Annotated in this window: 47 protein-coding genes and 1 other RNA gene (2 of these 48 only partly in view); 34 read left to right on the top strand and 14 right to left on the bottom strand. The window is 55.6% G+C overall.

Annotated elements, in window-relative coordinates:
* From mupP to HBN79_RS09910, 3 genes are all read right to left on the bottom strand, one after another.
* A protein-coding gene (gene mupP, locus HBN79_RS09920; RefSeq protein WP_095002810.1) for an N-acetylmuramic acid 6-phosphate phosphatase MupP crosses the window boundary here: on the bottom strand, window positions 1-375 show its 5' portion. Its footprint begins 297 nt before the window's first position; the window shows 375 of its 672 coding nt (coding positions 1-375); its start codon is at window positions 373-375; its stop codon lies beyond the left edge, outside the window.
* Between the two features lie 3 nt (window positions 376-378).
* Entirely contained in the window at window positions 379-1,077 is a 699-nt protein-coding gene (gene ubiG / locus HBN79_RS09915; protein WP_095002809.1) for a bifunctional 2-polyprenyl-6-hydroxyphenol methylase/3-demethylubiquinol 3-O-methyltransferase UbiG, read from the bottom strand.
* A gap of 63 nt (window positions 1,078-1,140) precedes the next feature.
* Window positions 1,141-2,472, bottom strand: a complete 1,332-nt coding sequence (locus tag HBN79_RS09910; RefSeq protein WP_095019028.1) for a TRZ/ATZ family hydrolase — start codon at window positions 2,470-2,472, stop codon at window positions 1,141-1,143.
* Between the two features lie 107 nt (window positions 2,473-2,579).
* Here HBN79_RS09910 and mtnA point away from each other — a divergent pair, with 107 nt between their 5' ends.
* The 22 genes from mtnA (at window position 2,580) to HBN79_RS09800 (ending at window position 30,546) form a co-directional block, all read left to right on the top strand.
* Window positions 2,580-3,656: an S-methyl-5-thioribose-1-phosphate isomerase gene (gene mtnA / locus HBN79_RS09905; RefSeq protein ID WP_095002807.1), complete on the top strand. Its 1,077-nt coding sequence runs from the start codon at window positions 2,580-2,582 to the stop codon at window positions 3,654-3,656.
* 330 nt (window positions 3,657-3,986) lie between these two features.
* The gene (gene gyrA, locus HBN79_RS09900) at window positions 3,987-6,641 is read left to right on the top strand and encodes a DNA gyrase subunit A (RefSeq protein ID WP_169916668.1); all 2,655 of its coding nucleotides are present in this window, start codon (window positions 3,987-3,989) and stop codon (window positions 6,639-6,641) included.
* A 215-nt stretch (window positions 6,642-6,856) separates the two neighbouring features.
* The gene (gene serC / locus HBN79_RS09895) at window positions 6,857-7,942 is read left to right on the top strand and encodes a 3-phosphoserine/phosphohydroxythreonine transaminase (RefSeq protein WP_095002826.1); all 1,086 of its coding nucleotides are present in this window, start codon (window positions 6,857-6,859) and stop codon (window positions 7,940-7,942) included.
* Window positions 7,942-9,036 (top strand): prephenate dehydratase, encoded by a 1,095-nt coding sequence (gene pheA / locus HBN79_RS09890; RefSeq protein WP_016780245.1) that lies wholly within the window; start codon window positions 7,942-7,944, stop codon window positions 9,034-9,036. Before serC ends, pheA begins: the two co-directional genes overlap by 1 nt.
* 11 nt (window positions 9,037-9,047) lie before the next feature.
* Entirely contained in the window at window positions 9,048-10,160 is a 1,113-nt protein-coding gene (gene hisC / locus HBN79_RS09885) for a histidinol-phosphate transaminase (RefSeq protein ID WP_095002805.1), read from the top strand.
* Window positions 10,161-10,164: 4 nt separating this feature from the next.
* Window positions 10,165-12,396: a bifunctional prephenate dehydrogenase/3-phosphoshikimate 1-carboxyvinyltransferase gene (locus tag HBN79_RS09880; protein WP_095038554.1), complete on the top strand. Its 2,232-nt coding sequence runs from the start codon at window positions 10,165-10,167 to the stop codon at window positions 12,394-12,396.
* On the top strand, window positions 12,393-13,082 hold the full coding sequence (gene cmk / locus HBN79_RS09875; protein ID WP_162939268.1) for a (d)CMP kinase: 690 nt from the start codon (window positions 12,393-12,395) through the stop codon (window positions 13,080-13,082). Before HBN79_RS09880 ends, cmk begins: the two co-directional genes overlap by 4 nt.
* A gap of 123 nt (window positions 13,083-13,205) precedes the next feature.
* A complete protein-coding gene (gene rpsA / locus HBN79_RS09870; protein ID WP_016780248.1) occupies window positions 13,206-14,900 on the top strand; it encodes a 30S ribosomal protein S1 in 1,695 nt (564 codons plus the stop codon).
* Between the two features lie 329 nt (window positions 14,901-15,229).
* On the top strand, window positions 15,230-15,526 hold the full coding sequence (gene ihfB / locus HBN79_RS09865) for an integration host factor subunit beta (RefSeq protein WP_003447108.1): 297 nt from the start codon (window positions 15,230-15,232) through the stop codon (window positions 15,524-15,526).
* Between the two features lie 23 nt (window positions 15,527-15,549).
* Window positions 15,550-15,813, top strand: a complete 264-nt coding sequence (locus HBN79_RS09860; protein ID WP_095019026.1) for a lipopolysaccharide assembly protein LapA domain-containing protein — start codon at window positions 15,550-15,552, stop codon at window positions 15,811-15,813.
* Between the two features lie 319 nt (window positions 15,814-16,132).
* On the top strand, window positions 16,133-17,494 hold the full coding sequence (locus tag HBN79_RS09855; RefSeq protein ID WP_178084398.1) for a Wzz/FepE/Etk N-terminal domain-containing protein: 1,362 nt from the start codon (window positions 16,133-16,135) through the stop codon (window positions 17,492-17,494).
* A gap of 874 nt (window positions 17,495-18,368) precedes the next feature.
* Window positions 18,369-18,896: a transcription/translation regulatory transformer protein RfaH gene (gene rfaH, locus HBN79_RS09850; RefSeq protein ID WP_169916667.1), complete on the top strand. Its 528-nt coding sequence runs from the start codon at window positions 18,369-18,371 to the stop codon at window positions 18,894-18,896.
* Window positions 18,897-19,061: 165 nt separating this feature from the next.
* Window positions 19,062-19,955 (top strand): glucose-1-phosphate thymidylyltransferase RfbA, encoded by an 894-nt coding sequence (gene rfbA / locus HBN79_RS09845; RefSeq protein WP_095019024.1) that lies wholly within the window; start codon window positions 19,062-19,064, stop codon window positions 19,953-19,955.
* The gene (rfbC, locus tag HBN79_RS09840) at window positions 19,952-20,500 is read left to right on the top strand and encodes a dTDP-4-dehydrorhamnose 3,5-epimerase (protein WP_169916666.1); all 549 of its coding nucleotides are present in this window, start codon (window positions 19,952-19,954) and stop codon (window positions 20,498-20,500) included. The genes rfbA and rfbC overlap by 4 nt, the downstream gene beginning before the upstream one ends.
* A gap of 125 nt (window positions 20,501-20,625) precedes the next feature.
* Window positions 20,626-21,858, top strand: coding sequence for a hypothetical protein (locus tag HBN79_RS09835; protein WP_138738852.1), 1,233 nt, complete (start codon window positions 20,626-20,628; stop codon window positions 21,856-21,858).
* Between the two features lie 13 nt (window positions 21,859-21,871).
* Window positions 21,872-23,089, top strand: a complete 1,218-nt coding sequence (locus tag HBN79_RS09830) for an oligosaccharide flippase family protein (protein WP_169916665.1) — start codon at window positions 21,872-21,874, stop codon at window positions 23,087-23,089.
* 12 nt (window positions 23,090-23,101) lie between these two features.
* A complete protein-coding gene (locus HBN79_RS09825; protein WP_169916664.1) occupies window positions 23,102-23,896 on the top strand; it encodes a glycosyltransferase family 2 protein in 795 nt (264 codons plus the stop codon).
* Between the two features lies 1 nt (window position 23,897).
* Entirely contained in the window at window positions 23,898-24,983 is a 1,086-nt protein-coding gene (locus HBN79_RS09820; protein ID WP_095025921.1) for a glycosyltransferase, read from the top strand.
* Window positions 24,984-25,220: 237 nt separating this feature from the next.
* The gene (locus HBN79_RS09815; RefSeq protein ID WP_169916663.1) at window positions 25,221-26,348 is read left to right on the top strand and encodes a glycosyltransferase family 4 protein; all 1,128 of its coding nucleotides are present in this window, start codon (window positions 25,221-25,223) and stop codon (window positions 26,346-26,348) included.
* Between the two features lie 43 nt (window positions 26,349-26,391).
* Window positions 26,392-27,372, top strand: a complete 981-nt coding sequence (locus tag HBN79_RS09810) for an SDR family oxidoreductase (protein ID WP_238705570.1) — start codon at window positions 26,392-26,394, stop codon at window positions 27,370-27,372.
* A gap of 43 nt (window positions 27,373-27,415) precedes the next feature.
* Window positions 27,416-28,435: a glycosyltransferase family 4 protein gene (locus tag HBN79_RS09805; protein WP_095025923.1), complete on the top strand. Its 1,020-nt coding sequence runs from the start codon at window positions 27,416-27,418 to the stop codon at window positions 28,433-28,435.
* Window positions 28,436-28,548: 113 nt separating this feature from the next.
* Window positions 28,549-30,546, top strand: a complete 1,998-nt coding sequence (locus HBN79_RS09800; protein WP_095025924.1) for a nucleoside-diphosphate sugar epimerase/dehydratase — start codon at window positions 28,549-28,551, stop codon at window positions 30,544-30,546.
* Window positions 30,547-30,951: 405 nt separating this feature from the next.
* On the opposite strand, the gene HBN79_RS09795 is transcribed toward HBN79_RS09800, so the two are convergent.
* Window positions 30,952-32,118, bottom strand: a complete 1,167-nt coding sequence (locus HBN79_RS09795; RefSeq protein WP_169916662.1) for an acyltransferase — start codon at window positions 32,116-32,118, stop codon at window positions 30,952-30,954.
* Between the two features lie 447 nt (window positions 32,119-32,565).
* On the opposite strand from HBN79_RS09795, the gene HBN79_RS09790 reads away from it, so the two are divergent.
* Window positions 32,566-32,895, top strand: coding sequence for a helix-hairpin-helix domain-containing protein (locus tag HBN79_RS09790; RefSeq protein ID WP_095002782.1), 330 nt, complete (start codon window positions 32,566-32,568; stop codon window positions 32,893-32,895).
* Window positions 32,896-32,958: 63 nt separating this feature from the next.
* Here the strand turns inward: HBN79_RS09790 and HBN79_RS09785 are convergent, their stop codons facing one another.
* Entirely contained in the window at window positions 32,959-33,522 is a 564-nt protein-coding gene (locus HBN79_RS09785; RefSeq protein ID WP_169916661.1) for a TetR/AcrR family transcriptional regulator, read from the bottom strand.
* A gap of 137 nt (window positions 33,523-33,659) precedes the next feature.
* Window positions 33,660-33,827 carry a DUF2897 family protein gene (locus HBN79_RS09780; RefSeq protein WP_095002780.1) on the bottom strand — a complete coding sequence of 56 codons (168 nt, stop codon included), beginning with the start codon at window positions 33,825-33,827 and terminating at the stop codon, window positions 33,660-33,662.
* A gap of 230 nt (window positions 33,828-34,057) precedes the next feature.
* Between HBN79_RS09780 and pyrF the strand changes: the two genes are divergently transcribed.
* On the top strand, window positions 34,058-34,756 hold the full coding sequence (gene pyrF, locus HBN79_RS09775; RefSeq protein WP_165446498.1) for an orotidine-5'-phosphate decarboxylase: 699 nt from the start codon (window positions 34,058-34,060) through the stop codon (window positions 34,754-34,756).
* 125 nt (window positions 34,757-34,881) lie between these two features.
* On the opposite strand, the gene HBN79_RS09770 is transcribed toward pyrF, so the two are convergent.
* The gene (locus tag HBN79_RS09770) at window positions 34,882-35,886 is read right to left on the bottom strand and encodes an NADP-dependent oxidoreductase (protein ID WP_095002778.1); all 1,005 of its coding nucleotides are present in this window, start codon (window positions 35,884-35,886) and stop codon (window positions 34,882-34,884) included.
* Between the two features lie 196 nt (window positions 35,887-36,082).
* Here HBN79_RS09770 and HBN79_RS09765 point away from each other — a divergent pair, with 196 nt between their 5' ends.
* Window positions 36,083-36,844: an SDR family oxidoreductase gene (locus tag HBN79_RS09765; RefSeq protein WP_169916660.1), complete on the top strand. Its 762-nt coding sequence runs from the start codon at window positions 36,083-36,085 to the stop codon at window positions 36,842-36,844.
* Between the two features lie 4 nt (window positions 36,845-36,848).
* Here the strand turns inward: HBN79_RS09765 and HBN79_RS09760 are convergent, their stop codons facing one another.
* The gene (locus tag HBN79_RS09760) at window positions 36,849-38,039 is read right to left on the bottom strand and encodes a benzoate/H(+) symporter BenE family transporter (RefSeq protein WP_095025014.1); all 1,191 of its coding nucleotides are present in this window, start codon (window positions 38,037-38,039) and stop codon (window positions 36,849-36,851) included.
* A 227-nt stretch (window positions 38,040-38,266) separates the two neighbouring features.
* Between HBN79_RS09760 and HBN79_RS09755 the strand changes: the two genes are divergently transcribed.
* Complete coding sequence (locus HBN79_RS09755; protein WP_095002775.1) at window positions 38,267-39,034, top strand: GntR family transcriptional regulator; 768 nt, start codon at window positions 38,267-38,269, stop codon at window positions 39,032-39,034.
* Window positions 39,035-39,145: 111 nt separating this feature from the next.
* Here the strand turns inward: HBN79_RS09755 and guaD are convergent, their stop codons facing one another.
* Genes guaD through xdhA form a run of 4 tightly spaced genes read right to left on the bottom strand, consistent with a single transcriptional unit; the run spans window position 39,146 to window position 45,128 of the window.
* Entirely contained in the window at window positions 39,146-40,444 is a 1,299-nt protein-coding gene (guaD, locus tag HBN79_RS09750; protein ID WP_165484586.1) for a guanine deaminase, read from the bottom strand.
* Between the two features lie 8 nt (window positions 40,445-40,452).
* Entirely contained in the window at window positions 40,453-41,310 is an 858-nt protein-coding gene (xdhC, locus tag HBN79_RS09745; RefSeq protein WP_095025015.1) for a xanthine dehydrogenase accessory protein XdhC, read from the bottom strand.
* On the bottom strand, window positions 41,303-43,678 hold the full coding sequence (xdhB, locus tag HBN79_RS09740) for a xanthine dehydrogenase molybdopterin binding subunit (RefSeq protein WP_169916659.1): 2,376 nt from the start codon (window positions 43,676-43,678) through the stop codon (window positions 41,303-41,305). The genes xdhC and xdhB overlap by 8 nt, the downstream gene beginning before the upstream one ends.
* Complete coding sequence (xdhA, locus tag HBN79_RS09735; RefSeq protein ID WP_095024097.1) at window positions 43,671-45,128, bottom strand: xanthine dehydrogenase small subunit; 1,458 nt, start codon at window positions 45,126-45,128, stop codon at window positions 43,671-43,673. The genes xdhB and xdhA overlap by 8 nt, the downstream gene beginning before the upstream one ends.
* 224 nt (window positions 45,129-45,352) lie before the next feature.
* Between xdhA and HBN79_RS09730 the strand changes: the two genes are divergently transcribed.
* The 8 genes from HBN79_RS09730 (at window position 45,353) to recR (ending at window position 56,855) form a co-directional block, all read left to right on the top strand.
* Window positions 45,353-46,012 (top strand): GntR family transcriptional regulator, encoded by a 660-nt coding sequence (locus tag HBN79_RS09730; RefSeq protein WP_169916658.1) that lies wholly within the window; start codon window positions 45,353-45,355, stop codon window positions 46,010-46,012.
* Between the two features lie 2 nt (window positions 46,013-46,014).
* A complete protein-coding gene (gene smc / locus HBN79_RS09725) occupies window positions 46,015-49,503 on the top strand; it encodes a chromosome segregation protein SMC (protein ID WP_095020220.1) in 3,489 nt (1,162 codons plus the stop codon).
* A 258-nt stretch (window positions 49,504-49,761) separates the two neighbouring features.
* Window positions 49,762-50,646 (top strand): cell division protein ZipA, encoded by an 885-nt coding sequence (zipA, locus tag HBN79_RS09720; protein ID WP_169916657.1) that lies wholly within the window; start codon window positions 49,762-49,764, stop codon window positions 50,644-50,646.
* A gap of 95 nt (window positions 50,647-50,741) precedes the next feature.
* Entirely contained in the window at window positions 50,742-53,102 is a 2,361-nt protein-coding gene (gene ligA, locus HBN79_RS09715; protein WP_095002767.1) for an NAD-dependent DNA ligase LigA, read from the top strand.
* Between the two features lie 245 nt (window positions 53,103-53,347).
* Window positions 53,348-53,444: signal recognition particle sRNA small type (gene ffs, locus HBN79_RS09710), an RNA gene on the top strand.
* A gap of 222 nt (window positions 53,445-53,666) precedes the next feature.
* Window positions 53,667-55,718, top strand: a complete 2,052-nt coding sequence (gene dnaX / locus HBN79_RS09705; protein ID WP_169916656.1) for a DNA polymerase III subunit gamma/tau — start codon at window positions 53,667-53,669, stop codon at window positions 55,716-55,718.
* Between the two features lie 77 nt (window positions 55,719-55,795).
* On the top strand, window positions 55,796-56,134 hold the full coding sequence (locus HBN79_RS09700) for a YbaB/EbfC family nucleoid-associated protein (protein ID WP_169916655.1): 339 nt from the start codon (window positions 55,796-55,798) through the stop codon (window positions 56,132-56,134).
* Window positions 56,135-56,252: 118 nt separating this feature from the next.
* A complete protein-coding gene (gene recR, locus HBN79_RS09695) occupies window positions 56,253-56,855 on the top strand; it encodes a recombination mediator RecR (RefSeq protein WP_016780292.1) in 603 nt (200 codons plus the stop codon).
* Between the two features lie 121 nt (window positions 56,856-56,976).
* Here the strand turns inward: recR and HBN79_RS09690 are convergent, their stop codons facing one another.
* Together HBN79_RS09690 and fnr are read right to left on the bottom strand one after the other, a co-directional pair.
* Window positions 56,977-57,522, bottom strand: coding sequence for an adenine phosphoribosyltransferase (locus HBN79_RS09690; protein ID WP_095002764.1), 546 nt, complete (start codon window positions 57,520-57,522; stop codon window positions 56,977-56,979).
* 53 nt (window positions 57,523-57,575) lie between these two features.
* Window positions 57,576-57,671 carry the end of a fumarate/nitrate reduction transcriptional regulator Fnr gene (fnr, locus tag HBN79_RS09685; protein ID WP_029611340.1) on the bottom strand. The gene runs 639 nt beyond the window's last position, so 96 of the gene's 735 nt are visible here — the last part of the coding sequence; its start codon lies beyond the right edge, outside the window; it ends in the stop codon at window positions 57,576-57,578.

Here is a 57,671-nt window from a genome sequence, read left to right as displayed (position 1 = left end):
GCCCAGGCGTTCCATGATTGGCTGGGCGAACCGCACCGGTTTGTTGGTGACGACGCCCCACACCAGATGGGCCTTTTCGATATCGGCGAGCAACTCTTCCATGCCATCAAACAGCTTGGTATGGACTGCGCAATCGCGCTGATAGCGCTCCAGGAACTCCTGACGCAGCTCTTCAAAGCCAGGTGCGTCAGGGTCCATGTTGAAAGTCGCTGCCACCATGGCGCGTGCACCGCCGGAAATCTCGTCGCGGATAAGTTTGTCTGCGACGGGAGGCAGGTCGCGATCGGCGCGCATGGCCTGGCAGATGGCGATAAAGTCCGGCGCGGTGTCGAGCAGGGTGCCGTCCATGTCAAAAAGAACTGCTCTTAAACGCATGTGTTACTCCTCGCGAAGGGTCTGGATCATGTAGTTGACGTCAACATCGGCGGCCAGCTTGTAGTGCTTGGTCAGCGGGTTGTAGGTCAGGCCGATGATGTCCTTGACGCTCAATCCGGCCTGGCGGCTCCAGGCGCCCAGCTCGGAAGGGCGAATGAATTTTTTGAAGTCATGGGTGCCACGGGGGATCAGCTTGAGTATGTATTCCGCACCGAGGATAGCGAACAGATAGGACTTGGGGTTGCGGTTGATGGTCGAGAAGAACACCTGGCCACCGGGCTTGACCATTTTGTAGCAGGCGCGGATCACCGACGACGGGTCGGGTACATGCTCAAGCATTTCGAGGCAGGTGACTACATCGAACTGCCCGGGCATTTCTTCAGCAAGATCTTCAGCAGTGACCTGGCGGTACTCAACGTTTACGCCGGACTCGAGCTGATGCAGCTGTGCCACGGCCAGCGGGGCTTCGCCCATGTCGATGCCCATTACGGTGGCGCCGCGCTGAGCCATCGACTCGCTGAGAATGCCGCCGCCGCAGCCGACGTCGAGGACTTTTTTGCCAGCCAGTTGTACGCGCTCGTCAATCCAGTTGACGCGCAGCGGGTTGATGTCGTGCAGCGGCTTGAACTCGCTCTCACGGTCCCACCAGCGATGGGCTAGCGCTTCGAATTTGGCGATCTCGGCGTGGTCAACGTTGCTCATGGGTAAATCCTCTAAAGCTGAATAATCTGGTAAAGCTCCGGGCGCAGGCCCGAAGGTAGTGAATCAATGAGTATGGCCGCTTATGCGCTCGCCCCAGGCTCTTGCGGTTGCGCAGAGTTGCTGCTCGTCCAGGCGGGTCAGGTGTCGATCCTCGAGCAACTGCTTGCCTGCGACCCACACATGTTTAACGCAATCGCGGCCTGTGGCGTAGATCAACTGCGAAACGGGGTCGTAAACCGGTTGCTGGGCCAGGCCGCTGAGGTCAAAGGCTACCAGGTCGGCGGCCTTGCCGATTTCGATCGAGCCGGTGTCGCTTTCAATGCCCAGGGCGCGCGCGCCATTGAGGGTGGCCATGCGCAGTGCGCGGTGGGCGTCCAGCGCAGTAGCCGAGCCTGCAACGGCTTTGGCCAGCAAGGCGGCGGTGCGGGTTTCGCCGAGCAGATCGAGGTCATTGTTGCTGGCCGCACCGTCGGTACCCACCGCCACATTGACTCCGGCTTGCCACAGGCGCTCCACCGGGCAGAAGCCACTGGCCAGTTTGAGGTTGGACTCGGGGCAATGAACCACGCTGGAGTTGCTTTCTACCAGCATGGCCAGGTCGTCATCGCTGATCTGGGTCATGTGTACGGCCTGGAAGCGCGGGCCCAGCAAGCCCAGGCGGGCGAGGCGGGCCATCGGGCGTTCGGCGTGTTGCTCGACGGCCTGATGCACTTCGAAGGCGGTTTCGTGAACGTGCATATGAATGGCGGCATCCAGCTCGTCGGCGATGACCCGGATTTTCTCCAGGTTGTCGTCGCTTACGGTGTAAGGCGCATGGGGGCCGAAGGCAATTTTGATCCGCGGGTGAAACTTCAGGTCGGCAAACAGTTCGACGGCCTGGCGCAGGGATTCGTCTGCGCTGCTGGCGCCGGGAATCGGAAAGTCGAGAATCGGAATGGCGATTTGTGCACGGATACCGCTCTTGTGCACGCACTCGCTGGCAACTTTCGGGAAAAAATACATGTCGCTGAAACAGGTGATGCCGCCCTTGAGCTGTTCGGCGATGGCCAGGTTGGTGCCGTCGCGCACGAACTGCTCATCGACCCATTTGCCCTCGGCCGGCCAGATATGCTGTTCGAGCCAGGTCATCAGGGGCAGGTCGTCGGCCATGCCGCGGAACAGCGTCATGGCCGCGTGCCCGTGCGCGTTGATCAGCCCCGGGCTGAGCAGCATGTCCGGCAGCTCGCGGGTTTGCGTGGCGGTGAGCTTCAGCGCCTGTTCGCGCGGGCCGATGAACACAATGCAGCCGTCGCGAATGCCCACGCCGTGATCCTTGAGTACGACACCGGCCGGTTCTACAGGCACCAGCCAGGTGGGTAACAGCAGTAAGTCCAGGGGCGTGGTTGGGGTCGGCATCGAAAACTGATTCCAGTGCGTTATAAAAGGAGGCGAAGTATACCCGAGCGTCTTGGGGGTGGGCTCGCTATAATCGGCCGCTTTGTTACCAGGTAATGGGGGAAGGCATGCGCGATCGACTGTTGGCTGCGGAAAAGGTTAAGGCCATCGATTGGCGGGATGACGCCCTGTATCTGCTGGATCAACGCATTCTGCCCTTTGAAGAGAGCTGGTTGGCGTACACCGGCGTTGACGGTGTGGCGCAAGCGATTCGCGACATGGTCGTGCGCGGCGCCCCGGCAATCGGTATCGCGGCGGCCTATGGCGTGGTGCTGGCTGCACGTGTGCGCAAGGCTGCAGGTGGTGACTGGCTGGCAGCGCTGGAAGAGGACTTCACCCTGCTGGCGGACTCGCGTCCTACGGCAGTGAACCTGTTCTGGGCCTTGAATCGCATGCGCGAACGTCTGGCTCGAAGCCAAAACCGCGCGGATGTATTGCAGGTGCTTGAGGCAGAGGCTGTTGCCATCCACGAAAGTGATCGCGAGGCCAATCTGACCATGGCGCAGTTGGGTGTCGATGTCATTCGCCGCCATCAGGGCAATGCCCAGGCGGTGCTGACCCACTGCAACACCGGAGCCCTGGCCACAGGCGGCTTTGGTACGGCGCTGGGGGTCATCCGGGCGGCCTGGCTCGAAGGCATGATCGAGCAGGTCTATGCCGACGAAACCCGGCCCTGGCTGCAGGGTTCGCGCCTGACTGCGTGGGAGCTGGCCAATGAAGGCATCCCGGTGGTGCTCAATGTCGATTCGGCAGCAGCGCATATCATGAAAACCAAAGGCGTCACCTGGGTGATCGTGGGCGCTGACCGCATCACTGCCAATGGCGATGTGGCGAACAAGATCGGCACCTACCAACTGGCGGTCAACGCCATGCACCACGGCGTGCGCTTTATGGTGGTGGCCCCGAGCTCGACCATCGACATGGATCTGGCCTCGGGTGATGACATCCCGATTGAGGAGCGTGACGGCCGCGAACTGCTGGAAGTGGGTGGCAAGCGGGTCGGCGCGGATGTGCAGGCCTTCAACCCGGTGTTTGATGTGACGCCGGCGGACCTGATCGATGTGATTGTCACCGAGAAGGGTGTGATTGAACGCCCGGATGCGGCAAAGATGGCGCAATTGATGTGCCGCAAGCGCTTGCATTGAAACGCAAGCCTGTCGTCGCTGCCGAAGGCCGCGAAGAGGAACGCGGGTGCTTCAAATCGCCTTCAGAGTCCCTCTGGGGCCCTTCAGGCCGATAAACGTCGTAATTACTACGCTCCATGCGCATCTGAGGGATAGGTGCGTGGCGGCGATTGTGATAACATTCGGCGGTTTCCAGGGTGACCCGCAAGGGTTGCCCTTACTGCGCAAATCCGTGACATAACTTGTTGATTTGTCGTAAGTCGTTGCGTGGCACGTGGCCAGCGGCGGCGAGCTTCGTTCGTCCCGAATGGATGTGGCGAAGTTTCACCCGAAAAAGGAATCAGGCTTCTCATGGGCGAACTGGCCAAAGAAATCCTCCCGGTCAATATCGAAGACGAGCTGAAACAGTCCTACCTCGACTACGCAATGAGCGTAATTGTCGGGCGGGCACTGCCTGATGCGCGCGATGGCTTGAAGCCCGTGCACAGGCGTGTGCTGTTTGCGATGAGCGAACTGAACAACGACTGGAACAAGCCGTACAAGAAATCTGCCCGTGTGGTCGGTGACGTAATCGGTAAGTATCACCCGCATGGTGATACTGCTGTTTACGACACCATCGTTCGAATGGCTCAGCCATTCTCCCTGCGCTACCTGCTGGTAGACGGTCAGGGCAACTTCGGTTCGGTCGACGGCGACAACGCTGCGGCCATGCGATACACCGAAGTGCGCATGACCAAGCTGGCCCACGAATTGCTGGCCGACTTGCACAAAGAGACCGTGGACTGGGTGCCGAACTACGACGGCACGGAAATGATCCCGGCCGTCATGCCGACACGAATTCCCAACTTGCTGGTCAACGGCTCAAGCGGTATCGCCGTGGGTATGGCCACCAATATTCCGCCGCATAACCTGGGTGAAGTCATCGACGGCTGCCTGGCGCTGATCGACAACCCGGAACTGAGCATCGATGAACTGATGCAGTTCATCCCGGGCCCGGACTTCCCGACTGCCGCCATCATCAACGGCCGTGCCGGTATCATCGAAGCCTATCGCACGGGCCGTGGCCGCATTTACATGCGCGCCCGCTCGATGATCGAAGACATCGACAAGGTCGGTGGTCGTCAACAGATCGTCATCACCGAGCTGCCGTACCAGCTGAACAAGGCTCGCCTGATCGAAAAGATCGCCGAGCTGGTAAAAGAGAAGAAGCTTGAAGGCATCACCGAGCTGCGTGACGAGTCCGACAAAGACGGCATGCGCGTTGTGATCGAATTGCGTCGTGGCGAAGTGCCGGAGGTGATTCTCAACAACCTGTACGCCCAGACTCAGCTGCAAGCGGTGTTCGGTATCAACATCGTTGCCCTGATTGACGGTCGCCCGCGCATCCTGAACCTCAAGGACCTGCTCGAAGCATTCGTTCGTCACCGCCGTGAAGTAGTGACGCGCCGTACCGTATTCGAACTGCGCAAAGCCCGCGAGCGCGGCCATATCCTTGAGGGTCAGGCCGTTGCCCTGTCCAACATCGATCCGGTCATCGCGTTGATCAAAGCCTCGCCGACCCCGTCTGAAGCCAAGGAAGCGCTGATCAGCACACCTTGGGAGTCGACCGCGGTCGTGGCCATGGTTGAGCGTGCCGGCGCAGATTCCTGCCGTCCGGAAAACCTCGATCCGCAATACGGTCTGCGTGATGGCAAATACTTCCTGTCGCCGGAGCAGGCCCAGGCCATTCTTGAGTTGCGCCTGCACCGCTTGACCGGTCTGGAGCACGAAAAGCTGCTGGCCGAGTACCAGGAAATTCTCAACCAGATCGGTGAGCTGATCAGCATCCTCAATAGCGCCGTGCGCCTGATGGAAGTGATCCGCGAAGAGCTGGAAGTCATTCGCGCCGAATACGGCGATGTGCGTCGTACCGAAATCCTGGATCACCGTCTTGATCTGACCCTGGGTGACATGATCCCGGAAGAAGAGCGCGTCGTGACCATTTCCCACGGTGGCTATGCCAAGACCCAGCCATTGGCTGCGTACCAGGCCCAGCGTCGTGGCGGTAAAGGCAAGTCGGCTACTGGCGTCAAGGATGAGGACTACATCGCTCACCTGCTGGTTGCCAACAGTCACACCACGCTGCTGCTGTTCTCCAGCAAGGGCAAGGTGTACTGGCTGAAGACCTATGAAATTCCTGAGGCGTCCCGCGCTGCCCGTGGTCGTCCGCTGGTGAACCTGCTGCCGCTGGATGAGGGTGAATACATCACCACCATGCTGCCGGTCGAAGAGTACACCGAGGGTCACTTCATCTTTATGGCGACCGCCAACGGCACCGTGAAGAAGACCCCTCTGGAAGCCTTCAGCCGTCAGCGCAGCGTAGGCTTGATCGCGCTGGAACTGGACGAAGGCGACGTGCTGATCAGTGCCGCGATCACCGATGGCGAGCGTGAAGTCATGCTGTTCTCCGACGGTGGCAAGGTGACTCGCTTCAAAGAGTCCGATGTCCGTGCCATGGGCCGTACTGCCCGCGGTGTACGCGGCATGCGTCTGCCAGAAGGGCAGAAGCTGATTTCCATGCTGATCCCTGAGGAGGGTAGCCAGATCCTTACCGCTTCGGCGCGTGGCTATGGCAAGCGTACGGCGATCAGCGAGTTCCCAGAGTACAAGCGTGGCGGCCAGGGTGTTATCGCCATGGTCAGCAACGAGCGTAATGGCCGTCTGGTCGGTGCGGTTCAGGTGCAGGACGGTGAAGAAATCATGTTGATTTCGGATCAGGGCACTCTGGTACGTACGCGTGTCGACGAAGTGTCGAGCCTGGGTCGTAATACCCAGGGCGTCACCTTGATCAAGCTGGCCAGTGACGAAACGCTGGTAGGGCTTGAGCGGGTTCAGGAGCCTTCTGAAGTTGAAGGCGAAGAGCTCGAAGATGAAGGCGGTGCAGAGTTCGACGGTGAGGCCATCCAGGATGGCGCAGACGACGAGCAGCCGCTAGAGGCTGGCGCTGACGAAGAGCCGCAGGAATAAGCGGACACACAGGGGGCGGATGAGAATTCGCCCCCTTGTTGTATGTCCAGTATGAAAGTTTGCGACACTGTGGGAGCGAGCCTGCTCGCGATGGCATCAGCGCGGTATGTCAGATAGACATTACTGCCCGTATCGCTAGCAAGCCCGCTTCTACAAGCAACAATGTGTCGAGAGTTGATTTATTGCGTGACCACCAAATCAGAGTGAGAGTGGAAGTGAGCAAACGAGCCTATAACTTCTGCGCAGGTCCTGCTGCGCTACCTGAAGCTGTTCTGTTGCGTGCCCAGTCCGAGTTGCTCGACTGGCATGGCAAGGGCCTCTCGGTCATGGAAATGAGCCATCGCAGCGATGAGTTCGTGTCCATTGCGACCAAGGCTGAGCAGGATCTGCGTGACCTGCTGTCTATTCCCTCGAACTACAAAGTCCTGTTTCTGCAAGGCGGTGCCAGCCAACAGTTTGCCCAGATCCCGCTGAATCTGTTGCCTGAAAATGGCAAGGCGGATTACATCGATACCGGTATCTGGTCGCAGAAGGCCATTGAAGAGGCGTCGCGTTTCGGTCACGTCAACGTGGCAGCAACCGCCAAACCTTACGATTACTTCGCGATTCCTGGTCAGAATGAGTGGAATCTGTCGAAAGACGCGGCCTACGTTCATTACGCGCCAAACGAAACCATCGGCGGTCTGGAATTCAACTGGATCCCTGAGACTGGCGATGTGCCATTGGTCGCTGACATGTCTTCGGATATTCTGTCGCGCCCGGTTGATGTGTCCCGTTTTGGCATGATCTACGCGGGTGCCCAGAAAAACATCGGCCCAAGTGGCATCGTGGTCAATATCATTCGCGAAGATCTGCTGGGTCGTGCGCGTTCGATCTGCCCGACCATGCTCGATTACAAGGTCGCGGCTGACAACGGCTCGATGTACAACACGCCGCCGACCCTGGCCTGGTACCTGTCAGGTCTGGTATTCGAATGGCTCAAGGAGCAGGGCGGTGTCGAGGCAATCGGCAAGCTCAATGAAGTGAAAAAACGTACCTTGTACGACTTTATCGACGCCAGTGGCCTGTACAGCAACCCGATCAACCTTTCTGATCGCTCGTGGATGAACGTCCCGTTCCGTCTGGCGGACGATCGCCTCGACAAGCCATTCCTGGCAGGCGCTGAAGCACGCGGGCTGCTGAACCTCAAGGGGCACCGCTCCGTTGGTGGCATGCGCGCATCGATCTATAACGCTGTGGATATCAACGCGGTTAACGCGCTGGTGGCTTACATGGCAGAGTTCGAAAAGGAACACGGCTAATGTCCGAGCAAGAACTCAAGGCGCTGCGCCTGCGTATCGACAGTCTGGACGAAAAAGTCCTGGAGCTTATCAGCGAGCGGGCGCGTTGTGCCCAGGAAGTGGCGCGGGTCAAGATGGCTTCCCTGGCTGAGGGTGAAGTGCCGGTATTTTACCGGCCTGAGCGTGAGGCTCAGGTGCTCAAGCGCGTTATGGAGCGCAATAAAGGCCCGTTGGGCAACGAAGAGATGGCGCGGTTGTTCCGCGAAATCATGTCCTCGTGCCTGGCGCTGGAGCAGCCGCTGAAAGTGGCTTATCTCGGCCCCGAGGGTACCTTTACCCAGGCTGCGGCCATGAAGCACTTTGGCCATGCCGTGATCAGCAAGCCGATGGCTGCCATTGACGAAGTATTCCGCGAAGTGGCTGCCGGTGCAGTGAATTTTGGCGTGGTGCCAGTGGAAAACTCCACAGAAGGCGCAGTCAACCACACTCTCGACAGCTTCCTTGAGCATGACATGGTGATCTGCGGTGAAGTAGAGCTGCGCATCCACCATCACCTGCTGGTCGGCGAAAACACCAAAACGGACAGTATCAGCCGCATTTACTCCCACGCCCAGTCGCTGGCTCAGTGCCGCAAATGGCTGGATGCACACTACCCGAATGTCGAGCGTATTGCGGTGTCGAGCAATGCCGAAGCGGCCAAACGGGTCAAGGGTGAGTGGAACTCCGCTGCCATTGCCGGTGATATGGCTGCTGGCCTGTACGGCTTGACCCGACTGGCCGAAAAAATTGAAGACCGCCCGGACAACTCCACGCGGTTCTTGATGATTGGCAGTCAGGAAGTGCCACCCACTGGCGATGACAAGACGTCGATCATTGTGTCCATGAGCAACCGTCCTGGCGCCCTGCATGAGCTGCTGGTGCCGTTCCATGAGAACGGGATCGATCTGACGCGTATTGAGACGCGTCCTTCGCGTAGCGGTAAATGGACCTATGTGTTTTTCATCGACTTTGCTGGTCATCACCGCGACCCCTTGGTCAAAAGTGTCCTGGAGCAGATCAGTCAAGAAGCCGTAGCGCTTAAAGTATTGGGTTCCTACCCGAAAGCGGTTCTCTGAGGCGATAAAACATGAGCGGTGATTTCCTCGCCCTGGCACAGCCGGGCGTACAACAACTTTCGCCTTATGTCCCGGGTAAACCTGTGGATGAGCTGGCGCGTGAACTGGATCTGGATCCGGCCACGATCGTCAAGCTGGCCAGCAACGAAAACCCTTTGGGTGCGAGCCCCAAGGCGCTGGAAGCCATTCGTGCCGAGCTGGCCGAATTGACGCGCTACCCGGATGGCAATGGCTTTGCCCTGAAAAGCCTGTTGGCTGAGCAGTGTGGCGTACAGCTTGACCAGGTAACACTGGGCAACGGTTCTAACGATATTCTGGAGCTGGTGGCGCGTGCCTACCTGGCGCCGGGGCTAAATGCCGTGTTCAGTGAGCATGCATTTGCCGTGTATCCGATTGTGACCCAGGCGGTAGGTGCCCAGGCCCGCGTTGTGCCGGCCAAGGACTGGGGGCATGACCTGCCTGCCATGCTGGCTGCCATCGACAGTGATACCCGGGTGGTCTTTATTGCCAACCCGAACAACCCGACCGGTACCTGGTTTGGCGTCGATGCGCTGAACGAGTTTTTGCAGGACGTGCCCGAACACGTGCTTGTGGTGCTGGACGAAGCTTATATCGAGTACGCAGAGGGCGGTGATCTGCCCGATGGTCTGGAGTTTTTGTCGGGGTATCCCAACCTGCTGGTTTCCCGCACGTTCTCCAAGGCCTATGGCCTGGCCGCGTTGCGGGTGGGTTATGGGTTGTCAACGGCGGTGGTGGCCGATGTGCTGAACCGCGTTCGCCAGCCATTCAACGTCAACAGTCTGGCGCTGGCTGCGGCTTGCGCGGCGCTTAAAGACAGCGATTACCTGGAGCAAAGCCGCCGCCTGAACGAGGCCGGCATGCAGCAGTTACAGGACGGTTTTCGTGAGTTGGGCCTGGGCTGGATCCCGTCGCGCGGCAATTTTATCGCGCTGGATCTCGGTCAGGTAGCGGCTCCCGTCTATCAGGGGCTGTTGCGTGAAGGTGTCATAGTGCGTCCGGTGGCCAACTACGGAATGCCTGACCATCTGCGTATCACTATTGGTTTGCCGGCGGAAAACACTCGCCTGCTTGAAGCGCTGTCCAAGGTTCTTGCTCGTGGTTGATGTAATGTCTGTGCAATCTGTAAGGCCTGTAATAGGGCGGCTGGTCGTTGTCGGGTTGGGTCTGATTGGCGGGTCTTTCGCCAAGGGCATGCGTGAGAGCGGTCTGTGCGACGAAGTGGTCGGTGTTGATCTCGATCCCGAATCCTGTGTTCTGGCCGTTGAGCTGGGAGTGGTCGATCGCTGTGAAGCAAATCTGGCCGCTGCTTGCGTGGGCGCAGATGTGATTCAGTTGGCCGTGCCGATTCTGGCCATGGAAAAAATGCTCGGCCTTCTGGCGGGCATGGATCTGGGTAACGCGGTGCTTACCGATGTGGGCAGTGCCAAAGGCAATGTTGTGCGGGCAGCGGCACAAGCCTTTGGTGGCATGCCTGCGCGCTTTGTACCTGGCCATCCGATTGCCGGGTCTGAACAGAGTGGTGTAGAAGCTTCGAATGCCAGTCTGTTTGAGAGGCACAAGGTGATTTTGACGCCTGTGGCTCAGACCGATGCCGATGCGCTGGCTCTGGTTGATGCGATGTGGCGCGCCCTGGGGGCAGACGTCGAGCATATGCAGGTCGAGCGACATGACGAGGTACTGGCTGCAACCAGCCATTTACCTCATTTGCTGGCTTTCGGGCTGGTGGACTCTCTTGCCAAGCGCAACGAGAATCTGGACATCTTCCGTTACGCAGCGGGTGGCTTCCGTGATTTCACAAGAATCGCCGGCAGCGACCCGGTAATGTGGCATGACATTTTTCTCGCTAATCGCGAGGCAGTGCTGCGCACATTGGATACATTTCGCAGTGATCTCGACGCTTTGCGCGACGCGGTCGATGCAGGGGATGGGCATCAATTGCTGGGCGTTTTCACTCGCGCCCGGGTTGCCCGCGAGCATTTCAGTAAAATCCTGGCCCGCCGGGCATATGTGGACGCTATGAATTCCAACGATCTGATTTTTTTGGCAAATCCTGGTGGTCAAGTAACTGGCCGAATTCGCGTACCAGGCGACAAATCCATTTCCCACCGCTCGATCATGCTCGGCTCGCTGGCTGAAGGTACGACCGAAGTGGAAGGTTTCCTTGAGGGTGAAGATGCCCTGGCGACGCTGCAGGCGTTCCGTGACATGGGCGTGGTGATTGAGGGCCCGCATCATGGTCGCGTGACCATTCATGGCGTTGGCCTGCACGGTCTGAAAGCGCCACCTGGCCCGATCTACCTGGGCAACTCGGGTACTTCGATGCGCCTGTTGTCCGGCCTGCTGGCAGCACAGAGCTTCGACACCACCCTGACCGGCGATGCGTCCCTGACCAAGCGCCCGATGAACCGTGTGGCCAATCCATTGCGTGAAATGGGTGCCGTGATTGAGACCGCTGCCGAAGGTCGCCCGCCGATGACCATTCGTGGTGGTCATGCGCTCAAGGGTATGGATTACACCTTGCCGATGGCCAGTGCCCAGGTTAAATCCTGCCTGTTGCTGGCGGGCCTGTATGCAGAAGGCAAGACCTCGGTAACCGAGCCTGCACCGACTCGTGACCATACCGAGCGCATGCTGCAAGGCTTCGGATACCCGGTAACTGTTAATGGTCCTACTGCTTCGGTTGAGTCGGGCCACAAGCTGACGGCGACCCATATCGAAGTGCCGGGGGATATTTCCTCGTCGGCGTTCTTCCTGGTCGCCGCTTCGATCGCAGCAGGCTCGGATCTGCTGCTTGAGCATGTGGGCATCAATCCGACCCGTACCGGCGTTATCGACATCTTGCGTCTGATGGGGGCGGATATCACCCTGGAAAATCAACGCGAAGTGGGCGGTGAGCCAGTGGCGGACCTGCGCGTGCGGGCTGCTAAACTCAAGGGTATCGAGATTCCGGAAGAGCTGGTGCCGCTGGCGATTGACGAGTTCCCGGTACTCTTTGTGGCCGCGGCCGTGGCTGAGGGTCGTACGATCCTTCGGGGTGCTGAAGAGCTGCGGGTCAAGGAGTCCGACCGGATCCAGGTAATGGCAGATGGCTTGCTGACCCTGGGCGTGAAGTGCGAGCCGACACCGGATGGCATCATCATTGATGGTGGCACTATTGGCGGTGGTGAGGTTCATGGTCATGGCGATCACCGTATCGCAATGGCCTTCAGTGTGGCTTCGTTGCGCGCAACCGCACCCATCCGTATCCATGATTGCGCCAACGTGGCGACTTCTTTCCCCAACTTCCTTGCTCTGTGCAAGCAAGTGGGCATGCGTGTTGCTCAAGAGGCAAACTCGTGATGGTTTCGGCACCGGTTATCACCATCGACGGCCCAAGCGGTTCAGGTAAAGGCACGGTTGCTGGCATCCTGGCCAAGCGCCTGGGGTGGAATTTGCTCGACTCCGGTGCTCTGTACCGCCTGCTGGCGTTTGCCGCAGGTAACCATGGTGTGGCCCTGGATAACGAGGCGTTGCTGGAAAAACTGGCTGCGCATCTTGATGTGCAGTTCATCGGCGCGACGGACGGTAAGCCGGCGCGGATCATTCTGGAAGGTGATGACGTGACTCACGCCATCCGCAGTGAGACCGTAGCGGCCGGAGCCTCGAAAGTCGCGGCTTTGCCGGCTGTTCGCGATGCGTTGCTGCAGCGTCAGCGTGCTTTCCTTGAGTTCCCGGGGCTGGTTGCAGATGGTCGGGACATGGGTACCGTGGTCTTTCCTGACGCGCCATTGAAGGTTTTTCTGACCGCTAGCGCTGAGGAACGGGCCCGCCGCCGTTACTTGCAGTTGAAGGCCAAGGGCGATGATGTTAGTCTCTCGGGTCTGCTAGATGAGATTCGTGCCCGCGACGAGCGTGACACGCAGCGTGCAATAGCCCCGCTCAAGCCGGCGGCTGATGCCATACAGCTGGACTCCACGGAGTTGTCCATCGAGCAGGTGCTGGAACGCATCATGAGCGAAATCGCACTTCGCGATATCGCTGGATGACCAAGAAAGCGTGCAGGAGACCAGAAATAGTCCTGCATGCCTTCTTTTATATGAACGTAACCCACATTGTCTGGAATGTGGCTGATGGGCGTATTCCTTCGCCCTTGAACAACAGGAATTAAAATGAGCGAAAGCTTTGCAGAACTCTTTGAAGAAAGCCTAAAAACCCTGAATCTTCAGGCTGGCTCGATCATCACCGCTATCATCGTTGATATCGATTACCAAGCTGGTTGGGTAACCGTTCACGCTGGTTTGAAGTCGGAAGGCCTCATCCCGCTGGAGCAGTTCCACAACGACGCTGGCGAACTGAACATCAACATCGGTGATGAAGTTCACGTTGCGCTGGACGCGGTCGAAGACGGCTTTGGCGAAACCAAACTGTCCCGTGAAAAAGCCAAGCGCGCTGAATGCTGGATCGTTCTGGAAGCAGCCTTCGCAGCAGAAGAAGTGGTCAAGGGCGTTATCAACGGTAAGGTTAAAGGCGGCTTCACTGTCGACGTTAACGGCATCCGTGCGTTCCTGCCAGGTTCTCTGGTTGACGTTCGTCCAGTGCGCGATACTACGCACCTGGAAGGCAAAGAGCTGGAATTCAAGGTCATCAAGCTGGACCAGAAGCGCAACAACGTAGTTGTTTCGCGTCGCAGCGTGCTGGAAGCAGAGAACTCCGCCGAGCGTGAAGCTCTGCTGGAATCGCTGCAAGAAGGTCAGCAAGTTAAAGGTATCGTCAAAAACCTCACCGATTACGGCGCATTCGTCGATCTGGGTGGCGTTGATGGCCTGCTGCACATCACTGACATGGCTTGGAAGCGTATCAAGCATCCTTCCGAAATCGTCAACGTTGGCGACGAGATCGATGTCAAGGTTCTGAAATATGATCGCGAACGCAATCGTGTTTCCCTGGGCCTGAAGCAACTGGGCGAAGATCCATGGGTTGCTATCAAAGCCCGTTACCCAGAAAGCACTCGCGTTACCGCTCGTGTAACCAACCTGACTGACTACGGCTGCTTCGCAGAGCTGGAAGAAGGCGTTGAAGGTCTGGTACACGTTTCGGAAATGGACTGGACCAACAAAAACATCCACCCTTCGAAAGTCGTACAAGTCGGCGACGAAGTGGAAGTTATGGTTCTGGACATCGACGAAGAGCGTCGTCGTATCTCCCTGGGCATCAAGCAGTGCAAATCTAACCCATGGGAAGATTTCTCTGGCCAGTTCAACAAGGGCGATAAAATCTCCGGCACCATCAAGTCGATCACCGATTTCGGTATCTTCATTGGTCTGGACGGCGGCATCGACGGCCTGGTTCACCTGTCCGACATCTCCTGGAACGAAGTTGGCGAAGAAGCCGTACGTCGTTTCAAGAAGGGCGACGAGCTGGACACCGTTATCCTGTCTGTTGATCCAGAGCGCGAGCGCATCTCCCTGGGTATCAAGCAGCTGGAAAGCGATCCGTTCTCCGAGTACGTACAAGAGAACGACAAAGGCGCAATCGTTAAGGGCATCGTGAAAGAAGTTGACGCTAAAGGCGCCATCATCACTCTGGCCAACGATATCGAAGCGACTCTGAAAGCCTCCGAAATCAGCCGTGACCGCGTTGAAGACGCGCGCAACGTTCTGAAAGAAGGCGAAGAAGTAGAAGCCAAGATCATCAGCGTTGATCGCAAGAGCCGCGTAATCCAACTCTCCATCAAGTCGAAAGATGATGCTGAAGAGAAAGAAGCAATCCAGAGCCTGCGCGACAAGCCAGCTACCTCTGACATTGCTGCTGGTCCGACCACTTTGGGCGACCTGCTGCGTGCACAAATGGAAAAACAGAACTAAGTTCTGATTGACCATAGAAAAAGGGCGACTTAGGTCGCCCTTTTTTGTGCCTGCGATTTGTGATGGTGCTTAGCAGGATCTTTTGTAGGTCGGTTTGCTGCACGTCAGGGAGCTAGCTGTGGGGCAGGGTGAGTGCTGTCGCTGTGCGGCCTGTGAGCGACCATGGGCTGTTTGGGCCTGATGGCTATGATGGTGGGTGGTGGAGTCGATTTTTTACAGTGCTTATGCGGGTTGTAAAGATAAGTCAATCCCTGGGCTGTTCAAATTCATTCGATCATGCTAAAACCTTGGGAGCGCTGATCTAGCTGCTTGAAAAAGAAGGGAAAAATATGACGAAGTCGGAGTTGATCGAACGAATTGTCACCCATCAAGGGCTACTCTCATCCAAGGATGTGGAGTTGGCCATCAAGACCATGCTTGAACAAATGTCTCAATGCCTCGCGACCGGGGATCGTATTGAAATCCGTGGTTTTGGCAGCTTCTCCCTGCATTACCGCGCCCCTCGTGTAGGCCGCAACCCCAAGACAGGCCAGTCGGTCAGCCTGGATGGAAAATTTGTGCCTCATTTCAAACCGGGCAAAGAGCTGCGAGACCGGGTGAACGAGGATGAGGAAGACGACATTTAACCTTCAGGGAACAGGAGTTGCCGATGCGTACCTTTAAGCGTGCTGCGTCAGTGGTATTTGGGCTGATTGTCATTTTTGGGGTGCTTATTTTTATCCTGGAAAATCAACAGCCTGTAGCATTGGTGTTTTTGGGCTGGCGCACACCCGAATTACCTGGGTCGTTGTTGATCATCTGCGCACTGCTGCTAGGTATGGCTATCGGCCCTGTTCTGGGTTGGCTAGCCTACAGTCGCAAAGCCCGCAAGCTGAAGCTCGAGCTGATGGTGCAAGCCAAGCCAGCAATTTAGGCGCGTCTGGATCCCATTTGCACCATGGATGGCGCATTAGGCAGGGAAAGGAATGTTTGGATAGTTGGTATTTAAAGAATGGTTTAAGCCTCAAACATTCCGTTGAGCCGGAAATAACATCATTGTGCCACTCTTATATTGAAATGTTCTGGAATGCTGGCAAAATGCGGGCTGCTCTCGATTGCCAGTGATTTTTATGCTTTATCAGGTGCGCATTGATGCTCAAGCCTGATGATTAAAACAATAAAAGCCAGTTAAGCGTATGTAAGAATTCCTGCATAACGAGCCCGCAGTTTCTTTTAGAAGGCAGGCCCCGGTTGTGAATAGCAAATCCCGTATCCCCGCTGGAAATCCGTCGTTTGAAGTGGACCTGTTCACTTTATTTCAGGCGGTCTGGAACAAAAAATCCATCATCATTGCAACGAGCGCGCTTTGTGGCATTGCAGCATTGGGTTATGCCTATTTCGTGACGCCTGAGTACCAGGTGAGCAGCATCTTGCGGCCTGCCGCGATCAACGAACTGGATGCCCTCAATCGTTCGGGTGTTTACACCTTGCCGCCTAAAGAAGCTTTGTTAAAAGTCGGTTCATCACTTGAGTCCTATGAGACGCGCCTGAGCTTTTTCAAAGCTAATCAGGCTCTGTTCAGCCAATTCAAGCGTCCGGGCCGGACCTTGGAGCAGAGTTTTGAAGATTTCAATCGTGACTCGCTTAAGCTGATTCTGCCTGATCCAACAAAAGCTGATTCGCTTAATGTTTCCATAGGCTTGGAGCTGAACTACCCCAAGGGTGTGGACGGTGTGCAAATTCTTAACGGATTTGTGGATCACGCCATTACAGCTGAGCGTGATCAAATTTCCGCCGATCTGAAGGTTATCGTCAATAATCGTTTAACCGAGCTCAAGGGTAAGATCGACGCTGCTCGCTCCAACTATGAGACCGAAAAGCAGGCGCGGATTGCTACCTTGCTCGAGACGGATAATCTCAAGCGCGCGCAATTGCAGGACGAACTCAAGGCTTTGCGTCAACAGCTCAAGACTGGACGCATGGATCGTATGGCCCAGTTGAGTGAGGCCATTGGCATTGCCAAGGCGCTGGGTATACAAAAGCCTACAACCCCCTCCGCTTTGGGCGATTCTGCGCGACCGGCTGATTCCAGTCTTATGCGCACCGAAATAAACAATCAACAGATCCCCTTGTACTTTCTTGGTGTAGAGGCGCTAGAGGCAGAGCGTGCTGCTTTGAAGAATCGTAGTAACGACGATTTTACCGAAAACCGTATCGCCCAGATCGCTCGTGAACTGTTGTTGTTGCAAAGCAACCGTGAAGTCGAAGTTCTTAAGCTGCGTCAAAATGAAGACCTCTTTTTAAGTGGTGTCGAGCCACTGCGTGCAGAAATTGTCCGTTTGGGTGGGGTTAGCAATCTCGATTTTACTAATTTGAAGCTGGTATCCATTGACCGCAAGGCTCTGGAACCCGTGGCTCCAATCAAGCCAAAAAAAGCCTTGATTACCTTGTTGGGGTTGGTGCTGGGCGCTCTGTTTGGCATCTTGATCGTTATCGCCAAGTACTTTGTAGCTCAGCGTCGTGACGGGCTTCACCAGCCTCTCTCGGTGCAAAGCCGAAGAGATCCGACTGAAACGACGGGTGCTGGTAACCTTTTACAAAAGGATCTGCGCTGATAGGGGGCTGGGCTGACACATTGCAAGCCACTAGTTGATGGATTAATTGCTTCTTCATGGAGCTGTACTGAGAGCAACCTGTACCTTATCAGCTCATGTTTCAACATGGCGCCGTCAACGGCGTCATGGGTTCGCACCATCAGTTGCAGATGGGCACCCTGAGTAATCTGTTAATCGACGGCGGTCTGTTTCAGGGCAATGAGCGCACTGTCAGCGGTGTCATCGGTGCATTGCATCCGCGAAAACTTTGTACTTGCCGGTATCAAAGTGCTGATGCTTACCCATGTCCAAGCTGATCATGTCGGATGCATTCCATAATTTTTTGGCGGCAGGTCTCAAGGATCCGATTGTGTGCAGTGATGCTCCCTCGCCGAAATTATTGGCGTTGGTGCTTTAAGGCTAATTGCGCCTGGAATTGAGCAGAGAGTCGGCACACATTGATCCTTGTCTGAGACGGCTGAAGCAGCACATGACCGAGATGCCTGCTCATCAGTGGTTCTGCATAAGTCAAGAATGACACTCTGCAGACGCAGACCAGATACAAAAGTACGGCCACCCAAGCGGTTATGTTGAATTGGAGGGCAAGCGCTGTATCATTCGCGCAGGCATCAGCACCTTGGGTGGCAATTTTCCCATGCCGATCAGCATGGTTTGCTCGGCTTTGTTTCAGGTATGAAGCATTGGGCCGAGATATATGCTTGGGGTATGGCGAAATAGTGGCGGAACGGGTGGTGGCAGTGAAATTGTCAAACCTGTATCAAACTCAAAACAGATTCGTTGAGGCAGTCATCCCGGCGAGCTGAAGGCCACCCTGTTATTGGCACATGCACTGTACGATGGTAAAACACGGAAGAACTTACTAAATGAATTATCCATGCCCATGATCAGCACCGCAGCAGCTCAGGAATCGACAGTGGCCACAACCGGCGAGTGGTATCTGGTGCAATGCAAGCCCAGACAGGACGAGCGTGCAGAAGAAAACCTTATACGCCAGGGTTATGGGTGTTCACGGCCCACATGCAGGCGTGAGCGAACCCTGCGTGGCCAGATGCACTACGCTGAGGAATCGCTGTTTCCTGGCTACTTGTTTATACATATGCCTGAAGGTGCCAACTGGGCTCCTCTACGTTCCACCCGTGGCGTAGCTCGCGTGGTGGCCTTTGGTGGTCGGCCGCTGGCAGTCGATCACGAGCTGATTATGCAGCTGCAGAGTCGCGCGAGTACTCATATTATCGCCAAATTTAACCCTGGCGATAAAGTCACCATCCTTGATCAAGGTTTCGCAGGTATTGAGTCCATTTTCATGACAATGGACGGCGAAGAGCGGGTCATCCTGCTTATTAACTTGATGAATCGTCAGCAACAGATCAGCTTGCCTTTGGCGAGTATCGCCAATCGTTGAATAAACGCAGACTGAAGCCGGGGCTATCAATAGTCTTACAACCGTTCTCAGGAAATCGACGAAGAATCCTGGGGCGGTAGCGTACTTTTTTAAAACTCAAATTTATCTCATCACCGGCCAGCGCTGCGAGTGGTGCATTCGAATAATTAAGGAAGTGCTTGAAACATGATCTCGATCAAGCGTAAAGGCATCATTCTTGCTGGTGGCTCAGGTACGCGCCTGCATCCGCTCACGCTGGGAGTCTCTAAACAGATGCTGCCGATCTACGACAAGCCGATGATCTTTTACCCGCTGTCTGTTTTGATGCTGGCGGGGATACAGGAAATTCTGATTATTTCTACTCCGGAAGATCTGCCAAGTTTTGAAAAATTGCTAGGTAATGGCAGTCATTATGGTATTGAGCTCAGTTATGCCGAACAACCTAGTCCCGACGGACTGGCACAAGCCTTTATTATTGGTGAGGCCTTTATTGGTCAAGATCCGGTCTGCCTGATTCTGGGTGACAATATTTTCTATGGACAGCACTTCTCGGACAACTTGCGCTCAGCAATGTCAAAGACGGTAGGTGCTACAGTTTTTGGTTATCACGTCAGTGACCCTGAGCGTTTTGGCGTCGTGGAGTTTGACAGCTCTGGCCAGGCGCTTAGCATCGAGGAGAAACCGCCTAAACCCAAATCGAACTATGCTGTGACCGGGCTGTATTTCTACGACAACCAGATTGTTGAGATAGCGAAGAAGATCAAACCTTCGGCAAGGGGCGAGCTTGAGATTACCGATGTCAACCAGGCATATCTAGAACAGAAAGAACTGAGCGTTGAAATATTGGGGCGCGGGTTTGCCTGGCTTGACACTGGGACCCATGAATCACTGCTGGAGGCGAGTCATTTTGTCCATACCATTGAGAAGCGCCAGGGATTGAAGGTTGCTTGCCTGGAAGAAATTGCATTCAACAATGGCTGGATAACCTCTCAGGTGTTGGCTGAGCAGGCCGAAAGATTTAAAAAAACCGGTTACGGACAATACCTGGGCAAGCTGTTATCTGAGGGGAGCGGTGCATGAAATTTATGCCATCAACATTGCCTGGCGTGGTGATCATCGAGCCGGACGTTTACGAAGATGAACGCGGCTGGTTCATGGAAAGTTTCAATGCTCGCAAGTTTGAAGACGGCTTGCAGCAATTGGGGCTACCGATTCCTGATCCCTTTGTACAAGACAATCAGTCTTGCTCCAGAAAGGGCGTGCTACGTGGATTGCATTATCAAATCGAGCCTTTTGCACAAGGGAAATTGGTCTGCGTAACCCAGGGTGCTGTTTTTGATGTGGCGGTCGACATTCGTGTGCAGTCGCCGACTTTTGGTCAATGGTTTGGACTGGAACTCAGTGCGGACAATAAAAAAATGTTGTGGATACCTGCGGGTTTTGCACATGGCTTTCTTGCGTTGGAAGACCATACAAAGTTCAGCTATAAAACCACCAATTTTTACGATCAGACATCGGAACGGAGTGTGCTCTGGTGTGATAAAGATCTTGCAATAGAGTGGCCGGATGTGAGGGATTATATAATTAATGAGAAAGACCGGCACGCCCCTGGGCTACGGCCGTAAAAAGTGATGATGGTTTTGGTATGCAGGGTATAAGGTTTTCAAGAAGTTAATGCAAATGGCGGATCGCTTACTGTGTGACTTGGAGGATAAACACTATTAAATCACGAGTGAGCAGGTGGGTGTGAGTGGAAAGTGTCAAAAGCAATGCAGTTTCTTATGGTGTGATACTGAGTGCATGCCTGTTGGTCGTCTTGGGTGATTTGCGCAGTCTAATATCGCCAACAGGATATTGGGCGCTCTGGGGTGTTGTTGTGCTGGTTGGGTTTTTAGCTGCTCCGGAGAGGCTGAACCTCAAGGTGTCTCGAGAGCTAGGTATTTATATGCTCGGATTCTTGTTGCTGTTTTTCGCCTTTGGGTTGTCAGCCTTAGTTAATCTCGACGTTCAGACTTTCTATCAGGCCCTCAAGGTGATGTGCATCGGACTAGTGTTTGTATGCATTTACACACACTCACAACGTCTTGAGCAAAGCAGTTACTTTTCGATCAGCGCGATCTCTATCTGCGTAGGTTTCTGCTGTTTTTTCTTTGCTAAGTACTTTTTGGTGGGCTTGTATATTGAGCTGGGTGATGGAAGGCAGGGCAGTCAGTTTGCATACCCCGGGGTTTTATGGAAAACCTGTGCTTTTTTTGCCGGGTTCGTGATCATTGGCATGCTGTTCGATGCGAAAAATAAAGTAGTTAGCCTTCTGGTCCTGATGGCGGCGCTGTATGTGCTGGTGATGGACTCCAGTCGCACAGGCTTCATAGTTTTCCTGTTCGAGTTGATTTTGATATTCCTGTTGAGTGTGCACGTTAGGCCACAAGTGACTCTGCTACTGTGCTTTCTCGGTTTGATAGCAGTTACAACGGGGTTGATACTGTACAGCAGCGGCTATGATTTTATGAATATGAATGACAGTCCCTTGGTGGTGGACAGACTCGCCGCAGGTGATCCTATTCGTTCTAGAATGCTGGCAGACGGCCTAAATCAATTTGAATCCTGCATGCCGTTTGGCTGTGGCTTCGGATCCACGACTACGCAAGTGGATGGCGAGCCGATGGTTGTACATAACGCATTTCTTACGTCTGGCGGAGACATGGGTGCATTGGGATTGATAGGTTTGCTGATCCTTGTGTTTACACCGTTATTGATCTTTATATCAAGGCTGTGGCGTTATGCGAAGTACCAGTACAAAGAAAAACAGGTCTTCATCTACTCTGTCGCTGCGTTCGGCGGTTCTTTGGGATTTGCGCTGTTGTTGATGCTGCATCCTTTCAGTACCGAACTGTCCGAGTGGGGGATCTGGATGATCATGACGTCCGCGCTATCCGTGTTGTCGCATCAGTTTTTGGTCGGCGAGCAGGGCCCACAGTCATAGTTCGGTGTCTACAATGAGAGTGCAATTCAAAAATGTGAGTTTGCTGTTTATAGCTCAATTGGTCAGCTATTTAATACCCATCCTGGAGATCCCTATTCTGGCGAAGTCGCTTGGGGTGGATCAATATGGTCAGGTCCTGCTCATTCAGACAACGGCATTGTTATGTTCTTTAATCGTCGAGTATGGGTTCTCGCTTAGCGGCGCAAGGCAGGTTGCCGTTTGCGGCATTGACAATAAATCGCAGCTTTCAAAGATTTACAATGGCGTGACGTCGGCCAAGGTTCTGTTGTCAGGCTCGATGATTGGCTTGTCAGTACTGGTACTTTCATTGGCGGATCTGAGTATCGGTTTTGAAGCAGTTGTGTGGGGGTATTTATATTTCCTCGCGTTCAGCTTCAGTAATATCTGGTTGTTCCAGGGATTGGAGAAAATCACCTTTGTAGTGGTATTCGAGTTGGTACTCAGATTTATAGGTTTGGGGGTGCTGTATCTGGTGTTGGCGCAATCTGCAAAAGCCGGTTTTGCGCTTATGATTATGTCCTCGTTTGCACTGTTGAATACAGTCATTGGCCTTTACCTGGCCCATAGGGTGGTCGGTTCCTTTTCAATCGACTTCAAGGCCGGCATGGAACAAATTAAAAAAGGTTTTCATGGATTTATATATAAAAGTTCCAATAACATCATGCTGAGTGCTGGCCCGGCTTTGGTAGGCGCTATGTGTGGCCAGGCATCCGTGGCCAAATTCGTTCCCGCCGAAAAAATAATAAAAGCCTCTGTGGGATTGGTGGGGCCGGTCCTCATAGGTTTGTACCCCTATTTGAGTCGGCGGCTGTTACAGACATCAGAAATAAACTTGAAGCTGTCGAGTGTGATTATCGCTTTTCTGTTCGCAGCGGGGATCGTAGGCGCGGCAATTATTGCCTGGGCGGGTGAGTTTTTAATCCATCTGATGCTCGGGCCTGGCTTCGAAGAGGCGGCCTCGATCCTGCAGGTGTTTGTGTTTATCATCCCGTTTCGTATGATGAACCAGTCTATTGGTCTCACCATCTTCATGCCCCTGGGTAAAGATAAAGTATTGAGCATGTGCTTGATGCTTTTCTCGATGCTGTCTTTGTGTTTAGCGGCGGTCTTGTCGTATGAGTATGATTTGGCAGGTATAGTTTATGGTCTGGTGCTGGCAGAGATTCTGTTTTCAATCACGTTGATCGTGCTGGCATTCAAAATAAAATAGAAGGCGGGTTTTATGATTACTGTACTGACAGCAACTTATAACCGTGCCTATACCCTGAGTCGGTTGTATGAAAGCCTAGCGCGGCAGACCAACGAGTCTTTCGAGTGGGTGGTTGTTGACGATGGTAGCACTGATAACACCCTTGACTTGTTAGCTGGTTTTCAAAAAGAGTCGAGTTTCCCGATTAAGGTCTTGCGGCAGGAAAATGCCGGAAAGCATATTGCTATCAATACTGGAGTATTGGCAGAAGGGCATGATTGGATATTGCTGGTGGACAGTGACGATGCCCTCTCACCGGATGCGATCGAGGTTTTTTTAAATGACTTAAGTGCCCATAGTGCCCAGGATATCGTGGGTTACTGTTACCGAAAAGCCGATCTTGACGGGCGCTTGATTGGTAATGTCATTACTGACGTTGCCGATGATTCTGCAATCATGCTACCTGTCGTGGCTGGCCCCTTATACGGTGGCGACTTGGCTTATGTGTTCAAGAGAAGCGTCTTGCTCAAACATCCATTCCCGAGGTTTGAAGGTGAGAAGTTCGTGCCTGAACTGTTGATCTGGAACAGAATTTCTGACGATGGAAAGATTCTGTATTTTCATCATAAATTCATCTATCTGTGTGAATATTTGGCAGATGGCTACTCGGCCAATTTTTATCGAAACCTGCAGCGAAACCCAAAGGGCTTTGGGTCTTTCTACAAAGAGCAAATAGGTCGTGAAACCAACCTGGTCAGGAAATTGAAGTGTACGATCCGCTATGTACAATGTGTTCTGTTTAACTTCAAAAACAGGCGTGTAATGTGACATGAAAATTTTATATATCATCACTGGGCTGGGAGTTGGTGGGGCAGAACGACAGGTTCTTGATCTGGCTGAACGATTTCATCGGCAGGGCCATGAAGTGAAGATTTGCTATCTCACCGGCTCGGCTTTATTGCGCCCCCAGAGCAGTGACATTGAACTTATTGCCTTGGATTTTGAAAAAAGTATTTCTGGAGTCATCGGCGGCCTATTTAAGCTAAGAGGGTTAATCAAAGATTTTGCTCCTGATGTGGTGCACGCCAATATGGTGCATGCTAACTTGGTCTCACGGATTATTCGGCCTTTCTGCTCAATAAAAAAACTTGTCAATACCGCACACAGTACGAATGAAGGTGGCAAAGTAAAAATGCTGGCTTACCGGCTAACACATTCATTGGCTGATGTGACAACAAATGTCACACACGAAGCGGTGAGGGTATTCGAGCAAAAAAAAGCGTGCCCAGTAGGCGAGATGTTAGCGATACCCAATGGGGTTGATACCGAGCGTTTTAAACCCGATCCAGTCGCACGGGCAGCACTGAGAAGTTCCGAAGGTCTTGACGAGCAGGACGAGCTGATTCTTGCAGTAGGTCGGTTAGTTGAAGCCAAAGACTATCAAAACCTGTTGCATGCCTTTAGCATTCTTTCTGAAAGTCGCCCAAAAGCAAAGTTGTGGATTGTAGGGGATGGCCCGCAAAACCAGTTCTTGGCGGATCTTTCCGGCTCTTTGGGACTGGATCATGCTGTCAAGTTTTTAGGCGTTAGATCTGACGTCGATAAAATTTATAACGCTGCAGACCTCTATGTGCTTTCCTCCGCATGGGAAGGATTTGGCTTGGTGGTTGCTGAGTCCATGGCCACGGAGAAACTTGTTGTCGCTACCGATTGCGGGGGGGTCAAAGAGGTGGTGGGTGGATTGGGTTTCCTTGTGCCTGCAAAAGACTCACAGCGTCTGGCGCAATCCATGTGTGCTGCTTTGGATTTAGCTCCGAGTGAGAAAAACCGAATGACAAGTTCGGCAAGATCAAGAATTATTGATCATTACTCGATTCATAAGATTGTAGAAATCTGGGCGGGTGTATACACGTAATAAAAAGGGTGTTCATTGAGTGCGATATTCGTCAGGTTCAAACATAAAGATCGCAGCGTTGAAGAGTGCTAGCGATAAAGATGATGAGTAAAAGTATAAGTTGTATTTGTTGTCTGGTTAATGTGTGTTGAATTATTTATTTTGGCTGTTCATGACTTTCTGGTCAGTGAGCCACAGGTTTTAAAAGATAAGGGTATATTCGATGACGCTGGCTGATTCTAATATTTGGCAAATGGTATGATTAACAGTATTGCTCTTGTAGGCACTGTCGCCTCCTGCGTAACAGGTTTTCGCAGAGACTTGATTAAATATTTAGTGGGTAAAGACATTACCGTTTATGCGTTTGCACTTGATTATGATGACGCTAGCAAGGCAGAAGTCAAGAAGCTGGGTGCAGTGCCTGTGGATTATACATTGAGCCGCTCGGGCCTCAATCCTTTCAAAGATATATCAGACACCATAAAGCTATCTAGAACTCTCCGTTCAATCAAACCTGATCTGGTTTTTTGCTACTTTTCCAAACCTGTCATTTTTGGAACCCTGGCAGCTAAATTAGCTGGGGTCAAAAGACGGATCGGTATGCTGGAAGGTTTGGGCTATGCTTTTACCGAACAACCTCACGCAGTGAAATTGAAAACGAAAATACTGAAAAATGTTCAGGTTATCTTGTATAAAATCTCAATGCCATTTCTGGAGCGTTTGATTTTGTTGAACGGCGATGACAAGAAAGACCTTGTCGATGCGTATGGTATTAACGTAAAAAACGTCGATATTATTGGCGGGATTGGCCTTGATTTAACCAGTTATCAGTATTCGGAACCGCCCCAAACACCGGTTGTATTTGTTTTTGTCGGACGTTTGTTAGCGGAAAAAGGGATACATGAATTTGTTAAGGCTGCTGAGCTTGTCAGGGAAAAATATACAGACTCGCGCTTTCTTGTACTGGGCGGGATAGACATTGCCAACCCGGGAGCTCTCACCGAGGATGCCCTCGACCATGCCATAAAAAGTGGGTTGATAACCTACCCTGGGCATGTAAATAATGTTATCGAATGGCTGCATACATCAAGCGTTTTTGTGCTCCCTTCTTACAGAGAGGGAGTACCCAGGAGTACCCAGGAGGCGATGGCGATCGGTCGCGCTGTCATTACCTCCGATGTGCCGGGGTGTCGTGATACCGTGGTTGATGGTGTCAACGGATTCTTGACCACCCCGTGGTCCACATTGGATTTATATGAGAAAATGGAAAAGTTCATGATCGACAGAAAATTGATTGTAACGATGGGCGTTGAAAGTCGCGAAATGGCTATGCGCGATTTTGATGTAAACAGCGTTAATGATAAAATCTATGGGTTTTTGAGTTGATCTTTGAAGTTCTAAAAAATATTCAAATACCTTAGGTGTGTTCATGATGGGTAAAGATCAACTCAATGCCTGTAATAAAATACTCGTTACTGGTGCCAGTGGCTTTTTAGGTTCTGCACTTGTGGACCGGTTAGCCTCCCGCGAAGGGGCTGCCGTTTTGGCAATGTTACGCAGTGAGCATGCGTTTTCCAGCCCAAATGTGGAACCGCTTTATGCTGATCTGGACAATCTTTCATCGCGCGCTTTATCACTAGCTGGGGTTGATGCGATTGTTCACTGCGCTGCGCGCGTACACGTAATGGATGATGGTTCCAGCGATCCTTTGACGGCATACCGAAAGATTAACGTGCAGGCCACTTTGGAGTTGGCCAATCAAGCGGTGTTGGCTGGCGTTAAGCGATTCATTTTTATCAGCTCAATCAAGGTTAACGGTGAAGCGACAGCTCCGGGCAAACCATACACGCCTGATGATCTTCCAGCCCCATTAGATCCTTATGGGGTGTCCAAGATGGAGGCGGAGGAGCAACTGAAGCTCCTCGCGGCTGCCTCAAATCTTGACGTTGTTATAATACGTCCGGTCCTGGTGTATGGTCCCGGTGTAAAAGCAAACTTCCACAGCATGATGCGATGGCTGAATAAAGGCTTGCCTTTGCCATTGGGTGGCGTTCGAAATCAGCGCAGCCTGGTTGCATTGGATAATTTGGTAGATCTGATTGTCACATGCCTTAACCATCCGGCTGCTGTTAATCAAACATTTCTGGTCAGTGACGGCGAAGATATGTCAACGACCCAATTGCTTAAGCGTATGGGAATTGCATTGTCACGGAGGGCACGTTTAGTGCCTGTGCCTGCAGCTGTTTTATTGACGTGTGCATCCGTTTTGGGACGCCGAGGGGTAGCCCAGCGCTTATGTGGTTCATTACAAGTAGATATTAAAAAAACACAAGATTTATTAGGCTGGTCCCCACCCATGTCGGTTGAGGATTCCTTGCGCAAAACCGCAGAAGCTTTCAAAAAGGCGTGAGTGGATTAATGAATCCTATGTTTGTAATGATGCGGAGTTGTCAATGAATTATTTGCTGTGGCTGGTCCCTGCTGTTGCGATACTGGCGCTTCTATTAACGTGGTTGTTACGACGGTACGCACTGGCGCGCAGCCTGATCGATATACCCAATGCGCGCAGTTCTCACTCAGTGCCTACACCCAGAGGTGGGGGTGTGGCTATCGTTATCAGTTTTCTTATTGCGCTTCCTTTTGTTTGGCTTGAAAACGCAATTGACAACCCTGTTTTTTTTGCACTAACAGGTGCGGGTGCTGCCATAGCATTGCTTGGATTTCTCGATGACCATGGCCATATTGCAGCGCGCTGGCGATTGCTTGGGCATTTTAGTGCCGCGGGATGGGCTATTTATTGGTTGGGAGGGCTGCCCGCGTTAAGTATTTTTGGACTCGACGTCGATATGGGTTGGCTGGGCTACATTTTCATTGCTCTATATCTTGTCTGGTTGCTCAATCTTTACAATTTCATGGATGGTATCGATGGCCTTGCCAGTATAGAAGCGCTGTGCGTGTGCCTGGGGAGCTGTTTGATCTACTGGTTGATCGGGGCCAGAGAGCTGGTTGTCCTTCCATTGCTCCTGAGCGCAGCCGTTGCTGGTTTCCTGTGCTGGAACTTTCCTCCCGCTAAAATATTCATGGGTGATGCGGGCAGTGGTTTTTTAGGCATCACCTTGGGTGTGATTTCATTGCATGCTGCATGGCATGATCAAACCTTGTTATGGGTCTGGTTGATACTCCTTGGGGTTTTTATCGTCGATGCGACTGTCACTCTTATTCGTCGCTTGCTGAATGGATGCAAGGTGTACGAGGCTCACCGTAGCCATGCCTATCAATTTGCATCCCGCTCCTTTGGGGGCCATTTGCCAGTGACAATGGCTGTTTTGGCGATAAACTGTTTGTGGCTGCTGCCCATAGCGCTATGTGTTGCCTTGCTGGGGCTCAATGGTGCAGTGGGACTGGTTGTCGCGTATGTCCCCCTCACGGTACTGGCCTTCAAGTTTCAAGCCGGGACAAAGGAAAATTCTTGAGGCTGGATGTTTAGTCAAGGATAGCGCATTGATTTTTTTGATGATGCATGCTCTGGCCGTGTGCGGGTTTGCAGTCATTATGTTTTTTGGTTGTTTTAGGGGGCAATATTTTCATGGATGGTATTAGGGCATATTTATTGAACTTATCGCGTAAGCAAAAGCGATTTATTCAAGTTGCGACAGATATTATTGTAGTCTGGCTGGCCCTATGGCTTGCATTTGTCGTGCGCCTCGGGATTGACGATATGATCAACCCGGTCAAGCTGCATATGTGGCTGTTTATCGGCGCCCCCTTGATTGCCATCCCGCTGTTTGTCCGTTTCGGTATGTACCGCGCCGTAATGCGCTATTTCGGCAACGATGCCCTGATCGCCATTATCAAGGCTGTCAGCCTCTCCTCGCTGATTCTGGCTGTGGTGGTGTACTGGTATAGCAACCATGAAAATGTCGTGCCTCGCTCGATCATTTTCAACTATTGGTGGCTTAGCCTGATCATGCTCGGTGGCCTGCGCCTTGCGATGCGCCAGTACTTCCTGGGTGACTGGTTCGCTGCCGCCCAACATGTGCCGTTTACCAATCGTGACGATGGCTTGCCCAGAGTAGCCATTTATGGAGCCGGCGCAGCTGGCAATCAATTGGTTGCCGCCTTGCGCATGGGCCGGATGATGCGCCCGGTCGCTTTTATTGACGATGACGGCAGCATTGCTGATCGCATCATCTCCGGCTTGCAGGTGTATACGCCTGCAAATATTCAACAGATGATCGATCGTACAGGTGCGCAGGAATTGCTTCTGGCGATTCCGTCCTCTTCCCGGGGGCGCCGTCGGGAAATCTTAGGTTTGCTTGAAGGTTTCCCGCTCCACGTCCGCAGTGTTCCCGGTTTTATGGATTTGGCCAGTGGCCGGGTCAAGGTCGATGATATCCAGGAAGTGGATATCGCCGATTTGCTGGGTCGTGATGCAGTCCCTGCTCAAGGTGAACTGTTAGAGCACTGCATCAAGGGGCAGTGCGTGTTGGTCACCGGTGCGGGTGGCTCCATTGGCTCGGAGCTGTGCCGGCAGATTCTTGCGCTGAGGCCGACGACGCTGCTGTTGTTTGAGCACAGCGAGTTCAATCTTTACAGTATTCTCAGCGAGCTGGAACAGCGGGTCAGTCGTGGGTCGCTGTCGGTCAAGGTTTTGCCGATTCTGGGGTCGGTGCGTAATCCGCAGAAGTTGCTGGACATGATGAAGACCTGGCAGGTCGATACGGTCTATCACGCTGCTGCCTACAAGCATGTGCCTATGGTCGAGCACAATATTGCCGAAGGCGTGTTGAACAATGTTATAGGCACGCTCAATACCGCCCAGGCTGCCTTGCAGTCCGGTGTGGCGAACTTTGTGCTGATCTCCACCGACAAGGCTGTAAGGCCGACCAATGTGATGGGCAGCACCAAGCGTCTGGCGGAGATGACACTTCAGGCTCTCAGTCGTGAAGTGGCTCCGGTACTGTTTGATGACAAGTCAAATGTCTCTCGGGTCAACAAGACTCGCTTCACCATGGTTCGTTTTGGCAATGTTTTGGGTTCATCAGGGTCGGTGATTCCGTTGTTCCACAAACAGATCAAGGCTGGCGGTCCCTTGACCGTTACTCACCCCAAGATCACTCGTTACTTCATGACTATCCCGGAGGCTGCCCAACTGGTGATTCAGGCGGGTTCAATGGGGCAGGGCGGGGATGTGTTCGTCCTCGATATGGGCGAGCCGGTAAAAATCGTCGAGCTGGCAGAGAAGATGATCCACCTGTCGGGCTTGAGTGTCCGTTCCGAAAAAAATCTTCATGGCGATATCGAAATCGAGTTCACCGGCTTGCGTCCCGGTGAAAAACTTTACGAAGAGCTACTGATCGGGGATAACGTCGTAGCAACCCAGCACCCGATGATCATGAGTGCCAACGAAGACATGTTGTCCTGGGATGAGCTTAAGGGGCGGTTAGGGCTATTACTCGACGCGGTTGATCAGGATGACTATGCCCGGGTTCGCCAACTGTTGCGTGAGACGGTAAGTGGCTATTCGCCCGAAGGGGATATTGTGGATTGGATCTACCAGCAAAGTCGTGTAGAACCGTCTTGAAATGGCTACCCTGCCCCTTGCCTTAGAGGGGGGCTACCCTTTGCACTTAATGAATTTATACCCTGTGAATTTGGCATTGACCTGCAACTGTACGCTGCAGTTTTTCTAAACCAGCCCGCAAACCTAGCAGGCGTGTAAAAGAAAGCATCTCCCTGCGTGCTTGATCCGAAGCTTTTACGCTCCTGATAAAACCTGCGCTTCGATACCAATCCTGGTGTCTGAGTGACGGTGTTCGTTAATCACCTCTTCTTGCACGGCGTTGTTTGGATAAACCGCGATTTAGCAAGGCAAAAACGCCTGAGGATAACCATTCGTTTTGCCATGTATGCGACTTGCTTAAATCCCCTGCTTGAAGCATCAGTGTGAGCTGATGCTTCAAGCTTTCTGAGAGCGACTTGCGGGAATTTAGATAATGGGCGCACTGGCAGGAGTGGCAGGGATAGTTGCAGAATTAGCCTTTTTGCTCATGAACCTTTTTTCAATATGGATATAGGTCAGTGTCGATACCCAGGTTATCAACGGTATCGCAATCAAGTTGATTGACCAAAATGTTGTTTTGGATATTGTTGACATGTCTACGAAGTGTGAAGCAATTTTGAATGTCAAATAGATGATGGGCAAATGCATCAGATAAATGCTGTAGCTGATATCACTCAATCGGTTAAGACACTGCGCATGTAAGATCCTGGGATTTGCAAGCGTAATGCACAAAAAGAAACAGGATGTGAGCGCGAATCGAAGCGCGTCGTATCCTTGTGGATTTTTGGTTCCGCAAGTGTATATAAATATGCCGAGCGCAATGATTGAGAGAGGCCAGGTCGCCGGCATGGTATGGCGGAGTTTGTTGTGAAGGGCTGCGGCAATAATACCGCTCAAAAAGTATGCCCAGCAAACAATGGTGCTCATGCTCAAGTCGATGGCAGCGAGTAATAATGCAATGGCCAGTACCCATTTGTTATATCTGGACTTGTAAGTCAGTGCAATAAGGGGTAGGACTGCATAGAATCGCCACTCATGGACCAGTGTCCAAGTGACTGAATTGAGCGGGGTCAGTACGATGCCGCCGATTTTGGATGGACCGTCAAGGAAGTTGAAGGTCAACATGCTGGCGACAGTCAGAAGTGTTTCTTTGTTGAAGATGTCGAAACCGGAATACAGGGCGGCAATGACAAAGACTATCAGTGAAGAGAAATAGTATAAGGGGGCTACGCGCCTGACGCGACCTTCAAAGAATTTTTCCCACTGGATGGCCGGACTTTTCATTATTTTATCGAAAAATAAAAAACCTGTAATGCAGAAAAATATTTGCACGCCAAAGGAGCCCAGGTTTACATATATCCAACCCCATGAAGAAAAATTATCGTTTTTCATTCCCATGTTGGCCAGCATGAAGGGAGCATGATTGATAACAACAAATACGGCCGCGAGACCTCTCAATCCGTTGATGAACTTATAGTCATGCTTGACTTCATTTAGCTCTATTTTGCTTTTGAGCAAAGTTGAAAAAAGTAAAAATAACAAGATGATTGATAAGGTTATTGCGAGTGTTTCCAGGGTGAATTCAGTATTCATTTTTATCGTTGGAATCCAAGTGTTTTTTAAATGCCACATTGTTGTTCAGCGTAAATCGCATTGTGACTGATTGTGTTTGTCTTCAAGATTGAGGGTGTCCAAGGTGGTCAACGTCCGGACATTGGATCGAATCATATCGCTCCAAGCCGAAAACTGCTAGGGAGGCTTAGGAAAAATCCGCTAGGCCTGTGTCAGTGTTCAACAGTATGAAATGGCCACGCACGCCAGTTGTTAAATGATTTGAGCCTAATTATCCTTGGCCTTGGAAGTGGTTTTTTTAGCACTGGCTAGTAGTCCGGTTTATGTGTAAGTGTCTGAATTCCCTACTTCTAAAAGCATACACACTCTGCAATGCACCCGTTTTTGACATTTTCCAGCCATCGCCTAAGTTTGAAATACAGCTCAGGAAAGCTGTTTTTAAATTAACGATGTTATGGAGTGTCAATTATGCGTACTGCTTTTCTCTCTTCGATTTTCTTTGCCTTGATGGTAGGTGTTTCCAGTGTGGCCCATGCCGCACCTGCGGCCGGAGCAGTTGAACCGGTGGTTGCTGCGCCAGTAGTGCTGGATGCCAAAGTGGTGACGATTAATATCAATACCGCAGATGAGGCTACCCTGCAGCGTGAACTTTCGGGTGTAGGGGCTGTTAAAGCCAAGGCGATCGTGGCTTATCGCGAGGCCAATGGTGATTTTACTTCAGTCGATGAGTTGCTTGAGGTCAAAGGCATAGGCAAGGTTATTCTGGAGAGAAACCGCGACAAGATCGTAATCAGCTAAGCCAGGTAACAGAACGAAAAAAGCCAGTCATAGACTGGCTTTTTTGTGGCTGTCAGCAAGCGTTCAGGCATAAGGCGCTGACGACTTCAATGTACTGCGCGTGACTTCGAAAATCTTCTGTTTCAGTGCATCACTCTCTGCGCCGCGAGCCAGAACCAGTGCGCCTACCAGGGTAGCGAAAATCACGATGCTTTTGTCTTCAGTGTCTGACCCTTGCAGGGTCGTCTGGATCTGTTTGAGCCTGGCATCGATGACATGGTCGGTGGTGACACTTGCCTGGCCCTGTTGGGCCATTTCAGCGGACATGGTCGGCAACGGGCAACCCTCATGGGGGGAGGTCAGATGCCACTCAGACAAGTAAGCATCGATAAATGCGTGCAGGGGGTGGGGCTGGCTGAACAGTTCGGCGCAGATACCGTCAACCTGGTTGGCTGCGTGCTGCAAGGCTTTTTCTACCAGGTCGTTTTTGGATGAAAAATGAGCATAGAAACCACCGTGAGTAAGGCCCAGTGATTTCATCAGGGGTTGCAGGCCTGTGGCGCCAATACCGTGTCGTCGAAAGAGCCCGGATGCTTCTTTAACGATGCGCTGATGGGTTTGGGCTTTATGATCTTGTGAATAGCGCATGACAGGTGTCTCTTTATGCAATGGACCATCATAGCGTCGACCTTCAAACAGATGCAGTGGTTAATCATGCAACTGTTTGTAGGTTTTTCCTCACCGATGCTCATTCCTTGGCATGCAGGCCCTGAGCGCTTGTCTGACTACCTGTCTTTTGATTCCTTGGCGTCCATTTCGGCATTGCGTTCGGCAACACGTTTGCGTTGCTCATCGGTCAGTTCAACTTTATTGGCTGTGTCACGTAGTGTCATCAGGGCGCCTACAATGACACCGATAGCGACGACGAGAATTAACCAGGCATACCAAGGCATAGAGTGTTCTCCGTGTTGAGTGCAGCACAGGGCAGGGGTTGCGCTGTGTGCTGCTGTTTATCCTGTTAAGTGAGTAAGTGTTGATTGCTTTCAGTGTAGGCCGGTTATTCAGTCATGTGCGGTATAAGCTTGGTAAAGACTAAAATCGTGTATTTGCGATCATCGGGTGCCGGTAAGCGGCTGGTTCCGCTACAATGCGCGCCGATTTCGACCAGCCTGAGAACCCGCTAATGTCCGACTGCCAGACTCCTATTATCGTCGCCCTGGATTTCCCGACCCGTGACGCCGCATTGAAACTGGCTGATCAGTTGGACCCCAAGCAGTGCCGTGTCAAGGTGGGCAAAGAGCTGTTCACCAGTTGCGCTTCGGAAATCGTCGGTACTTTGCGCGACAAGGGTTTTGAAGTATTTCTGGACCTGAAGTTCCACGATATCCCCAATACCACGGCAATGGCGGTCAAGGCCGCAGCTGAAATGGGCGTATGGATGGTTAACGTTCACTGTTCGGGCGGCTTGCGCATGATGGCCGCTTGCCGCGAAGTACTCGACAAGCGCACCGGCCCGCAGCCGTTGCTGATTGGCGTGACCGTGTTGACCAGCATGGAGCGTGAAGACCTGGCCGGTATTGGCCTGGATATTGAGCCTCAGGAGCAAGTGTTACGCCTTGCAGCCCTGGCCGACAAGGCCGGTATGGATGGCCTGGTGTGTTCGGCCCTGGAGGCGCAAGCGCTGAAGGCCGCGCACCCGGGTCTGCAACTGGTAACCCCGGGGATTCGTCCTGCGGGCAGTGCGCAGGACGATCAGCGTCGTATCCTGACGCCTCGCCAGGCACTGGATGCAGGTTCTGATTATCTGGTAATCGGGCGCCCGATCAGCCAGGCAGTGGATCCGGCCAAGGCACTCGCTGCCGTGGTAGCTGAGCTGGCTTAAGGCTGTTTGCCACCGTTCTGATTCGGCAATCGCGGGCAAGCCCGCGATTGCCGCGCCGCGGTCTGCCTTGACAGGCCGCGGTGCCTGTATTGCGAGCAAGTCCGCTGCCACCTGTATGTGGTGTGTCAGACCTTCAACACCAGCTTGCCGTGATTTTCCCCGCTGAACAGCTTCGCCAGGCTTTCCGGGAAGCTTTCCAGGCCTTCAACAATATGCTCTTTGCTTTTCAACTGGCCCTTGAGCAGCCAGCCCGCCATCTCTTGTCCGGCTGCTGCATAGCGATCGGCATAGTCCATTACCACAAAGCCTTCCATGCGGGCGCGATTGACCAGCAGTGACAAGTAGTTGGCCGGACCTTTAACGGCTTCCTTGTTGTTGTACTGGCTGATGGCTCCGCAGATGATGACCCGCGCCTTGAAATTCAAACGGCTCAATACGGCGTCGAGAATATCGCCGCCCACGTTGTCGAAAAACACATCTACACCCTTGGGGCATTCGCGTTTGAGGCCTGCGAGCATATCTTCGTTCTTGTAGTCGATTACACCGTCAAAGCCGAACTCCTCGACCAGCCGCTTACATTTCTCTTGGCCGCCGGCAATGCCTACCACGCGGCAGCCCTTCAACTTGGCGATTTGCCCGGCAATGCTGCCAACAGCACCCGCTGCGCCGGAAATCACCACGGTGTCTCCTGTTTTCGGTGCGCCGACGTCCAGCAGGGCGAAGTAGGCCGTCATGCCCGTCATGCCCAGTGCGGACAGATACACGGGCAGCGGTACCAGTTTCGGGTCGACCTTGTAGAAACCACGTGGCTCACCGGTGAAGTAATCCTGCATTCCCAGGGCACCGTTGACGTAATCCCCCACAGCAAAGCCCGGGTGGGCGCTGGCAATCACCTTGCCCACTCCCAGGGCGCGCATCACATCACCCAGCGCTACCGGCGGAATATAGGACTTGCCTTCGTTCATCCAGCCACGCATGGCCGGGTCGAGGGACAAGTATTCATTTTTGACCAGGATCTGGCCGTCCTTGGGCTGTACTACGGGCACTTGCTGGAAGGTGAAGGTATCGCGGGTTGCTGCACCGACTGGACGTTTGGCGAGCAGGAATTGGCGGTTTGTCTGGTCAGTCATTGCTATAACTCTTTAGAGATTGATGGCTGTTGATAGACCTTCTCACGCTACAGGGCAAGTGAATACGCGCTTACGAATAGGTTTTTATCAGTGATGGTGATGGTTGTAGGCAGTCTTTTATCACTCGGATAAATAGGCGGATGGCCGTGTCCGAACGTTTCGGGGGTACAGATGCACTCTGCTGAGGGTTAAGACGATGGGCATGACGTTTACGGGGCAAGTGGCTGTAGTGACAGGGGGCGGGGCCGGTATCGGGAGGGCCGCGGCGCTGGCATTTGCCGGCGAGGGTTTGAAGGTGGTGGTGGCTGATCGGGATGTGGCAGCGGGTGAAGACACTGTCGAGCAGATAAGGGCTGCGGGCGGCAGTGCTGTTTTCGCAGGCTGCGATGTCACTGTAGAGGCGCAGGTCAGGCAACTGATGGAGCAGACAATCAGCACCTACGGGCGTCTGGACTATGCCTTCAACAATGCCGGGATCGAGATCGAGCATAGTCGCCTGGCCGACGGTACCCTGGATGAGTTCGATGCGATCATGGGGGTAAACGTCAAGGGCGTTTGGCTGTGCATGAAATATCAGCTGCCATTGATGCTGGCCCAGGGCGGCGGGGCGATCGTCAATACCGCCTCGGTGGCCGGACTGGGCGCCGCGCCAAAGATGAGCATTTACTCGGCGTCCAAACATGCGGTGATCGGGCTGACCAAATCGGCAGCCATTGAGTATGCGAAAAAGCATATTCGGGTGAACGCGGTGTGCCCGGCGGTCATCGATACCGATATGTTCCGCCGCGCTTATGAGGTCGACCCGCGCAAGGCTGAATTTGCCGCCGCGATGCACCCGGTGGGGCGTATCGGCACGGTCGAAGAAGTTGCCAGCGCCGTGCTGTACCTGTGCTCGGATGGCGCAGCATTTACCACAGGCCATGCGCTGGCGGTCGATGGCGGGGCACTGGCGATCTGATAGCTCAGCGTGATTTGACGTTCAGGATCATCAGGGTCAGTACGCCCGCAACAATGCCCCAGAAAGCCGAGCCAATTGAAAACAGGGTCATGCCCGATGCGGTGACCATAAAGGTCACCAGGGCAGCTTCACGCTCCCTGGCTTCGCCCATGGCAATACTCAGCCCGTTCATGATCGAGCCGAACAGTGCCAGTGCGGCAATCGACAGCACCAGTTCCTTGGGCAATGAGGCGAACAGGGCGGCCAGGGTGGCGCCGAATATGCCGGCGATGCCATAGAAAACTCCGCACCACACGGCTGCGGTGTAGCGTTTTTTCGGGTCTTCGTGGGCATGGGGGCCGGTGCAGATGGCGGCACTGATGGCTGCCAGGTTGATGCCGTGGGAGCCGAAGGGGGCGAGCAGCAAGGAGGCTACCCCGGTGGTGGTGATCAGCGGCGAGGCGGGCACGTCATAGCCATCGGCCCGCAGTACGGCGATGCCCGGCATGTTTTGCGAGGTCATGGCCACCACAAACAGCGGGATACCGATGCTGATGGTTGCCGCCAGCGAAAAGGACGGCGTGGTCCACACCGGCACGGCCACTTCAAGGGAAAAACCGCTGAAGTCCAGCAGCCCGAGCATGCCCGACAGCAGGGTGCCGATCAGCAGCGCCGCCAGTACGGCGTAGCGGGGTGACAGGCGCTTGACGATCAGGTAGGTGAAAAACATGCCGATCACCAGGCCGGTGCGATGTTGCGCCGCGACGAAGATTTCGCTGCCGATTTTAAACAGGATGCCCGCCAGCAACGCGGCGGCCAGGGATGAGGGGATGCGCTTGACCAGGCGCTCAAAACTGCCGGTGATGCCACAGATGATCACCAGTACCGCGCAGGTGATATAGGCGCCGATGGCCTCGCCGTAACTGACGCCGCCAAGGCTGGTGATCAGCAGTGCCGCCCCCGGTGTGGACCAGGCGATGGTGATCGGTGTGCGATAACGCAAAGACAAGCCTATGCTGCAAACAGCCATGCCGATCGACAGTGCCCAGATCCATGATGAAATCTGCCCGCTGGTAAGTCCCGCTGCCTGACCCGCCTGGAACATCAGGACCAGGGAGCTGGTGTAGCCGGTCATCATGGCGATAAAGCCTGCGACCACCGCCGAGGGCGAGGTGTCTGCCAGTGGATGCAAGCGCGGCTGCGGGGTGTCGGTCATGGAACGGTCTTCCTTGTGTGCTATAGGAGTTCGGGCAGGCGACAAGCCTAAACGTAAAGGTTGCATCTAGTTGCGATACAGCAGGGTTCGTAAACGACCGTACAGTCGTACTGGCACTCTGCTTTGTGTACAATGCGCCCTGTTTTTTGCATTAATTTCTGGTCGGTGACACCCGTTTACGTACTAGCGTAATCCCTTATTCGCCGCCGCTTCCCACACGAGTGCCCATGAACGAACAGTTGCAGCCTCTCAAGAAACAACCCCGCGCTGGCAAGGCCGGCCGCAGTGGAACCCAGGACGATATTGTCTATGCGCATATTTTCGAGGCGATCCTTGAACAGCGTCTGGCGCCTGGCACCAAGTTGAGTGAAGAGGCTCTGGGCGAAATCTTTGGCGTGAGCCGCACCATTATTCGTCGCGCCCTGTCGCGTCTGGCCCATGAAGGGGTTGTGCTGCTGCGCCCTAATCGTGGTGCAGTGGTGGCGAGCCCTAGCGTAGAAGAAGCGCGCCAGGTGTTTCTGGCCCGGCGACTGGTTGAAAAGGCCATTACCGAGCTGGCGGTGGTGCATGCTACGGCTGATGATCTGGCGCAACTGCGCAAGATGGTCCAGGACGAGCGCGACAGTTTTTCGCGGGGCGATCGGGGTGCGGGTATTCGCCTGTCGGGCGAGTTCCACCTGAAGTTGGCCGAAGCGGCGAAGAATGCGCCGCTGATCAGCTTTCAGCGCAGTCTGGTGTCGCAAACGTCGTTGATTATTGCCCAGTACGAGAGCGGCAACCGTTCGCACTGCTCTTATGACGAGCACATGCAATTGATCGATGCCATCGAAGCCCGTGATGCCGGCCAGGCCGTGCACCTGATGATGCATCACATGGATCACATTGACAGCAAGCTCAACCTTGACGAAGAAAGCGCCTCTGACGACTTGCACGCGGTGTTTTCGCACTTGCTGCAAACCAAGGGCAAAAGCCCTCGGCCTGCTGCCAAGCTTTAAGCCTCGGCTGCTCTTGTGGGAGCGGGCTTGCCCGCGATGCAGGCGACGCGGTGCTTCAGTAGAACCGCATCGATAACCTCTCGAGCAAGCCCGCTCCCACAAGGGAAATTATCAGCGCTGATGCACCAGATTGCCTGCCGCATAGGTTTGCTGCACGGTACGGTCATCCCCAAGGGTCATCAATACAAACAGCGTCTCGGCGATGTTTTTTGACTGCTTGAGGCGATAGCTCATCAGTGGCGTAGCGTTGTAGTCCAGTACCAGGAAGTCAGCGTCGCTGCCCGGTTGCAGATTGCCGATCTTGTCTTCCAGGCGCAGTGCTCGCGCCCCGCCCAACGTAGCCAGGTACAACGACTTGAACGGATCGAGGCGTGCGCCCTGCAGTTGCATGACCTTGTAGGCTTCGTTCAGGGTGTTGAGCAGCGAGAAGCTGGTACCTGCACCCACGTCTGTGCCCAGCCCCACATTGAGCTTGTGCTTTTCGGCCATCGGCAGGTTGAACAGGCCGCTGCCCAAAAACAGGTTGGAAGTCGGGCAGAACGCCACTGCCGAACCGGTCTCGGCGAGTCGCGCACATTCCTCGTCACACAGATGTACACCGTGGGCAAATACAGAGCGCTCGCCCAGCAACTGGTAGTGGTCGTACACATCCAGATAGCCTTTGCGCTCAGGGAACAGCGACTTGACCCACTCGATTTCCTGAAGGTTCTCGCTGATATGGGTGTGCAGATACACATCCGGGTATTCGCCCAGCAGCTTGCCGGCCAGGGTCAATTGCTCCGGGGTGCTGGTCGGCGCGAAGCGCGGGGTGACGGCGTAATGCAGGCGGCCCTTACCGTGCCAGCGCTCGATCAGTGCCTTGCTTTCGCTGTAGCCGGTTTCGGCGGTATCGGTCAGATAGTCTGGGGCGTTGCGGTCCATCATCACCTTGCCGGCGATCAGACGCAGGTCCAGGTGCTGTGCGGCCTCAAACAGGGCATCCACCGATTGCGGGTGTACGCTGCCGAAGACCAGGGCGGTGGTGGTGCCGTTGCGTAGCAGTTCCTTCAGGAATACGTCAGCAACTTCGTCAGCATGGGCCTTATCGGCGAACTGGTTTTCGCACGGGAAGGTGTAGGTGTTGAGCCAGTCGAGCAGTTGCTCGCCGTAGGCGCCAATCATCCCGGTTTGCGGGAAATGGATATGGGTATCGATAAAGCCGGGGGTGATCAGTGCGTCTTTGTACTCGGTCACAGCAACGTCGGCGGCCAGTGTGCCAAGCAGTTCGCTGGCCGGGCCAACAGCCTTGATCTGGCCGTTGTCGACCACCAGCAAGCCGTCTGCAAAATATTCATAGGAGGCCTCGATCCCGACTTCGGCGGGGTCGGCGATGCTGTGCAAAATGGCGGCGCGATAGGCTTTACAAGTCATGGCAATTCTCAGTGTGTGGCATGGCTGCGTCGTGAAGACGGCAACAATTGTTTAATGGATTCAGATGACGCGCTGTCGGCGCTCGCAGTGTGCTGGCCGAAATGAGTGTTGTAGGTGGCGATGATTTCGCCGGCGATGGAGATCGCGATTTCAACAGGCAATTTGCCTTTGACTTCGCTCAAACCCATCGGGCAACGCATGCGCTGCAAAGGTGAGGCGTCGATACCGCGCTCACGCAGGCGATGTTCGAACTTCACGCGTTTGGTTTTCGAACCAATCAAGCCGAAGTAGGTAAAGTCGTTGCGTTTAAGCAGGGCGGCGCTGAGCTCCAGGTCCAGGGCGTGATTATGCGTCATGACGATGCAGTAGCAACCCGCAGGCAGGGCATCGACTTCATCTACCGGTTCGTCGGTAACGATTTTTTCCACGCCTTGAGGGATAAGTGTCGGGAATTCCTGCTCCCGCGAGTCGATCCAGCGCACCCGGCACGGCAGGCTGGCGAGCAGGGGTACCAAGGCCCGGGCCACGTGCCCTGCGCCAAACACCGCAATCTGAGCCTGCACCTTGCCCATCGGTTCGAACAGCAGCACGGCCACCCCTCCGCAACACTGGCCCAGGCTGGCGCCGAGGCTGAAGCGCTGTAGAAGGGTATCGTGCTTGCCGCTGCTGAGCATCTGGCGGGCAATTTCCATTGCCTTGTACTCCAGATGACCGCCACCAATGGTGTCGAAGATTTTATCTGCACAAATGACCATCTTCGAACCGGCATTGCGCGGGGTAGAGCCTTGCTCTTCGATGATGGTCACCAGCACGCAGGGTTCGCCTTGCTGCTGCAACTCGGCCAGGGCACTGATCCAGTTATTCATGCTGATCTCCCGACAGGCTTTTGCGCATTTGCTCACAACCCCACAGCACCCGCTCCGGGGTGGCCGGGGCGTCAATCGCAGGTTGCACGCGGTAGTCAGCCAGGCTCGCCACGGCGTCCTTGAGTGCACACCATGCGGCGATGCCGAGCATAAATGGCGGTTCGCCCACGGCCTTGGAGTGGAACACGGTGTCTTCGGGGTTCTTGCGGTTTTCCACCAGGGTTACGCGCAGGTCCAGCGGCATGTCTGCCACCGCGGGGATCTTGTAGCTGGCCGGGCCGTTGGTCATCAGCTTGCCCTTGGCATTCCACACCAGTTCCTCCATGGTCAGCCAGCCCGCCCCCTGTATATACCCGCCTTCGACCTGGCCGATGTCGATGGCCGGGTTCAGCGAGGCACCGACATCATGGAGGATATCGGTACGCAACATTTTGTATTCGCCGGTCAGGGTGTCGACGATCACCTCGGCGCAGGCGGCGCCAAAGGCAAAGTAATAAAACGGCCGACCACGTGCCTGAGTGCGGTCATAAAAAATCTTCGGGGTTTTGTAGTACCCGGTGCTCGATAACGACACCTGGCCGAAATAGGCCTGCTGGATCAGGCTTTCAAAACTGATGATCTGCTCGCCAGCCTGCACCTGGCCGTTATGGAAGATCACCGCCCGTTGCTCGACCTGATATTTGTCGGCAGCAAATTCAACAAGTCGCTGCTTGATGGTTTCGGCTGCGTTTTGCGCGGCCTTGCCATTGAGGTCGGCACCGCTGGACGCTGCAGTAGGCGAGGTGTTTGGCACTTTGTCAGTGTTGGTTGCGGTGATCTGGATGCGGCTGATATCCACCTGGAACACTTCGGCGACCACCTGCGCGACCTTGATATTCAGGCCCTGGCCCATCTCGGTGCCACCGTGGTTGAGATGGATGCTGCCGTCGGTATAGATGTGGATCAGCGCACCGGCCTGGTTGAGGAAGCTGGCGGTAAAGGAAATACCGAACTTGACCGGGGTCAGCGCCAGGCCTTTTTTCAGGATCGGGCTGCCGGCATTGAACGCTTTGATCGCCTCCCGCCGCCCGGCGTAGTCGCTGCTGGCCTCGAGCTCGGCGGTCATTTCTTGCAGCAGGTTGTGTTCCACGGTCTGGTAGTAGTGGGTCACGTTGCGTTCGGTTTTGCCGTAGTAATTGGCCTTGCGTACGGCCAGCGGGTCGAGGCCCAAATGGCGGGCGATACGGTCCATGACCTCTTCGATGGCGACCATGCCTTGCGGGCCACCAAAGCCGCGATAGGCGGTGTTGGAAGCCGTGTTGGTTTTACAGCGATAACCATTGATCGTCGCGTCGCCCAGATAATAGGCGTTGTCGGCGTGGAACATGGCGCGCTCGACAATGGAGTTGGACAAGTCCGGGGAACAGCCGCAGTTGCCCGCCAGGTCCAGCTGGATGCCCTGCAAACGGCCGCTGGCGTCGAAACCGACGTCATATTCGATATAAAACGGGTGGCGCTTGCCGGTCATCAGCATGTCTTCGACCCGCGGCAGGCGCATCTTGGTCGGTTGCCCGGTCAGGCGTGCCACCACGGCGCACAGGCAGGCGGGGCTGGCGGCCTGGGTCTCCTTGCCGCCAAAGCCGCCGCCCATGCGGCGCATATCGACAACGATCTTGTTCATTGAAACATCAAGGACTTCTGCCACCAGCTTCTGCACTTCGGTAGGGTTCTGCGTGGAGCAGTAAACGATCATCCCGCCGTCTTCGGTAGGCATCACCGATGAGATCTGGGTCTCGAGGTAAAAGTGCTCCTGCCCGCCAATATGCAGGCTGCCCTGCAGGCGATGTTCGGCCCCGGCCAGTGCGCCGGCAGAGTCGCCGCGTTGATGGGTGTGGGTATCGAGCACAAAGTGCTTCTGGCGCAGGGCCTGAACCACGTCCAGCACCGGCTCCAGGTCTTCGTATTCGATAATGGCAGCCATTGCCGCCTTGCGCGCGGTGTCCAGGTCGCAAGCGGCCACTGCCAGTACGGGCTGGCCGACAAACTCCACCTTGTCGATGGCCAGTAGCGGATCGCCGGGCAGTAGCGGGCCAATGTCCTTCAGGCCGGGGATATCTTCGTGGGTGATCACCAGGCGCACGCCTGCGAAGGCGTAGCAGGGCGTGGTGTCGACACGCAGGATTCTGGCGTGGGCGCGGTCGGACAGGCGTGCGAAAAGGTGCAACTGGTTGGGGAATTCCAGGCGGTCATCGATGTACTGCGCTTCGCCGCTGACATGTTTTTCGGCACTGTCATGCTTGACGCTGCGACCCACACCGGTTTTCAAGTCCTGCTGGAAGAGTGCGGCCAGCTCAGCCTGGGTTGGGGCAACCTTGTGATGGTTAGACATAAGCTGTTACCCGCGTCTCGAGATGTGGCGTTTGCAGTTCGATAAAGTATTTGCGTAGCAGGTTTTGTGCACTCAGCAGACGGTATTCCTTGCTGGCGCGAAAGTCCGAGAGCGGGGTGAAGTCGTTTGCCAGTGCAGCGCAGGCCCGTTCGATGCTGGCGCTGTTCCAGTCAGCGCCGAGCAGTGCGGCTTCGCAGGCGGCGGCGCGTTTGGCGATGGCCGCCATGCCGCCGAATGCCACGCGGGCACCGGTCACCACGCCGTTGTCGATGTGCAGGTTGAACGCTGCGCACACGGCGCTGATGTCGTCATCCAGGCGCTTGGAGATTTTATAGGCGCGAAATGCATGGCTGGGGTCGGCGCGAGGGATGATGATTTTTTCGATAAATTCGCCTTCCTGGCGTGCCGTCACCCGGTAGTCGATAAAGTAATCCTCGATCGCCAGGGTGCGCAGGGTTTGCCCTTTGCGCAGTACCAGTTGTGCGCCGAGGGCAATCAGCAGCGGTGGCGAGTCGCCAATGGGCGAGGCATTGCCGATGTTGCCGCCCAGGGTGCCCTGATTGCGGATTTGCAGGGAGGCGAAGCGTTGCAGCAATTCGCCGAAGTCCGGGTACTCGGCCTTGAGCGTGCCGTAGGCGTCTGTCAGCGACACCGCCGCGCCGATTTCAATACGGTCATCAAAGCGCTCGATGTGCTTCATTTCGGCCACGTTGCCGACGTAGATCATGACCGGCAGCGGGCGATGAAACTGGGTCACCTCAAGCGCCAGGTCGGTACCGCCGGCCAGCAGGCGGGCCTGGGGTTGGGATTCGTACAGCTGGGCCAGGTCGCTGATGGTCATGGGCAGCAGGCAGCGCTTGTCGCCGCTGTTCAGTTCGCCGGTTTGAGTCGGGGTGATGGTCTTGAGCAAGGCAATGGTCGCGCTCTGGTGTGTATCGAACTGATCCTGTTGTTGCCCGCTGCAAGCCTGTTCGGCAGCCGCCAGAATAGGGCGGTAGCCGGTGCAGCGACAGAGGTTTCCCGCCAGGGCTTCATGAGCCTGATGGCCATCAGGCTGGCCCGTGCTGTTTTTTTGCAGGGCGAACAGTGACATCACAAATCCCGGCGTGCAAAACCCGCACTGTGAGCCGTGGCAGTCGACCATCGCCCGCTGCACGCTGTGCAACTGCCCCTGGTGCTTGAGGTCTTCGATGCTGATCAGTTGCTTGCCGTGCAAAGCCGAGACAAATGTCAGGCACGAATTGAGGCTGCGATAGCGCAGCCGTTCAAGGCCTTCAGCGTCGGTGTGAAGTTCGCCGACAACCACGGTACAGGCCCCACAGTCGCCGCTGGCGCAACCTTCTTTGGTACCAGGCTTGTGCAGGTGTTCACGCAGGTAATTGAGCACGGTCAAATTCGGGTCGAGCGTGTGTTCGGTGCGCAGCGTCTGGTTGAGTAGGAACTGGATCACGGAAGGCCTCGCATAATCATTATTGTTGTAACGCGGGATGCACTGAATTTAGCTAAAGCTGACCTGCGGGTCAAGAAATAGCGATCGGTAATCCCTGTGATTGATAACCGGGGGATTTATTTGCGGGTTTCGTGCCATATTCAGCCCCTGAGGCTCTGCGCGAGGGCATATCAAGTGCGTTACACTGCACCGCCTGCACTGATCAAAGATTTTGAAGGTAAAACATGACGTTCAAGGCGCCGGACAGCCTCGCCGAGCAAATCGCTCACCACCTCGCCGAACGCATCATTCGCGGCGAGTTAAAGCCTGGGGAACGCATTCAGGAACAGAAAGTGACGCTGGCGCTGAATGTCAGTCGCGGCTCTGTGCGCGAAGCATTGTTGATCCTTGAGCGTCGGCACCTGATCGCCATCCTGCCGCGTCGTGGCGCCCATGTGACCGAACTTACGGCGCGCAAGGTGCAGAGCCTGTGCACGCTGATGAGCGAAATGTACATCCTGCTCGGCAATGCCGTAGCCCAGCGCTGGGCAGTTCCGGCCGATCTGGGGCCGTTCTTGCAGATCCAGCAGCGCCTGGCCGCCAGCTACGAACGCCAGGACATCAGCACCTTCGTTGAAGACAGCTTCAATGTGATGCGTGCGGCGTACCCGTTCGCCGACAACCCCTATTTGCAGGAAACCGTCGAGAACCTGCACCCGGCCATGAGCCGTGCCTATTACCTGGCACTGGACCAGCGCAAGGCGGAAATGAGCGAGTTCCTGGCGTTGTTTGCGCAGTTGCTCGACGCCGTGCTGGCGCGTGACCTGGCGCAGATTCGCGTGGTGCTGAGCAGCTATGCCCAGCGCAGTTGTGCCCTGGTGCTGTCTGCCTTGACGGTTGCCTGAGCGTGCGCCTGACCTGTATCAAGCTGGCCGGCTTCAAGTCCTTCGTTGACCCGACAACCGTTACCTTTCCAAGCAATATGGCGGCGGTGGTAGGCCCCAACGGCTGTGGCAAGTCCAATATCATCGATGCCGTGCGCTGGGTCATGGGCGAAAGCTCGGCCAAGAACCTGCGCGGCGAGTCGATGACCGACGTTATCTTCAACGGCTCCACCACGCGCAAACCGGTGAGCCAGGCCAGTATCGAACTGGTCTTCGACAACTCCGACGGCACGCTGCTGGGCGAGTATGCGGCCTACGCCGAGATCTCCATTCGGCGCAAGGTGACCCGCGACAGCCAAACCACTTACTACCTCAATGGTACCAAGTGCCGGCGTCGTGATATTACCGATATCTTCCTCGGCACGGGCCTGGGGCCGCGCAGCTACTCGATCATCGAGCAGGGCATGATCTCCAAGCTGATCGAGTCCAAGCCCGAAGACCTGCGCAACTTTATCGAAGAAGCGGCGGGCATCTCCAAGTACAAGGAGCGCCGCCGCGAGACTGAAAACCGTATCCGCCGTACCCACGAAAACCTTGCCCGTCTGACTGACCTGCGCGATGAGCTGGGGCGTCAGCTGGAGCGTTTGCACCGCCAGGCCCAGGCCGCCGAGAAATATCAGGAATACAAGGCCGAAGAGCGTCAGCTCAAGGCCCGGCTGTCGGCTCTGCGCTGGCAGGCCCTGAATGAGCAGGTGGGGCAGCGCGAAGCGGTCATCGGTAATCAGGAAGTCAGTTTCGAAGCCCTGGTGGCCGAGCAGCGCAATGCCGATGCCAGCATCGAACGCCTGCGTGACGGGCACCATGATCTGTCAGAGCGCTTCAATCTGGTGCAGGGGCGCTTCTATTCGGTAGGGGGCGATATTGCCCGGGTCGAGCAGAGCATTCAGCATGGCCAGCAACGTTTGCGCCAGTTGCAGGATGACCTGCGCGAAGCCGAGCGCTCGCGCCTGGAAACCGAATCCCATCTGGGGCATGACCGCACCTTGCTGGCGACTCTGGCTGAAGAGCTGCACATGCTTGAGCCCGAGCAGGAACTGACCAGCGCGGCCGCCGAAGAGGCTGCCGCTACTCTGGAAGTGGCCGAGCAGACCATGCATGGCTGGCAGGAACAGTGGGACATTTTCAACCTTCGCTCGGCCGAGCCGCAGCGCCAGTCCGAAGTGCTGCAAGCCCGTATCCAGCAGCTGGAAACCAGTATGGAGCGCGTGGCGGAACGTCAGCGCCGCCTGGCTGAAGAGCGTGCCTTGCTGGCCGCAGACCCTGAAGATGCGGCCATTCTGGAGCTCAGTGAGCAACTGGCCAGCAGCGAAATGGCCCACGAAGAGCTGCAGGCCAGTGAGCAGCAACTGGTCGAGCAGCTCGAGCAAGTGCGTCACGACTTGCAACAGGCCACGCAGAACCAGCAGCAGGCCCAGGGCGAGCTGCAGCGCCTCAACGGTCGTCTGGCATCGCTGGAGGCCTTGCAGCAGGCTGCGCTTGATCCGGGTACCGGTACTGGCGAATGGTTGCGCGATCAGCAGCTTGCCGAGCAGCCACGACTGGCAGAAGGCCTGCGCGTAGAGGCTGGCTGGGAGCTGGCGGTAGAGACCGTGTTGGGGGCTGATTTGCAGGCCGTACTGGTCGAGGATTTTGCCCTGCTGGATCTGGCAGGGTTTGCCCAGGGTGATTTGCGCCTGTTCAGTGATGCAGGGCAGGCCCCTCGCTTGGCGGGCAGCCTGCTGGACAAGGTCACGGCCGATTTTGATCTGGCGCCGTGGCTGGGCCAGGTCAAACCGGTCGAAACACTGGAGCAGGCACTGGCCTTGCGTGCTCAACTGGCCGAGGGCCAGAGCCTGATCAGCCGTGATGGCTATTGGGTCGGGCGCAACTTCCTGCGGGTGCGCCGCGCCAGTGAAGCCGAAAGCGGGGTGCTGGCCCGGGGCCAGGAAATCCAGCGCCTGGGGCTTGAGTGCGAAGAGCGTGAAGCCACCCTGGCGGCCCTGGAGGAACAACTACAAAGCATGCGTGAGCAACAGCGTATGCAGGAAGACTCTCGTGAGCAGCTTCGCCGTCGCTTGCAGGATGAAGCTCGCCACCAGGGTGAGATCAAGGCCAAGCTCTCCGCCAGCAAGGCCAAGGTCGAGCAATTGACCTTGCGCCGCCGCCGTCTGGACGAAGAACTGGCCGAGTTGGGTGAGCAGCGCGCCCTGGAGCATGAGCAGGTAGGGGAGGCGCGCCTGCTGTTGCAGGACGCCCTGGATGCCATGGCCACCGATACCGGGCAGCGCGAGCTGTTGCTGGCCCGTCGCGACAGTCTGCGCGAGCAGTTGGATCGGGTGCGTCAGGATGCTCGACAACATAAAGACCACGCCCACCAGTTGGCTGTCCGCCTGGGGTCGCTCAAGGCGCAGCATGATTCCACCCGCCAGGCTCTTGAGCGCCTGGAAATGCAGGCCGAGCGCCTGGCTGAAAAGCGCGAACAGCTGACCCTCAATCTGGAGGAGGGCGAAGCGCCGCTGGAAGAGTTGCGCCTCAAGCTTGAAGAGTTGCTCGACAAGCGCCTGAGCGTGGATGAAGAACTCAAGATTGCCCAGACCGCGCTCGAAGATGCCGATCGCGAATTGCGCGATGCCGAAAAACGCCGCAATCAGGCTGAGCAACAATCGCAATTGATTCGTGGCCAGCTCGAACAGCAGCGCATGGAGTGGCAGGCCTTGAGCGTGCGTCGTACTGCGTTGCAGGATCAGTTGCTGGCCGATGGCTATGACCTGCACGGGGTGCTGGCCACCCTCGATGCCGAGGTCAACGAGCAGCAGGCCGAAGAAGAACTGGAGCGTATCGCTGCGCGAATTCAGCGCCTGGGCGCGATCAACCTTGCAGCCATTGATGAGTATCAGCAGCAGTCGGAGCGCAAGCGCTATCTGGATGCTCAGGATGCCGATCTGGTCGAGGCACTCGATACCCTGGAAAACGTCATCCGCAAGATCGACAAAGAGACCCGCAGCCGCTTCAAGGACACCTTTGATCAGATAAATGGTGGATTACAGGCACTTTTCCCAAAAGTTTTCGGTGGCGGCAGCGCTTATTTGGAACTGACGGGCGAAGATCTACTCGATACAGGGGTGACCATCATGGCGCGTCCGCCGGGCAAGAAGAACAGCACGATCCATTTGCTGTCCGGTGGCGAGAAAGCCTTGACGGCCCTGGCGCTGGTTTTTGCCATTTTCAAGCTCAACCCGGCGCCGTTTTGCATGCTCGACGAAGTCGATGCACCGCTTGATGACGCTAACGTAGGCCGCTATGCACGCTTGGTAAAGGAGATGTCGCAGACCGTGCAATTTATCTATATCACTCACAACAAGATCGCCATGGAGATGGCGGATCAGTTGATGGGGGTGACGATGCATGAGCCGGGCTGTTCACGTCTTGTAGCGGTTGATGTTGAGGAGGCAATGGCAATGGTCGATGCTTGAGCTATAAGCATGTAGGACGATTTTTTTCTTCTTGTAAGAAAAATTTCAAGCATTTGACCGATATGACGTGTAGGTCGAAGGCAGCATGGGCCTAGCTCAATGCGACAGACGGTGTAAAGTTATCTTTGGTCGTGTTAATTTAATGTCTAATTTTTTTGTACGTGGGTAAAACGCCATTCAGAACATAGAGTTGGCGCCACGTTTTAAAGGGCTTTAGGCTCTTCTTCATAGAATCATTTTTTAGGGGCAAGGGATTACATGGAAATCGGTCTGCGCGAATGGCTGATAGTCATCGGCATAGTGGTAATCGCCGGTATTCTTTTTGATGGCTGGCGCCGCATGCGTGGTGGCAAAGGCAAGCTCAAGTTTCGACTTGATCGCAGTTTTTCCAATGCCCCTGACGACGAGCACAGCCCTGAGTTGTTGGGCCCGTCACGGGTGCTGGATACGCCAACCCATAAAGAGCCGCAACTTGATGAGCACGACTTGCCATCGGTCAGCATGCCTGCACGGGACAAAGGTGCCAGGCGCGGCAAGCGTGGCGGTGAGCCGAGCCAGGGTGACCTGAACCTTGATCTTGAACTGGATGAAGGCCCGAGCATCAGCGCTCGTGATGATGATCATGTAGCGCCAGTCAAGCCGGCGCGTGGTCGTGCCAAGCCGAGCGTAGCGGACGTTGAAGTCAAGGAGCCTGCTGCTGCGCAGCCAGCGGCCGAAGAAGTGCTGGTGATCAGCGTGATCAGCCGTGACCCGGCAGGCTTCAAAGGCCCGGCACTGTTGCAGAACATCCTCGAAAGCGGTTTGCGTTTTGGCGAGATGGATATTTTCCATCGCCACGAAAGCATGGCCGGTAATGGCGAAGTGCTGTTCTCCATGGCCAATGCGGTGAAACCGGGTGTATTCGACCTGGATGATATTGACCTGTTCAGTACGCCAGCTGTCAGCTTTTTCCTTGGTTTGCCCGGCCCGCGCCATCCCAAGCAGGCTTTTGATGTGATGGTTGCCGCTGCACGCAAGCTGTCCCAGGAGCTCAATGGTGAGCTTAAAGATGACCAGCGCAGTGTGTTGACGGCCCAGACTATCGAGCATTACCGCCAGCGCATCGTTGAATTCGAGCGCCGTGCCCTGACTCAAAAACGCTGAGCATGTGGGGGCGGCTTGCCTGCTCCACCCACATGCAGCATGAATAACACAAGGAGCAGCCTCGGCTGCTCTTTTGCTTTGTGAGAGAACACCCCATGACCGCCGCCAATACCCGCATTCTAGAGCTGCGCGCTGAACTGGATCAGCATAATTACCGCTACCATGTACTCGACGAGCCAAGCATTCCGGACGCCGAGTACGATCGCCTGTTCCGCGAGCTGAAGGCCCTGGAGGCCGAACATCCTGAGCTGGTGACCGCCGACTCGCCCACTCAGCGCGTTGGCAGCGCAGCCTTGTCTGCCTTTACTCAGGTGCGTCACGAAGTGCCCATGCTGAGCCTGGGTAACGCATTCGATGAAACCGATATGCGCGAATTCGATCGCCGTGTCAGCGAGGGCCTGGATCTGCCCGCGGGCGATCTGTTTGGTGGCGGCGCTGAAGTTGAATACAGCTGTGAGCCCAAGCTGGACGGGCTGGCAGTCAGCTTGTTGTACCGTGATGGCAGCCTGGTGCGTGGTGCCACGCGGGGTGATGGCACTACCGGTGAAGATATCAGCGTCAACGTACGCACCGTGCGCAATATTCCGCTCAAGCTGCATGGCAGCGGCTGGCCAGCGGTGCTGGAAGTGCGTGGCGAAGTGTTTATGTCCAAGGCCGGCTTTGAACGTCTTAATGAATCTCAGCTGGCTGCTGGCGGCAAGACCTTTGCCAATCCGCGCAACGCAGCGGCGGGCAGCTTGCGTCAGCTGGATTCGAAGATCACGGCCAGTCGCCCGCTGGAATTTTGCTGCTACGGTCTGGGGCAGGTCTCTGAAGAGTTTTCGGACACCCATATCGGCAACCTCAAACAATTGCAGCAATGGGGCATGCCCATCAGTCATGAGCTGAAGCTGGCAAAGGGGATTGCCGAGTGCCTGGACTATTACCGTGATATCGGTGAGCGTCGTGCTTCCTTGCCCTACGAGATCGACGGAGTGGTGTTCAAGGTCAACAGCCTGGCGTCGCAGCGCGAGCTGGGCTTTCGTGCGCGTGAACCGCGCTGGGCCATCGCGCACAAGTTTCCGGCCATGGAGGAACTGACCGAGTTGCTGGATGTTGAGTTTCAGGTCGGACGCACCGGTGCAGTAACGCCCGTGGCGCGTCTCAAACCGGTCAAGGTGGCCGGGGTGACCGTATCCAATGCCACCCTGCACAATATGGATGAAGTGGCGCGGCTGGGCCTGATGATTGGCGATACCGTGATTATTCGCCGTGCTGGTGATGTTATCCCGCAGGTTGTGCAGGTGGTGCTGGAGCGTCGCCCTGAAGATGCCCGGCCGGTGCAGATCCCTGAAAGCTGTCCGGTGTGCGGCTCCCACGTTGAGCGCACGCAGCTGATCAAGCGCAGCAAGGGCCGTGAAACCGTCAGCGAAGGTGCGGTGTACCGCTGTGTCGGCCGGCTGGCCTGTGGTGCCCAGCTTAAACAGGCGATCATTCATTTTGTTTCGCGCCGGGCGATGGACATTGAAGGCCTGGGGGAAAAAAGTGTCGAGCAGTTGGTCGATGAGGGCCTGGTGAGTTCGCCGGCAGACCTCTATACCCTGCAGTTCGAGCAGATCGTCGATCTCGAAGGCTTTGCCGAGCTGTCGAGCAAGAACTTGCTGCAGGCCATCGCCGACAGCAAGCGTCCGACGTTGGCGCGTTTTATCTACGCATTGGGCATTCCTGATGTGGGCGAAGAGACTGCCAAGGTGCTGGCGCGTTCATTGGCCTCCCTGGAGCGTGTGCAGCGGGCGTTGCCGCAAGTGCTTACCTACCTGCCGGACGTGGGCCTGGAAGTGGCGCACGAGATTCATAGTTTCTTCAGTGACGCACACAACCAGCAGGTGATTGATCAACTGCTGGAGCGTGGTCTTGAGTTGCAGGATCAAGGTGAGCTGGGTGCCGAGTTTGCCGCCAGCACAACCTTGGGCGGGTTGATCGACAAGTTGCATATTCCTTCGGTGGGGCCGGGCGGGGCGCAAAAACTGGCCGACAGGTTTGGCTCCCTTGAAGGGGTGATCACTGCAGACTGGCTCGATATGCGCCAGGCCTTACCGGAAAAACAGGCCAAGGCGGTACGCGAGTTCTTCGATAACCCTGAAAATGCCCGTATGGCGCTGGCAATCGAAGCGCAACTGCGTGATTTCGGCATGCACTGGCACAGCGAGAAAAAGGCCGTGGAAGGTTTGCCGCTGGCAGGCCAGACCTGGGTGTTGACCGGCTCGCTGGAATTAATGAGTCGCGATGTGGCCAAGGACAAGCTGGAAAGTCTGGGGGCCAAGGTTTCGGGCTCGGTGTCGGGCAAGACCCATTGCGTCGTAGCGGGGCCGGGAGCAGGCTCAAAGCTGGCCAAGGCCAACGAGCTGGGGCTCAAGGTGCTGGATGAAGAAGCCTTTGTCGCGTTTTTGAGCGAACAGGGTATTTCGATTCCGTAATGGCTGTGGCAGCGGGCTTGCTCGCGATGCAGGCGACGCGGTGTCTCAGTTGAGCCGCGCAGAAGCCATCGCGAGCAAGCCCGCTCCCACAAATGACCTGTGCCGGGTTGCGAGGCGGTGTTTCAACCCGAATCCAAGTGCTTGAGCCCATTCATTTTTTTATTCTTGCCGCAGCGGTTGTAAGTTTTTCTCAGACAGGTACAATGGCGCCGTTCGCTGCTAAGCGGATGTTGTTATGGTGACCCTATCGGTCCCCCCGCAACGATTACCCGTGAACCTGGTCAGATCCGGAAGGAAGCAGCCACAGCGGGAACATTGTGTGCCGGGGTGTGGCTGGTGGGGTTGCCTCCATTTTAAACCCGCAGTTCTGTCGGGTTCGAACCAAACTCCAAATCTTGCAGTCAAGCCTTGTTCGACGGTCAAAAGACCGGGCGATGATTTTCTGTGCGTGGGTAAAAAGGTCTATGCCAAGGCTGCGCGCAGTTAAACGTGCGCATCGGATGCAATTTTGCCCTTGCTCCGCTAGCATTAGCCCCCTCCGCTTTTCTGACGCGACGGTTATCAATGAGTTATCAGGTTCTTGCACGTAAATGGCGTCCGCGCTCGTTCCGCGAAATGGTCGGCCAGACCCATGTGCTCAAGGCTCTGATCAATGCCCTGGACAGTCAGCGCCTGCACCACGCTTACCTTTTCACCGGTACCCGTGGCGTCGGCAAGACCACCATTGCGCGGATCATCGCCAAATGCCTGAACTGTGAAACAGGTATCACCTCGACTCCCTGTGGCGAGTGCTCCGTGTGCCGTGAAATCGATGAGGGGCGCTTTGTCGACCTGATCGAAATCGACGCCGCCAGCCGCACCAAGGTCGAGGACACCCGCGAACTGCTCGACAACGTGCAGTACGCGCCGAGCCGCGGGCGCTTCAAGGTCTACCTGATCGACGAAGTGCACATGCTCTCCAGCCATTCGTTCAATGCGCTGCTCAAGACCCTTGAAGAGCCGCCGCCTTACGTCAAGTTCATCCTCGCGACCACCGACCCGCAGAAATTGCCGGCCACGATCCTGTCGCGCTGCCTGCAGTTTTCGCTGAAGAACATGACACCCGAGCGCGTGGTCGAGCATTTGACCCACGTTCTCAGTGTCGAAAACGTGCCGTTTGAAGATGATGCGCTGTGGCTGCTCGGTCGCGCCGCCGATGGCTCGATGCGTGATGCCATGAGCCTCACCGATCAGGCCATTGCCTTCGGTGAGGGCAAGGTACTGGCGGGTGATGTGCGGGCGATGCTTGGTACGCTGGATCACGGTCAGGTGTTCGACCTGTTGCACGCCTTGATCGAAGGTGATGCCAGGGCCATGCTCGAGGCCGTTCGCCATCTGGCCGAGCAGGGCCCGGATTGGAATGGCGTGCTGTCCGAGATCCTCAACGTCTTCCATCGCGTGGCCATTGCCCAGGCGTTGCCTGAAGGCGTCGATAATGGTCACGGCGACCGCGATCGCGTCTTGGCCCTGGCCAAGGCGTTGCCTGCCGAAGATGTGCAATTTTATTACCAGATGGGCCTGATTGGCCGGCGCGATTTGCCGCTGGCGCCAGACCCGCGTGGTGGCTTTGAAATGGTCCTGCTGCGAATGCTGGCCTTCCGCCCGGCAGACACCGGCAACGCGCCGAGTCAGCCGCTAAAGCCAGTGGGGATCAGCCAGGCCACAGTTGATTCCGCCCCAACCGTGGCGGCCACATCCCCTGTCGAGCCAGTGCTGGCCGCGCCGGCACCGGTGGCAGTGCAACCGGTACCGCCTGTGGTCGAAGCGGTTGCCGAGCCTGTGCAGGCGCCCAAGGCTCCGTCAGTGGCGGAAAAGGACTTGCCCTGGAACGAGCCGGCTGCCCCGGTGATTGAGGTCAAGGTCGCGCCCGAATCGGTACTGGACACCATTGGCGAGCCTCCTGAGTTGCCGCCGATGCCGCTGCCGACGCCGGACAGTGTGGTGCCGGATGCGCCGGAGTGGATCGCGGCGCCGCTTCCAGAGCCGACCGTCGAGCAGGTGGACGCAGCGGTGTCGGGCATGGATCGTGACGACGAGCCGCCCCTGGACGAAGACTACATTGAGCCGGACATGGATTCGGCGGCCTACAGCTACCTCGACGAGCTGGCCAGTGAGCATGCCGGCGAGCCAGCGCCTGCGCCCGAACCGCTGCCTGCGGCGATGCCGGCGACCGGTCTGGCCCTTGAATGGCTGGAGATGTTCCCCAAATTACCGGTGTCGGGCATGACCGCCAGCATTGGCGCCAACTGCACGCTGATTGCGGTTGACGGTGATGACTGGCTGTTGCATCTGGACCCGGCCCACAGCGCGTTGTTCAACCTGACCCAGCAGCGTCGACTCAACGATGCACTGAACCAGTTCACTCAGCGTACACTCAAAGTCACGATTGAGCTGGTCAAGCCGGAGCGGGAAACCCCGGCCCAGGCGGCTTCGCGTTTTCGCGCAGAGCGCCAGCGTCTGGCCGAAGAGTCGATCCATGCTGACCCGGTGGTCCTGCAGATGGTCGAGCAGTTCGGTGCGGCCGTACGCGAAGATACGATTCAACCTTTAGAGGTGGCTCAGGCTCAAGTGTCGTAACGCCAGAGCAGAAACTTACAGCCCGCAGTCGTTTTGATTGCGGGTGCATTGTCCAAATAACGTTTGAGGTGATTCCCATGATGAAAGGTGGCATGGCCGGCCTGATGAAGCAGGCGCAGCAGATGCAGGAAAAAATGGCCAAGATGCAGGAAGAGCTGGCCAATGCTGAAGTCACCGGCAAGGCGGGTGGCGATATGGTCACTGTGGTCATGACCGGCCGTCATGACGTCAAGCGGGTGAGCATTGACCCGACTTTGCTGGAAGGTGTGAGCGAAGACGACCGCGAAGTGCTGGAAGACCTGTTCGCCGCAGCGGTCAACGACGCCGTGCGCAAGATCGAAGCCAGCAGCCAGGACAAAATGTCTGGTGTGACCGCCGGCATGCAACTGCCGCCGGGCATGAAGATGCCGTTCTAAGGCATGCTGAAATGCCAGGCCATGAGCCTGGCATTTTTTTGCCTGTTTTACGGGTATTTGACGCTAGCTCACACCGAGGGTATAAACCGCGTCTCGTTGTTTTGTCGGACCTTTCCTTATGAGCTTTAGCCCTCTGATTCGCCAACTGATCGATGCCTTGCGTACCTTGCCGGGCGTGGGTCAAAAGACCGCCCAGCGCATGGCGTTGCAATTGCTTGAGCGTGATCGCAGTGGCGGCTCGCGCCTGGCCCTGGCGCTGACTCAGGCGATGGAAGGTGTGGGGCATTGCCGTTTGTGCAGAACCCTGACCGAAGATGATCTGTGCCCGCAGTGTGCCGATGTGCGCCGGGATGACACCTTGCTGTGCGTGGTCGAGGGGCCGATGGATGTGTATGCCGTGGAACAGACCGGTTATCGCGGCCGTTACTTTGTGCTCAAGGGGCATTTGTCGCCGCTCGATGGTTTAGGCCCTGAGGCGATAGGCATTCCGCAACTGATGGCGCGTATTGCAGAGCAGGGTACGTTTGCGGAGGTGATCCTGGCCACCAATCCAACGGTTGAGGGCGAGGCCACTGCGCATTACATCGCCCAGTTGCTGAGCAACAAAGGCCTGATAGCGTCGCGTATCGCCCACGGTGTGCCGCTGGGTGGCGAGCTGGAACTGGTGGATGGCGGTACTTTGGCGCACTCGTTCTCGGGGCGTCGGCCGATTACGCTCTGACTGCGATTGCAGGGGAGAGGGGACTCCTGTGGGAGCGGGCTTGCTCGCGATGCAGGCACCGCGGTATTCAGTTGAACCGCGCTGATGCCATCGCGAGCAAGCCCGCTCCCATGTGTCGGTATTACTCGGTCAACGAAAACTCCGTCAGGCAGAAAGTAGGCACACCCAAATCCTGCAAGCGCTGCGAACCGCCCAGCTCGGGCAGGTCGATAATGGCCGCTGCTTCAAACACCTGCGCACCCATGCGTCGCACCAGGTTGGCTGCCGCAATCAGCGTGCCGCCCGTAGCAATCAGGTCATCGACGATCAGCAGCGAGTCACCCTCGCACAGGCTGTCGGCGTGAACCTCCAGAAACGCTTCGCCATATTCCGTCTGATAGCCTTCGGCCAAAACGTCTGCGGGCAATTTGCCCTGTTTGCGAAACAGGATCAGCGGTTTATTGAGCTGGTGGGCCAGTACCGAGCCGATCAGGAAGCCGCGGGCATCCATGGCGCCGATATGGCTGAAGTCAGCCTCGACGTAGCGCTCGATAAAGCTGTCGGCGATCACGCGCATGGCGCGGGGCGACTGGTAGAGGGGGGTGATGTCGCGAAAGATGACGCCCGGCTTGGGGAAATCAATAACCGGGCGAATCAGGGTTTTGAGGCAAAAATCGTCGGAGACCATATCGGGCTGTCCTGGGGAGCGTTAAGCGCGCCAGTATAACCCGTCAGGCCGTGTCAAACCTCCAGCGAACCACCGGCCAGGGCACACAGCTTGATCGGGTCAAGAATATGCACTTCCTTGCCTTCGGCAGTGATCAACTGGTTTTCCTG

Source organism: Pseudomonas sp. WS 5051, from assembly GCF_012985715.1.
Lineage (GTDB): Bacteria > Pseudomonadota > Gammaproteobacteria > Pseudomonadales > Pseudomonadaceae > Aquipseudomonas > Aquipseudomonas bubulae.
Note: the sequence above shows the minus strand (reverse complement) of the source record. Positions and strands in the feature narration are given on the sequence as shown.

What these genes read in the sequence shown, in the direction of transcription:
- rpsA (WP_016780248.1), top strand. Translation starts at nt 13,206, where the DNA reads ATGAGCGAAAGCTTTGCAGAACTCTTTGAAGAAAGCCTAAAAACCCTG.
- ihfB (WP_003447108.1), top strand. Translation starts at nt 15,230, where the DNA reads ATGACGAAGTCGGAGTTGATCGAACGAATTGTCACCCATCAAGGGCTA.
- gyrA (WP_169916668.1), top strand. Translation starts at nt 3,987, where the DNA reads ATGGGCGAACTGGCCAAAGAAATCCTCCCGGTCAATATCGAAGACGAG.
- HBN79_RS09795 (WP_169916662.1), bottom strand. Translation starts at nt 32,118, where the DNA reads ATGAATACTGAATTCACCCTGGAAACACTCGCAATAACCTTATCAATC.
- HBN79_RS09690 (WP_095002764.1), bottom strand. Translation starts at nt 57,522, where the DNA reads ATGGTCTCCGACGATTTTTGCCTCAAAACCCTGATTCGCCCGGTTATT.
- HBN79_RS09805 (WP_095025923.1), top strand. Translation starts at nt 27,416, where the DNA reads ATGAATTATTTGCTGTGGCTGGTCCCTGCTGTTGCGATACTGGCGCTT.
- xdhB (WP_169916659.1), bottom strand. Translation starts at nt 43,678, where the DNA reads ATGTCTAACCATCACAAGGTTGCCCCAACCCAGGCTGAGCTGGCCGCA.
- HBN79_RS09700 (WP_169916655.1), top strand. Translation starts at nt 55,796, where the DNA reads ATGATGAAAGGTGGCATGGCCGGCCTGATGAAGCAGGCGCAGCAGATG.
- rfbA (WP_095019024.1), top strand. Translation starts at nt 19,062, where the DNA reads ATGATCTCGATCAAGCGTAAAGGCATCATTCTTGCTGGTGGCTCAGGT.
- HBN79_RS09755 (WP_095002775.1), top strand. Translation starts at nt 38,267, where the DNA reads ATGAACGAACAGTTGCAGCCTCTCAAGAAACAACCCCGCGCTGGCAAG.
- xdhC (WP_095025015.1), bottom strand. Translation starts at nt 41,310, where the DNA reads ATGAATAACTGGATCAGTGCCCTGGCCGAGTTGCAGCAGCAAGGCGAA.
- HBN79_RS09880 (WP_095038554.1), top strand. Translation starts at nt 10,165, where the DNA reads ATGTCTGTGCAATCTGTAAGGCCTGTAATAGGGCGGCTGGTCGTTGTC.
- HBN79_RS09730 (WP_169916658.1), top strand. Translation starts at nt 45,353, where the DNA reads ATGACGTTCAAGGCGCCGGACAGCCTCGCCGAGCAAATCGCTCACCAC.
- HBN79_RS09910 (WP_095019028.1), bottom strand. Translation starts at nt 2,472, where the DNA reads ATGCCGACCCCAACCACGCCCCTGGACTTACTGCTGTTACCCACCTGG.
- rfbC (WP_169916666.1), top strand. Translation starts at nt 19,952, where the DNA reads ATGAAATTTATGCCATCAACATTGCCTGGCGTGGTGATCATCGAGCCG.
- HBN79_RS09785 (WP_169916661.1), bottom strand. Translation starts at nt 33,522, where the DNA reads ATGCGCTATTCACAAGATCATAAAGCCCAAACCCATCAGCGCATCGTT.
- mtnA (WP_095002807.1), top strand. Translation starts at nt 2,580, where the DNA reads ATGCGCGATCGACTGTTGGCTGCGGAAAAGGTTAAGGCCATCGATTGG.
- hisC (WP_095002805.1), top strand. Translation starts at nt 9,048, where the DNA reads ATGAGCGGTGATTTCCTCGCCCTGGCACAGCCGGGCGTACAACAACTT.
- HBN79_RS09800 (WP_095025924.1), top strand. Translation starts at nt 28,549, where the DNA reads ATGGATGGTATTAGGGCATATTTATTGAACTTATCGCGTAAGCAAAAG.
- HBN79_RS09790 (WP_095002782.1), top strand. Translation starts at nt 32,566, where the DNA reads ATGCGTACTGCTTTTCTCTCTTCGATTTTCTTTGCCTTGATGGTAGGT.
- guaD (WP_165484586.1), bottom strand. Translation starts at nt 40,444, where the DNA reads ATGACTTGTAAAGCCTATCGCGCCGCCATTTTGCACAGCATCGCCGAC.
- pheA (WP_016780245.1), top strand. Translation starts at nt 7,942, where the DNA reads ATGTCCGAGCAAGAACTCAAGGCGCTGCGCCTGCGTATCGACAGTCTG.
- HBN79_RS09825 (WP_169916664.1), top strand. Translation starts at nt 23,102, where the DNA reads ATGATTACTGTACTGACAGCAACTTATAACCGTGCCTATACCCTGAGT.
- pyrF (WP_165446498.1), top strand. Translation starts at nt 34,058, where the DNA reads ATGTCCGACTGCCAGACTCCTATTATCGTCGCCCTGGATTTCCCGACC.
- HBN79_RS09820 (WP_095025921.1), top strand. Translation starts at nt 23,898, where the DNA reads ATGAAAATTTTATATATCATCACTGGGCTGGGAGTTGGTGGGGCAGAA.
- ligA (WP_095002767.1), top strand. Translation starts at nt 50,742, where the DNA reads ATGACCGCCGCCAATACCCGCATTCTAGAGCTGCGCGCTGAACTGGAT.
- zipA (WP_169916657.1), top strand. Translation starts at nt 49,762, where the DNA reads ATGGAAATCGGTCTGCGCGAATGGCTGATAGTCATCGGCATAGTGGTA.
- HBN79_RS09770 (WP_095002778.1), bottom strand. Translation starts at nt 35,886, where the DNA reads ATGACTGACCAGACAAACCGCCAATTCCTGCTCGCCAAACGTCCAGTC.
- dnaX (WP_169916656.1), top strand. Translation starts at nt 53,667, where the DNA reads ATGAGTTATCAGGTTCTTGCACGTAAATGGCGTCCGCGCTCGTTCCGC.
- ubiG (WP_095002809.1), bottom strand. Translation starts at nt 1,077, where the DNA reads ATGAGCAACGTTGACCACGCCGAGATCGCCAAATTCGAAGCGCTAGCC.
- HBN79_RS09810 (WP_238705570.1), top strand. Translation starts at nt 26,392, where the DNA reads ATGATGGGTAAAGATCAACTCAATGCCTGTAATAAAATACTCGTTACT.
- HBN79_RS09760 (WP_095025014.1), bottom strand. Translation starts at nt 38,039, where the DNA reads ATGACCGACACCCCGCAGCCGCGCTTGCATCCACTGGCAGACACCTCG.
- HBN79_RS09780 (WP_095002780.1), bottom strand. Translation starts at nt 33,827, where the DNA reads ATGCCTTGGTATGCCTGGTTAATTCTCGTCGTCGCTATCGGTGTCATT.
- rfaH (WP_169916667.1), top strand. Translation starts at nt 18,369, where the DNA reads ATGCCCATGATCAGCACCGCAGCAGCTCAGGAATCGACAGTGGCCACA.
- HBN79_RS09830 (WP_169916665.1), top strand. Translation starts at nt 21,872, where the DNA reads ATGAGAGTGCAATTCAAAAATGTGAGTTTGCTGTTTATAGCTCAATTG.
- HBN79_RS09765 (WP_169916660.1), top strand. Translation starts at nt 36,083, where the DNA reads ATGGGCATGACGTTTACGGGGCAAGTGGCTGTAGTGACAGGGGGCGGG.
- recR (WP_016780292.1), top strand. Translation starts at nt 56,253, where the DNA reads ATGAGCTTTAGCCCTCTGATTCGCCAACTGATCGATGCCTTGCGTACC.
- HBN79_RS09860 (WP_095019026.1), top strand. Translation starts at nt 15,550, where the DNA reads ATGCGTACCTTTAAGCGTGCTGCGTCAGTGGTATTTGGGCTGATTGTC.
- HBN79_RS09815 (WP_169916663.1), top strand. Translation starts at nt 25,221, where the DNA reads ATGATTAACAGTATTGCTCTTGTAGGCACTGTCGCCTCCTGCGTAACA.